Source organism: Lysinibacillus sp. NPDC058147 (genome assembly GCF_042884205.1).
In the GTDB taxonomy this organism is placed as follows: domain Bacteria; phylum Bacillota; class Bacilli; order Bacillales_A; family Planococcaceae; genus Lysinibacillus.
Window position 1 is genome coordinate 553,726 of sequence record NZ_JBHVUJ010000002.1, and the last position, 56,768, is coordinate 610,493.

General features: G+C 34.0%; 68 protein-coding genes and 2 pseudogenes (2 of these 70 only partly in view). 24 read left to right on the forward strand and 46 right to left on the reverse strand.

Annotated elements, in window-relative coordinates:
* Positions 1-252, forward strand: partial view of a hypothetical protein gene (locus ACFVT8_RS08110; RefSeq protein WP_387083106.1) — the 3' portion only. The gene continues 213 nt to the left of window position 1, outside the view; the window shows 252 of its 465 coding nt (coding positions 214-465); the start codon falls outside the window, past its left edge; the stop codon is at positions 250-252.
* 196 nt (positions 253-448) lie between these two features.
* Here ACFVT8_RS08110 and thrS read toward each other — a convergent pair whose 3' ends face one another.
* From thrS to ACFVT8_RS08135, 5 genes are all read right to left on the reverse strand, one after another.
* Positions 449-2,365 (reverse strand): threonine--tRNA ligase, encoded by a 1,917-nt coding sequence (gene thrS, locus ACFVT8_RS08115; protein ID WP_387083107.1) that lies wholly within the window; start codon positions 2,363-2,365, stop codon positions 449-451.
* A 446-nt stretch (positions 2,366-2,811) separates the two neighbouring features.
* A complete protein-coding gene (locus ACFVT8_RS08120; protein WP_387083108.1) occupies positions 2,812-3,171 on the reverse strand; it encodes a hypothetical protein in 360 nt (119 codons plus the stop codon).
* Between the two features lie 102 nt (positions 3,172-3,273).
* On the reverse strand, positions 3,274-4,059 hold the full coding sequence (locus ACFVT8_RS08125; protein ID WP_387083385.1) for a lipid II flippase Amj family protein: 786 nt from the start codon (positions 4,057-4,059) through the stop codon (positions 3,274-3,276).
* 62 nt (positions 4,060-4,121) lie between these two features.
* The gene (locus ACFVT8_RS08130) at positions 4,122-4,682 is read right to left on the reverse strand and encodes a hypothetical protein (protein WP_387083109.1); all 561 of its coding nucleotides are present in this window, start codon (positions 4,680-4,682) and stop codon (positions 4,122-4,124) included.
* Between the two features lie 195 nt (positions 4,683-4,877).
* Positions 4,878-5,387, reverse strand: a complete 510-nt coding sequence (locus ACFVT8_RS08135) for a hypothetical protein (protein ID WP_387083110.1) — start codon at positions 5,385-5,387, stop codon at positions 4,878-4,880.
* A gap of 364 nt (positions 5,388-5,751) precedes the next feature.
* Between ACFVT8_RS08135 and ACFVT8_RS08140 the strand changes: the two genes are divergently transcribed.
* On the forward strand, positions 5,752-6,099 hold the full coding sequence (locus ACFVT8_RS08140; RefSeq protein ID WP_387083111.1) for a hypothetical protein: 348 nt from the start codon (positions 5,752-5,754) through the stop codon (positions 6,097-6,099).
* 83 nt (positions 6,100-6,182) lie between these two features.
* Here ACFVT8_RS08140 and ACFVT8_RS08145 read toward each other — a convergent pair whose 3' ends face one another.
* The 7 genes and pseudogenes from ACFVT8_RS08145 to ACFVT8_RS08175 all read right to left on the reverse strand — a co-directional run bounded on the left by ACFVT8_RS08145 (position 6,183) and on the right by ACFVT8_RS08175 (position 11,840).
* Positions 6,183-6,647, reverse strand: a complete 465-nt coding sequence (locus ACFVT8_RS08145) for a hypothetical protein (RefSeq protein ID WP_387083112.1) — start codon at positions 6,645-6,647, stop codon at positions 6,183-6,185.
* Positions 6,648-6,789: 142 nt separating this feature from the next.
* Positions 6,790-7,272, reverse strand: coding sequence for a GNAT family N-acetyltransferase (locus ACFVT8_RS08150; protein WP_387083113.1), 483 nt, complete (start codon positions 7,270-7,272; stop codon positions 6,790-6,792).
* Between the two features lie 11 nt (positions 7,273-7,283).
* The gene (locus ACFVT8_RS08155; RefSeq protein ID WP_387083114.1) at positions 7,284-7,631 is read right to left on the reverse strand and encodes a DUF3147 family protein; all 348 of its coding nucleotides are present in this window, start codon (positions 7,629-7,631) and stop codon (positions 7,284-7,286) included.
* On the reverse strand, positions 7,631-8,029 hold the full coding sequence (locus ACFVT8_RS08160) for a MarR family winged helix-turn-helix transcriptional regulator (RefSeq protein ID WP_387083115.1): 399 nt from the start codon (positions 8,027-8,029) through the stop codon (positions 7,631-7,633). Before ACFVT8_RS08160 ends, ACFVT8_RS08155 begins: the two co-directional genes overlap by 1 nt.
* Before the next feature lie 335 nt (positions 8,030-8,364).
* A pseudogene (locus ACFVT8_RS08165) lies at positions 8,365-9,332 on the reverse strand (HD domain-containing protein).
* Between the two features lie 12 nt (positions 9,333-9,344).
* A complete protein-coding gene (locus ACFVT8_RS08170) occupies positions 9,345-9,980 on the reverse strand; it encodes a class I SAM-dependent methyltransferase (RefSeq protein ID WP_387083116.1) in 636 nt (211 codons plus the stop codon).
* A 66-nt stretch (positions 9,981-10,046) separates the two neighbouring features.
* Positions 10,047-11,840: a S9 family peptidase gene (locus ACFVT8_RS08175; RefSeq protein WP_387083117.1), complete on the reverse strand. Its 1,794-nt coding sequence runs from the start codon at positions 11,838-11,840 to the stop codon at positions 10,047-10,049.
* 453 nt (positions 11,841-12,293) lie between these two features.
* Between ACFVT8_RS08175 and ACFVT8_RS08180 the strand changes: the two genes are divergently transcribed.
* Positions 12,294-12,944 carry a FusB/FusC family EF-G-binding protein gene (locus ACFVT8_RS08180; protein ID WP_387083118.1) on the forward strand — a complete coding sequence of 217 codons (651 nt, stop codon included), beginning with the start codon at positions 12,294-12,296 and terminating at the stop codon, positions 12,942-12,944.
* A 50-nt stretch (positions 12,945-12,994) separates the two neighbouring features.
* On the opposite strand, the gene ACFVT8_RS08185 is transcribed toward ACFVT8_RS08180, so the two are convergent.
* From ACFVT8_RS08185 to ACFVT8_RS08235, 11 genes are all read right to left on the reverse strand, one after another.
* The gene (locus ACFVT8_RS08185; RefSeq protein ID WP_387083119.1) at positions 12,995-14,266 is read right to left on the reverse strand and encodes an oligosaccharide repeat unit polymerase; all 1,272 of its coding nucleotides are present in this window, start codon (positions 14,264-14,266) and stop codon (positions 12,995-12,997) included.
* Between the two features lie 420 nt (positions 14,267-14,686).
* Positions 14,687-14,974, reverse strand: coding sequence for a GNAT family N-acetyltransferase (locus tag ACFVT8_RS08190; RefSeq protein WP_387083386.1), 288 nt, complete (start codon positions 14,972-14,974; stop codon positions 14,687-14,689).
* Between the two features lie 286 nt (positions 14,975-15,260).
* The gene (locus ACFVT8_RS08195) at positions 15,261-15,761 is read right to left on the reverse strand and encodes a hypothetical protein (protein ID WP_387083120.1); all 501 of its coding nucleotides are present in this window, start codon (positions 15,759-15,761) and stop codon (positions 15,261-15,263) included.
* Positions 15,762-16,171: 410 nt separating this feature from the next.
* On the reverse strand, positions 16,172-16,768 hold the full coding sequence (locus tag ACFVT8_RS08200; protein WP_387083121.1) for a YpjP family protein: 597 nt from the start codon (positions 16,766-16,768) through the stop codon (positions 16,172-16,174).
* 765 nt (positions 16,769-17,533) lie between these two features.
* Positions 17,534-18,028 carry a DUF3267 domain-containing protein gene (locus tag ACFVT8_RS08205; protein ID WP_387083387.1) on the reverse strand — a complete coding sequence of 165 codons (495 nt, stop codon included), beginning with the start codon at positions 18,026-18,028 and terminating at the stop codon, positions 17,534-17,536.
* Between the two features lie 338 nt (positions 18,029-18,366).
* Positions 18,367-19,026, reverse strand: a complete 660-nt coding sequence (locus tag ACFVT8_RS08210; protein ID WP_387083122.1) for an AroM family protein — start codon at positions 19,024-19,026, stop codon at positions 18,367-18,369.
* Complete coding sequence (locus ACFVT8_RS08215) at positions 19,019-19,306, reverse strand: DUF1177 family protein (RefSeq protein WP_387083123.1); 288 nt, start codon at positions 19,304-19,306, stop codon at positions 19,019-19,021. Before ACFVT8_RS08215 ends, ACFVT8_RS08210 begins: the two co-directional genes overlap by 8 nt.
* Positions 19,307-20,186: 880 nt before the next feature.
* The gene (locus ACFVT8_RS08220) at positions 20,187-20,948 is read right to left on the reverse strand and encodes an ANT(4')-I family aminoglycoside nucleotidyltransferase (protein ID WP_387083124.1); all 762 of its coding nucleotides are present in this window, start codon (positions 20,946-20,948) and stop codon (positions 20,187-20,189) included.
* 106 nt (positions 20,949-21,054) lie between these two features.
* Complete coding sequence (locus tag ACFVT8_RS08225; RefSeq protein ID WP_387083125.1) at positions 21,055-21,576, reverse strand: hypothetical protein; 522 nt, start codon at positions 21,574-21,576, stop codon at positions 21,055-21,057.
* Between the two features lie 197 nt (positions 21,577-21,773).
* Positions 21,774-22,565, reverse strand: coding sequence for a class I SAM-dependent methyltransferase (locus ACFVT8_RS08230; protein ID WP_387083126.1), 792 nt, complete (start codon positions 22,563-22,565; stop codon positions 21,774-21,776).
* The gene (locus ACFVT8_RS08235; RefSeq protein ID WP_387083127.1) at positions 22,553-22,984 is read right to left on the reverse strand and encodes a BrxA/BrxB family bacilliredoxin; all 432 of its coding nucleotides are present in this window, start codon (positions 22,982-22,984) and stop codon (positions 22,553-22,555) included. The genes ACFVT8_RS08230 and ACFVT8_RS08235 overlap by 13 nt, the downstream gene beginning before the upstream one ends.
* Before the next feature lie 293 nt (positions 22,985-23,277).
* Here ACFVT8_RS08235 and ACFVT8_RS08240 point away from each other — a divergent pair, with 293 nt between their 5' ends.
* Complete coding sequence (locus ACFVT8_RS08240) at positions 23,278-24,288, forward strand: hypothetical protein (RefSeq protein ID WP_387083128.1); 1,011 nt, start codon at positions 23,278-23,280, stop codon at positions 24,286-24,288.
* A 382-nt stretch (positions 24,289-24,670) separates the two neighbouring features.
* On the opposite strand, the gene ACFVT8_RS08245 is transcribed toward ACFVT8_RS08240, so the two are convergent.
* Positions 24,671-25,084, reverse strand: coding sequence for a YhfM domain-containing protein (locus ACFVT8_RS08245; protein WP_387083129.1), 414 nt, complete (start codon positions 25,082-25,084; stop codon positions 24,671-24,673).
* 441 nt (positions 25,085-25,525) lie between these two features.
* On the opposite strand from ACFVT8_RS08245, the gene ACFVT8_RS08250 reads away from it, so the two are divergent.
* Together ACFVT8_RS08250 and ACFVT8_RS08255 are read left to right on the forward strand one after the other, a co-directional pair.
* Complete coding sequence (locus ACFVT8_RS08250) at positions 25,526-25,825, forward strand: hypothetical protein (protein WP_387083130.1); 300 nt, start codon at positions 25,526-25,528, stop codon at positions 25,823-25,825.
* Between the two features lie 190 nt (positions 25,826-26,015).
* Positions 26,016-26,264: a MarR family transcriptional regulator gene (locus tag ACFVT8_RS08255; protein WP_387083131.1), complete on the forward strand. Its 249-nt coding sequence runs from the start codon at positions 26,016-26,018 to the stop codon at positions 26,262-26,264.
* Positions 26,265-26,418: 154 nt separating this feature from the next.
* Here ACFVT8_RS08255 and ACFVT8_RS08260 read toward each other — a convergent pair whose 3' ends face one another.
* A complete protein-coding gene (locus ACFVT8_RS08260) occupies positions 26,419-26,559 on the reverse strand; it encodes a DUF3953 domain-containing protein (protein WP_387083388.1) in 141 nt (46 codons plus the stop codon).
* 520 nt (positions 26,560-27,079) lie between these two features.
* Here ACFVT8_RS08260 and ACFVT8_RS08265 point away from each other — a divergent pair.
* Together ACFVT8_RS08265 and ACFVT8_RS08270 are read left to right on the forward strand one after the other, a co-directional pair.
* Positions 27,080-27,289: an excalibur calcium-binding domain-containing protein gene (locus tag ACFVT8_RS08265; RefSeq protein ID WP_387083389.1), complete on the forward strand. Its 210-nt coding sequence runs from the start codon at positions 27,080-27,082 to the stop codon at positions 27,287-27,289.
* 485 nt (positions 27,290-27,774) lie between these two features.
* Complete coding sequence (locus ACFVT8_RS08270) at positions 27,775-28,083, forward strand: hypothetical protein (RefSeq protein ID WP_387083132.1); 309 nt, start codon at positions 27,775-27,777, stop codon at positions 28,081-28,083.
* A 28-nt stretch (positions 28,084-28,111) separates the two neighbouring features.
* Here ACFVT8_RS08270 and ACFVT8_RS08275 read toward each other — a convergent pair whose 3' ends face one another.
* A complete protein-coding gene (locus ACFVT8_RS08275) occupies positions 28,112-28,837 on the reverse strand; it encodes a DUF2278 family protein (RefSeq protein WP_387083133.1) in 726 nt (241 codons plus the stop codon).
* A gap of 540 nt (positions 28,838-29,377) precedes the next feature.
* Between ACFVT8_RS08275 and ACFVT8_RS08280 the strand changes: the two genes are divergently transcribed.
* Together ACFVT8_RS08280 and ACFVT8_RS08285 are read left to right on the forward strand one after the other, a co-directional pair.
* The gene (locus ACFVT8_RS08280) at positions 29,378-29,545 is read left to right on the forward strand and encodes a hypothetical protein (protein ID WP_387083134.1); all 168 of its coding nucleotides are present in this window, start codon (positions 29,378-29,380) and stop codon (positions 29,543-29,545) included.
* Between the two features lie 238 nt (positions 29,546-29,783).
* Positions 29,784-30,233 carry a GNAT family N-acetyltransferase gene (locus ACFVT8_RS08285; RefSeq protein WP_387083135.1) on the forward strand — a complete coding sequence of 150 codons (450 nt, stop codon included), beginning with the start codon at positions 29,784-29,786 and terminating at the stop codon, positions 30,231-30,233.
* Positions 30,234-30,310: 77 nt separating this feature from the next.
* Here ACFVT8_RS08285 and ACFVT8_RS08290 read toward each other — a convergent pair whose 3' ends face one another.
* From ACFVT8_RS08290 to ACFVT8_RS08305, 4 genes are all read right to left on the reverse strand, one after another.
* Positions 30,311-30,811: a hypothetical protein gene (locus ACFVT8_RS08290; protein WP_387083136.1), complete on the reverse strand. Its 501-nt coding sequence runs from the start codon at positions 30,809-30,811 to the stop codon at positions 30,311-30,313.
* A 23-nt stretch (positions 30,812-30,834) separates the two neighbouring features.
* Complete coding sequence (locus ACFVT8_RS08295; RefSeq protein WP_387083137.1) at positions 30,835-31,602, reverse strand: alpha/beta fold hydrolase; 768 nt, start codon at positions 31,600-31,602, stop codon at positions 30,835-30,837.
* A 425-nt stretch (positions 31,603-32,027) separates the two neighbouring features.
* Positions 32,028-32,270: a hypothetical protein gene (locus ACFVT8_RS08300; RefSeq protein ID WP_387083138.1), complete on the reverse strand. Its 243-nt coding sequence runs from the start codon at positions 32,268-32,270 to the stop codon at positions 32,028-32,030.
* Between the two features lie 69 nt (positions 32,271-32,339).
* Complete coding sequence (locus ACFVT8_RS08305) at positions 32,340-32,810, reverse strand: LysR substrate-binding domain-containing protein (protein WP_387083390.1); 471 nt, start codon at positions 32,808-32,810, stop codon at positions 32,340-32,342.
* Here ACFVT8_RS08305 and ACFVT8_RS08310 point away from each other — a divergent pair.
* Positions 32,752-32,901 (forward strand): annotated as a pseudogene (locus ACFVT8_RS08310) (SDR family oxidoreductase); the annotation flags it as partial. The gene ACFVT8_RS08305 and the pseudogene ACFVT8_RS08310 sit on opposite strands and share 59 nt — an antisense overlap.
* 461 nt (positions 32,902-33,362) lie before the next feature.
* Here the strand turns inward: ACFVT8_RS08310 and ACFVT8_RS08315 are convergent.
* From ACFVT8_RS08315 to ACFVT8_RS08330, 4 genes are all read right to left on the reverse strand, one after another.
* On the reverse strand, positions 33,363-34,124 hold the full coding sequence (locus ACFVT8_RS08315) for an alpha/beta fold hydrolase (RefSeq protein WP_387083139.1): 762 nt from the start codon (positions 34,122-34,124) through the stop codon (positions 33,363-33,365).
* 565 nt (positions 34,125-34,689) lie between these two features.
* Positions 34,690-35,337, reverse strand: coding sequence for a pentapeptide repeat-containing protein (locus ACFVT8_RS08320; RefSeq protein ID WP_387083140.1), 648 nt, complete (start codon positions 35,335-35,337; stop codon positions 34,690-34,692).
* A gap of 166 nt (positions 35,338-35,503) precedes the next feature.
* Positions 35,504-35,677, reverse strand: a complete 174-nt coding sequence (locus ACFVT8_RS08325; RefSeq protein ID WP_387083141.1) for a hypothetical protein — start codon at positions 35,675-35,677, stop codon at positions 35,504-35,506.
* Between the two features lie 107 nt (positions 35,678-35,784).
* Entirely contained in the window at positions 35,785-36,378 is a 594-nt protein-coding gene (locus tag ACFVT8_RS08330; RefSeq protein WP_387083142.1) for a TetR/AcrR family transcriptional regulator, read from the reverse strand.
* Positions 36,379-36,495: 117 nt separating this feature from the next.
* On the opposite strand from ACFVT8_RS08330, the gene ACFVT8_RS08335 reads away from it, so the two are divergent.
* The 3 genes from ACFVT8_RS08335 to ACFVT8_RS08345 all read left to right on the forward strand — a co-directional run bounded on the left by ACFVT8_RS08335 (position 36,496) and on the right by ACFVT8_RS08345 (position 39,579).
* Entirely contained in the window at positions 36,496-37,701 is a 1,206-nt protein-coding gene (locus ACFVT8_RS08335) for a serine hydrolase domain-containing protein (protein ID WP_387083143.1), read from the forward strand.
* An 80-nt stretch (positions 37,702-37,781) separates the two neighbouring features.
* Positions 37,782-38,186 carry a VOC family protein gene (locus ACFVT8_RS08340; protein ID WP_387083144.1) on the forward strand — a complete coding sequence of 135 codons (405 nt, stop codon included), beginning with the start codon at positions 37,782-37,784 and terminating at the stop codon, positions 38,184-38,186.
* A 235-nt stretch (positions 38,187-38,421) separates the two neighbouring features.
* Complete coding sequence (locus tag ACFVT8_RS08345) at positions 38,422-39,579, forward strand: Ger(x)C family spore germination protein (RefSeq protein WP_387083145.1); 1,158 nt, start codon at positions 38,422-38,424, stop codon at positions 39,577-39,579.
* A 269-nt stretch (positions 39,580-39,848) separates the two neighbouring features.
* Here ACFVT8_RS08345 and ACFVT8_RS08350 read toward each other — a convergent pair whose 3' ends face one another.
* The 7 genes from ACFVT8_RS08350 to ACFVT8_RS08380 form a co-directional block, all read right to left on the reverse strand.
* The gene (locus ACFVT8_RS08350) at positions 39,849-40,133 is read right to left on the reverse strand and encodes a hypothetical protein (RefSeq protein ID WP_387083146.1); all 285 of its coding nucleotides are present in this window, start codon (positions 40,131-40,133) and stop codon (positions 39,849-39,851) included.
* 497 nt (positions 40,134-40,630) lie between these two features.
* Entirely contained in the window at positions 40,631-41,350 is a 720-nt protein-coding gene (locus ACFVT8_RS08355; protein ID WP_387083147.1) for an MBL fold metallo-hydrolase, read from the reverse strand.
* Positions 41,351-41,492: 142 nt separating this feature from the next.
* Complete coding sequence (locus ACFVT8_RS08360) at positions 41,493-42,053, reverse strand: GNAT family N-acetyltransferase (protein ID WP_387083148.1); 561 nt, start codon at positions 42,051-42,053, stop codon at positions 41,493-41,495.
* A gap of 144 nt (positions 42,054-42,197) precedes the next feature.
* Positions 42,198-42,530: a DUF1093 domain-containing protein gene (locus tag ACFVT8_RS08365; RefSeq protein WP_387083149.1), complete on the reverse strand. Its 333-nt coding sequence runs from the start codon at positions 42,528-42,530 to the stop codon at positions 42,198-42,200.
* A 138-nt stretch (positions 42,531-42,668) separates the two neighbouring features.
* Positions 42,669-43,550: a DnaD domain protein gene (locus ACFVT8_RS08370; RefSeq protein ID WP_387083150.1), complete on the reverse strand. Its 882-nt coding sequence runs from the start codon at positions 43,548-43,550 to the stop codon at positions 42,669-42,671.
* Between the two features lie 178 nt (positions 43,551-43,728).
* A complete protein-coding gene (locus ACFVT8_RS08375) occupies positions 43,729-44,148 on the reverse strand; it encodes a hypothetical protein (RefSeq protein WP_387083151.1) in 420 nt (139 codons plus the stop codon).
* 214 nt (positions 44,149-44,362) lie between these two features.
* Positions 44,363-44,671 carry a hypothetical protein gene (locus ACFVT8_RS08380; RefSeq protein ID WP_387083152.1) on the reverse strand — a complete coding sequence of 103 codons (309 nt, stop codon included), beginning with the start codon at positions 44,669-44,671 and terminating at the stop codon, positions 44,363-44,365.
* Between the two features lie 688 nt (positions 44,672-45,359).
* Between ACFVT8_RS08380 and ACFVT8_RS08385 the strand changes: the two genes are divergently transcribed.
* From ACFVT8_RS08385 to ACFVT8_RS08405, 5 genes are all read left to right on the forward strand, one after another.
* Complete coding sequence (locus ACFVT8_RS08385; RefSeq protein WP_387083153.1) at positions 45,360-45,866, forward strand: NUDIX hydrolase; 507 nt, start codon at positions 45,360-45,362, stop codon at positions 45,864-45,866.
* A gap of 161 nt (positions 45,867-46,027) precedes the next feature.
* Positions 46,028-46,453 (forward strand): hypothetical protein, encoded by a 426-nt coding sequence (locus ACFVT8_RS08390; RefSeq protein WP_387083154.1) that lies wholly within the window; start codon positions 46,028-46,030, stop codon positions 46,451-46,453.
* A 487-nt stretch (positions 46,454-46,940) separates the two neighbouring features.
* Positions 46,941-47,252, forward strand: coding sequence for a DUF3784 domain-containing protein (locus ACFVT8_RS08395; protein ID WP_387083155.1), 312 nt, complete (start codon positions 46,941-46,943; stop codon positions 47,250-47,252).
* 152 nt (positions 47,253-47,404) lie between these two features.
* Positions 47,405-47,620 carry a hypothetical protein gene (locus ACFVT8_RS08400; protein WP_387083156.1) on the forward strand — a complete coding sequence of 72 codons (216 nt, stop codon included), beginning with the start codon at positions 47,405-47,407 and terminating at the stop codon, positions 47,618-47,620.
* A 671-nt stretch (positions 47,621-48,291) separates the two neighbouring features.
* Positions 48,292-48,510 (forward strand): YjcZ family sporulation protein, encoded by a 219-nt coding sequence (locus ACFVT8_RS08405; protein ID WP_387083157.1) that lies wholly within the window; start codon positions 48,292-48,294, stop codon positions 48,508-48,510.
* 234 nt (positions 48,511-48,744) lie between these two features.
* Here the strand turns inward: ACFVT8_RS08405 and ACFVT8_RS08410 are convergent, their stop codons facing one another.
* Both ACFVT8_RS08410 and ACFVT8_RS08415 read right to left on the reverse strand, forming a co-directional pair.
* Entirely contained in the window at positions 48,745-49,035 is a 291-nt protein-coding gene (locus ACFVT8_RS08410) for a DUF5316 domain-containing protein (protein ID WP_387083158.1), read from the reverse strand.
* A 587-nt stretch (positions 49,036-49,622) separates the two neighbouring features.
* Positions 49,623-50,603, reverse strand: coding sequence for an ABC transporter substrate-binding protein (locus tag ACFVT8_RS08415; RefSeq protein WP_387083159.1), 981 nt, complete (start codon positions 50,601-50,603; stop codon positions 49,623-49,625).
* A 171-nt stretch (positions 50,604-50,774) separates the two neighbouring features.
* On the opposite strand from ACFVT8_RS08415, the gene ACFVT8_RS08420 reads away from it, so the two are divergent.
* The 3 genes from ACFVT8_RS08420 to ACFVT8_RS08430 are packed head-to-tail and all read left to right on the forward strand — an operon-like array spanning position 50,775 to position 53,643.
* Positions 50,775-51,776 carry a FecCD family ABC transporter permease gene (locus ACFVT8_RS08420; protein ID WP_387083160.1) on the forward strand — a complete coding sequence of 334 codons (1,002 nt, stop codon included), beginning with the start codon at positions 50,775-50,777 and terminating at the stop codon, positions 51,774-51,776.
* Positions 51,776-52,831, forward strand: coding sequence for a FecCD family ABC transporter permease (locus ACFVT8_RS08425; RefSeq protein WP_387083161.1), 1,056 nt, complete (start codon positions 51,776-51,778; stop codon positions 52,829-52,831). The genes ACFVT8_RS08420 and ACFVT8_RS08425 overlap by 1 nt, the downstream gene beginning before the upstream one ends.
* A 14-nt stretch (positions 52,832-52,845) precedes the next feature.
* A complete protein-coding gene (locus ACFVT8_RS08430; RefSeq protein ID WP_387083162.1) occupies positions 52,846-53,643 on the forward strand; it encodes an ABC transporter ATP-binding protein in 798 nt (265 codons plus the stop codon).
* 121 nt (positions 53,644-53,764) lie between these two features.
* Here ACFVT8_RS08430 and ACFVT8_RS08435 read toward each other — a convergent pair whose 3' ends face one another.
* From ACFVT8_RS08435 to ACFVT8_RS08445, 3 genes are all read right to left on the reverse strand, one after another.
* A complete protein-coding gene (locus ACFVT8_RS08435; RefSeq protein WP_387083163.1) occupies positions 53,765-54,463 on the reverse strand; it encodes a Type 1 glutamine amidotransferase-like domain-containing protein in 699 nt (232 codons plus the stop codon).
* An 86-nt stretch (positions 54,464-54,549) separates the two neighbouring features.
* Entirely contained in the window at positions 54,550-55,017 is a 468-nt protein-coding gene (locus ACFVT8_RS08440) for an NUDIX hydrolase (protein ID WP_387083164.1), read from the reverse strand.
* Between the two features lie 177 nt (positions 55,018-55,194).
* A complete protein-coding gene (locus tag ACFVT8_RS08445) occupies positions 55,195-55,932 on the reverse strand; it encodes a polysaccharide deacetylase family protein (RefSeq protein WP_387083165.1) in 738 nt (245 codons plus the stop codon).
* A 174-nt stretch (positions 55,933-56,106) separates the two neighbouring features.
* Between ACFVT8_RS08445 and ACFVT8_RS08450 the strand changes: the two genes are divergently transcribed.
* Entirely contained in the window at positions 56,107-56,670 is a 564-nt protein-coding gene (locus tag ACFVT8_RS08450; RefSeq protein ID WP_387083166.1) for a hypothetical protein, read from the forward strand.
* Positions 56,658-56,768, forward strand: the 5' portion of a protein-coding gene (gene csaA, locus ACFVT8_RS08455) for a chaperone CsaA (RefSeq protein ID WP_387083167.1). 222 nt of this gene lie beyond the right edge of the window; 111 of the gene's 333 nt are visible here — the first part of the coding sequence; the start codon lies at positions 56,658-56,660; its stop codon lies off the right edge, out of view. The genes ACFVT8_RS08450 and csaA overlap by 13 nt, the downstream gene beginning before the upstream one ends.

Sequence of the window (56,768 nt, forward strand, 5' to 3'; positions counted from 1 at the left end):
AACATTCGTCAAAAAATAGCCTTTAAGGACTTACCTAAGGCTGAGGAAACATTTCATCTAAAAACTAATTTTATACGTGAAAAAATAGACCTCTCTCAACATACTTTTATTCATCCCAATCGACAAGTATATTTTTTAGCATCCTTTAAGCAAAATAATCAGGAGACTTATTATAAATACCTGGTCATTGACGCTGAGACCCAAACTATCCTTTTAGGAAATAGTAATTATCAAAGTAATTCCATCAATTAAATCTATTTTGTTTGTTGTTTAGTTTATTGTATGCTTGAAAATTTGATAATAGTAGCAAAAACGATGAAAAAATCAACATTTTTCAGTGAATTTAGAAAAAAATATATTACAACATACATTTCATGGCTGTTAATAGCTCGACTCGAGGGAGTAATGACTTACCTCTGAGTCGAGCTATATTGATATAAAGAATCTTTTAAGATAAGGCTTTTTGCTGTATTTCTCGCTTTATTTCCTCTATAAATTGTTTCAATGGTTTTTCAATTAATGCTTGCTGACCATATTTACGAATAGTGACATGTTGATGATCCATTTCTTTATCACCAAGTACTAAAATATAGGGTATTTTTTTCATTTGAGCTTCACGAATTTTTTTACCGAGCTTTTCTTGTCGATCATCATTACTCACACGGATTTGTTCTTTTTGTAAATCATCAATTACTTGCTGTACATATTCTTGGTGTGTATCTGCAACCCCAATTACTTTTACTTGTTGAGGTGCAAGCCACGTTGGGAACGCCCCTCCAAAATGCTCAATTAAGATGCCTAAGAAGCGATCAATAGAACCGAATACCGCTCGATGTATGACGACAGGTCTTACTTTTTCATTCTGTTCATTGACATACGTTAAATCGAATTTTTCAGGTAGCTGGAAATCAAGTTGCACCGTTGCGCATTGATGACTACGATGTATGGCATCTTTAATATGAATATCAATTTTTGGTCCATAAAACGCTCCGTCGCCTTCATTAATTGTAAATGGAAAGCCTAGATTCGTTAGTACGTTTTCTAACGCAGTTTCCGCTTCATTCCAAAGATCAATTTCGCCCATATAATCAGCTGGACGTGTTGATAATTCAATATCGTATTGGAAGCCAAAAACTTTGTATACCTCATCAATTATTTTCAGGGCAAGCGCAATTTCATCTTCAATTTGCTGTGGTGTAACAAAAATATGTGCATCATCCTGACAAAAAGTACGAACTCTTAAAAGGCCATTTAAAGCGCCACTAAATTCATGTCGATGAACTTGACCAAATTCAGCCATACGAATCGGTAACTCTCTATACGAATGTAAAGCATTTTTAAAAATTAGCATATGTCCAGGGCAATTCATAGGCTTTAATGCGAAGCTTTGGTCGTCTACTTGTGTAAAATACATATTATCTTTATAGTGTTCCCAATGTCCGGACTGCTCCCATAGACGCTGGTTCATCATCAAAGGTGTCCGTACTTCTTGATAATCAAATTTTGCTTGTAAATGACGTAAATAAGACTCCAATTCGTTGCGAATAATTTGACCATTTGCTAAATAAAATGGCATCCCTGGTGCTTCTTCCGAAAACATAAATAACTCTAGTTCTTTTCCTAACTTCCGGTGATTCCGCTTTTCCGCTTCTTCTAAAAAAACAAAGTATTCCTCAAATTCATTTTTTGAGGCAAATGCTACACCGTATATACGCTGAAGCATTTGGTTATTGCTATCTCCACGCCAGTAAGCTCCGGACACATTCATTAATTTAAAATGTTTTAATTTACCTGTAGAAGGTACATGGGGGCCACGACATAGATCATAGAAATCTCCTTGTTCATAAACCGTCACAATACCATGTTCTGGAATGTCTTCTAACAACTCTAGCTTTAGGGCATCATGAGCAAATAACTGTTGTGCCTCTGCTCTTGATACTTCTTTACGCTGTATTTGTATATTTTCTTGCACAATTTGCTTCATCATTTTTTCAATTTGTTGCAAATCACTTGGCGCAAAGGAATGCTCAATGTCGATATCATAATAAAATCCATTCTCTATTACTGGGCCAATCCCAAATCGAGCATCAGGGTATAAACGCTTAATTGCTTGAGCTAGTAAATGGGCTGTTGAATGACGAATTACCTGAATTCCTTCTTTTGAGTTAGCATCATGTAGGGTAATTTGTGTATCTTCCAAAATCGGGCGCGTCAAATCAATGATGGTTCCGTTGACACTCCCTACAATTGCTTTTTTACGTAATGCGGGACTAATCGCTTGTGCAATGTCGGTTAGTGTAACACCTTTTGAAAATGCTTGTTGTTTACCATCTGGAAATTGAATGTTAATAACTTGATTTGACATGTTCTCTACTCCTTTTTTTAAAAATTAAAGATAAAAAAAACACATATTCGCCCCATAAAGGGACGAGTATGTGTTGATTACCCGTGGTTCCACCCAAATTCCCACTAGATGCACTAGTGGCTCTTTGCTATGCAGTAACGTTGCATAAACGGCGCAAGTTTCCAAGCACTGCTCAAAGGTAGTAAGTTTTAATAGCTGCATTAGGAAGCTTTCAGCCAAGGCCGCCCTCTCTGTGAATCGTTTATCAAAACTCATGTCCTTGTCATCGCCAATTTCATTGCTTTGTGAAATTGTTATTTACTATAACGAATACTCCAATACTTGTCAATATCTGAAAATTGTTTTTTGCGGAATAATTACGACTCCTTACCCGATATGTACTGACTCCACATTCTACTTTTAGAAGGAAAATTGCAATATGGAATCGCGTTATCTTTGCTCAGTTTTCATCCACTTCGTACTTCTAAAGTCTCATCATGAGACTGCCATTTAACGTGAATGGTTGGGGCAGCATCCTTTTTAAATATTTTTGCACTTTCTTTTTTCTTTAAGATAAACTGATTATCCATATTCACTCGAACGTCATCGAAAGAATTTGATTCTTTAGACCCTTCTATCGTTATTTGTAAATCACCTAAGTCCTTCTCTTCCCCAAGATAGAAAAGTTGTAAGCCCTCATCGGTATTACTATGATATACAGCCTTCCAGTTCTCACTTTTCGCTATGTAATGGACCTCCTCTTGTTGATTTGTACTACAAGCAACTAACACAAACATCATTAAAATTAGGAAGCATAATTTTTTCATTAGATATCGATTTTCCTTTCTTATCAACTTCGATCTATCCTTCTTAATTCCTTGAGAAAGCTGTTATTCGGCTTGAATAGTTATTATCAATGTATATCCCCCTTACATGAATTGTGTAAACCAAGCAATGTATTTTGCTCCTGGTATAAATAATAACTGTGCCAAAAATGTGCCTAGTAGCCTTGATCCCATCATCATCACAGAAGCTCGTTTAAGATTTAAGTAGCTGCCCCTTTGATTGATAACATCGTCTGCCAGAATGGAAATTTTAGGGTCAATAAATATAATTAGTAACATCGTCGCTATACCATTAATAAGTCCGGATGACATGACAGCAGTATTCGATCTCTCTGGAACTAATAATGCGGCGTATAGAGCAGACAAGACACCAATTGTATAGATGGCTGTTATAACGACATTCACGATAAATAATTTAAGGGGAATATCACGCCAGCTAATCCCTTTTAAGTATGAAAAGCTTGGCAAATGAATATGTTTTATTCCCCGTTTGAAATACTCCAAACTAAACCCTTTTTTGAATAATGCTGGAATGGAACCTCTTTCCTCAGACAAATGAATAATAGCCCTTGAAAATATTGCGACAAATGTCGGCAATAGTAGAATGCCTACCAATGTACCTAGTGAAGCGGCACCAATAAGTATGCGGAATTGTTGTTCCACAAATGCCAATGTGTTTTCCTTCGGTGCTGTGTCAGTCAGACTTCCGGTAAAAGGCTGCTGCATCATGTTTGCTAGCCTTGAAAACATGACCATGACATTAAATAAAGATAGTGCAGAAGCTAATAATTTTACACGTGCACCCGATAATCGAACTGCATACGCAAGTGTTTCAATCGAATGTATGATGAGAATAAATAAAGCAATCATGATCAATTTTTCAGTTAAAATATCCAAAGTCTTTTACCTACTTTTCGGTTGATGATTGGTCATTACTCTTGTATGATTTTTAGTAATCGTTTGATCCAATCTCGTACATATACTTCCCATTCTTCACGAGGAATTGTCACTGAAAGAGTAAGCGATTGCAATTTTTCTGGCATCATATGCATTTTACTTCTTAACAGCTCATTATCTTCTGACTCCTCGTCGATAAAAAGTAAATATCTCCCTTCTACAGGCGCTCTGTAAACCTTTGAGTACTCTCTAGTTCGATATACCTTTGTGGAATATAGTTTATCATCGATTTTAATTTCATAATGTCCTCTACTCCTATGTTGAATTCGGACATGCGTACCATCTAAGCATTGGATAGTCGCTTCAAACTCTAAAAGTCGCTCTTCATCCATCTGAATTCCAAAAATCCAATGATTCCTATGGGAACTTTTCACATCTGCATCGTATGTATCATACCTTATATTAAATTTATTTGAGTCACCGCAGCTTTCCTCTGTTAGATATATTGCAATAAGTTCATCTAAGGCTTGTTCATCTAAGGCTTGTTCATCTAACTGATTGCCATAGGTTAAGATGGCGATGTGCTTTTGAACCACAGCAGCATATTTGTATAGTTCCTCTTCATTGTCTATCTCCCAAGGTTTTCCTTATAGTATAGTAACGAATACAACAAAGACACTCCCTCCTTCTAATATTTACGAAATTCTCTTTAATAAGTTCCGTTATTTTCCTACCAATTAGAAAAGCTATTCATTAGGTTTTTCCTCCTAATAAATAGCTTTTTTTAGTATTTAATGATTAACCGCAAAGTCATTATTCCAGCTTGTTGAGTCAGATAGCTGATAGGTCACCATATTGGCGGTTACCGCAAGGATCACACCTGCTCTAGATTGAACTGTAGAAATAGGATCCTCTAACACTAATACAACATACCCTTCCCCCCGTCCCAGATGATCTATTGCATTTGTAGTGTTTATTTCGAAAGTTGTATACGTTTGCTCATCTGTAGCTGGAAGTAATCGTTCCTCTTGATAAGCTCCATTTTCCTTTAAATTAAAGCAAACAGGCATCCATCCTTTTGACCAATCAATACTACCTATAATGTCTTTTTTACGATGCGCCAGTTTGCCAATTGAAAACGTAAAATATATCTTCATAATAGCTTGATCTAATTCATTTTTCCCTTCACATACAGCTGTTACTTCCAGCATAATATCCCCGCTCGAATGCTTCCTAATAACCACTAAAGTCACAGTGAAAATGCAGATAACAAGTACTATGCCGATGACGACAAACCCCATTTAGTCCCTCCTAACATTACAATGACTGTTACTATTAGATTACCATGTTTTAGGAGAAATAGTATTTTTTCATCAAACAATCTTATGAAATGACACAGGCGGAAATGATAAGACATAAAACGAGTATGTTGCGTTGAACGAGTAGAAATTTATCCGCACCGAATGTGAGACTCAAAATTTAGTTAATACACTGGTGAGAAGTTAACTGCTCGTAAAGGCTTGAGCCTTTTCTGGAATAATTTATACTTTTCCTTATGTACATTCCTTTCCTAAATCACCAACTACTTAACACCAATATTTACTACTTACTTTAAAAGTAATTCTCAACTATACTAAAGTGAATTTATTCTTAAGGAGATTTATAATGAGAACGTTTGTACCTTGCCCAAATTGTGAAGAAGCAATAACGCTTGAAGACTTTGAAGATTTTTCATCACCATTTACTATGAAATGTCCCTACTGCGATGCCAAATTAAAAGAAACAAAAGTAACCCCATTTCTTTTAATTGGTTTGATTGCCATACTTCCTTTATTAATTTTCATAACAAAAACATTAGTACCTATACTAACCGACACATTCCCTGTTATTGAAAAAATAGCTCCCCCTATCGTATATACGGCAGTATTATACCCGTTTTATGCGCTTTATGAGCGATTCAATGGACTTATTATGTTTAATAACGGCAATATACAATTGAAAAAACGACAGTGATCAGCGTGATATTCTCACGCTTTTTTGTTTATAGTCGGTATAAATAGCCAATCAGTGAGGAAAGAACCCCCCACTGATTAACTTTATTTAGTAGTCTGTAACTCAGCTGTTAAAGTAAATGGCATTTTTAAATAATCGTACTTAATCGTAATTGTTTTAATATTAGGTGCTTCAACTTTTACTGCATAATACTGAGGTTGCTTTCCAATGGCCTTGCGATCTATGTATTGACTAGGAAATACGTTTACTTGTCTTAACTTATGATACGTAATATTCGGATTACCAACCAGCTTCGTTTCTGCTTCAAAAGGCTCAGACTTACTCATTACAAGCTCGACATTTTCAGGCACTTTATCGTTAACAAGTATTTGCTGAAGCTTTATATCACGTAGTCCTTTATTCTCTATTTCTACGATTCTTATTGTTGAATCACCTGTAGAATTCGTATAGCTGTTCATAACAAGTGGTGGGTTGCTTTTTAAATAAATGATGAAGGCTCCTCCCACCACTAGAGAACTAAATAATAAAACAAATAGTAATTTTTTCATTTCTTTCCTCACTTTCTTGCACCCTATCAAGTATAGCGAGAAATCAAAGGTGATGAAACCTTGAAAATATACTGTAAGGAATTTTTTTCACCAAGCAGTTAATCATCCATCTTTTAAACCTAATTTAAAAAAATCTGACTCATTATGAGCCAGATTGCTTTGCTAATCGTATTTCATCACGTATTGGAATCCCATCATAACCGATTAATGGAATTTCAGGTTTATACGCTCTTGCTTGTTCGACCGCGTTTTGTATGATTTCGACTAAGTGATAACCCCGTTTTTGATAAAATTTTATCGCGTGTAAATTATCATTTGTCGTAATAAGTGTAATCATAGTACAGCCCTGTTCGAAAACGTTCTGTTCAACAGCTTGTACAAGTAATGAACCAGTCCCTTTTCCCTCCACAATACTATCAAGGGAAATAATTTCACATTCTTTCGCACGAATGATATACGTCACGAGACCTAAAATCGTGTTTTGTTCATCTACATAGACGAAGCCATCTAATTTACTACAGTCATAAATCCCACTGGAAATGACCATTTCTGTACTTCCCCATTGTTCCTGAAAAAATTGCAACACATTATTTTGCGGTAATTGTTGAATAGGAATTATTGTCATCTTTTATTCTCCTAAATTGAGATATTAAAGACACTTGCAATGGCTTTTTGAATACCTAGAAAAACTGCCCACGATGCAATGCCTAGTCCAATTGCAAACACGATATGGATCGATGATTTCATCGCCATATAAATAACAAACAGCATAAACATTGTGGCTGGTAATCCAACGATTACACCAACAGTAAAGCGCTGAATATGCTCACTCGACTCACTTTGCACAGTAAGCCAGATGATGCTTAAAATACTGACAAGTGGTAGTGCTGCGATAATGCCACCATAGGAAGGAAACCTTCTAGCTACCTCTGTAACAATACCAATAACGGCTGCCGAGCAAAGAATTTTTACTAATGTGTACATTATTTAGACACCTCACTTAATAAACGAAATGCCTGTAAAATCGTTTGTTGATCTTCGTCTGATAGCTGATTTAGTGTATGTTGTAATTTCTCATCATCTAATTCTGTGTTCTTCTTTAAGATATGAAGCCCTTCCGCTGTTAAATGCAGATAGACTTTGCGTTGATCATCAATTGCCCGTTCCTTTTTCACCCAGCCATTACGCTCTAGCTTTTTTATATGCTCCGAAGCTGTATTTTGAGAAATATGCAGTAACTCTGCAACATTACGGACTGTTACTTCATCTTCCTTTTGAATCATCTGTAAAATACGCACACTTTGATGCGATATTGACTCTTCATGCGTTGTATGTAGATGGTAATAAATCGATGTAAAATAGTTATTGATATCTTTAATCATTAATTTAACTCCTTTTAATATATCGTATAGAGCGATTATATCGTAATTTCCGATATATCAAAAGATGTTTTTGCATTTCCATTGAAGTTTGAATTTTCGGATTTTCAAATATACGAACAATTGGGTACCCATCCGAAAGTAATCCCACTGTAGGTATGTTACTTTTACTGTTCTCGCATTTTTATTAACAACCTGGTTTAAACCTAGCATTTCCATCATTAGCTCTCTTGCAGTTTATGCAGTTTTTATGCTATCAGGTAAATATATTATGTCGATGTTTACATAAAGCGAAGGGGCTGTCAGAAGACAGCCCCTTACTTGTTGCATCGAGATACTTATAAAATTTTCACAAATACACCCTGCTGAAATTTTTCCTTAGCAGCTGTATTCATGTCTCTAACATCTTCAGATAATTCGCTTGCCCTTATTAATTGATTCTCAAAGTATAGTATAGGATCGATAAGTCGAGCTTTATTCTTTTGATGAATATCAAATTCTGACTGACTTACCCTCACTTTTACGTAAGGATGAAGCTGTTTTAAAAGGCTCTGCACTTGCCTATCATTTGAAGATTCCACCAGTTCAATTAGTTCTTCATCTTCCTTAAGAAAATCAGCGAGCGTTATAATCTTTTTATCTAATGCTAACTTTAACGCTTGTGAAAGTTTATCATAGGCATAAATATTTAACGGATCCATAAAGAAATCAAGCACTTCTTGATAATATGTTTTCACAAACCATTCTGCACTTTCGATACTTTTAAGACACATCTTCCCTTGATGAACAATAATATCGTTTAAAAATTTTTGTATTTCTTCTAGTGAGGCTTGCCCATTTGTGTACATATCCCTTAAAGTATAATCTACCCGATCTGCACATAAATCAGGAGCTGGTTGTTCGAGCAAATTCCATTTATTCAATAGCAGATGTTCATAATCATAGTTATATTTTTTAAGAATAATAGGAATTTCTGATTTATTAATAACATCTATAAATATTTCTTCATGATAATCTTCAGCTTTATTTTCAAGGACGAAATCAATGACATGCGAAAATGCTGTATGTGAAACATCGTGCAATAATCCTGAAATCTGCTCCTCTAAAGAGCCACCAAGCTGTTTAATTAACAGCATAACTCCAACCGAATGCTCATAACGTGTTACATTCCATCGGCTATTTACTAAATAACTTGCCCCACCTTGATGAATCCCCCTTCAATCTTTGCATCGGTCTACTCAAAATGAAGTTCCGCTAACACACCATCTATCTCGAATTCACCATATAAATAATCAGAAATAATCATGTAAGCATCTTTCTAAGCAAAATTCGAAAGTACAAAAACCCCACCACAATGCGAGATTGGATAGAATTCTAATTGGCATACTCCTTTTAACAAGGAGCTAATTTCCTCATGGACAAAGTAAAATTCATCATCATCCCAATAGTCAATGCTTTCTTGACGACATTTTTCAAGCTGCGTTCTTGTTTCAAAAGCGATATCGCCGATATAAATTTTGCCTGCAGGTGTTAGTTGCTGCAATAAAGCTGTAATGTATTGCACTTTCATTTCATCGGTAAAATGATGCAGCGCATATGTGCTAATAATGGCGTCATATTTTTGATGAAGGATCTCAGCTGGCAGCCCTTTTGACATATCCCACTCCATTAAGTTTGCATTAGGCATTTTTCCTTTGGCGATTTCGATCATTTTCGAGGAGAAATCAAGTCCATTGATAGTATGACCATTATCATAAAGCTTTGCCGTCAATACCCCTGTGCCAAAGCCAATGTCTAATACAGTTGATTTTTGAATGGACATGACCTCGTTAAAAATCGTATTTAATACTGCTTTATATCCTGCAAATGGATATTGATTGCTTTCTTCACTTAGCTGAACCGTTTTATCATAACCATCAGCCCATAAGTTAAATCCTTGTTGATTTAGTAGCATTAAAGTCCTCCTATAATTTCCATCGATTACGAGTTTGATAGTTGAATATTTAAAATAAGCCTTCGTTTATACATTGATATGTTTATTAAAGAATTCGAGTATTTTCTCATACACGTAGATTTCATTCGCCTTTTTAGAGAACCCATGTCCCTCATCCTCTAGCACAATATATCCCACTTCTCGTCCCTTATCCTTCAAAGCAGCAACGATTTGGTCAGATTCCTTTTGCACAACACGTGGATCGTTCGCCCCTTGAATGACTAACATAGGTTTCGTCATACCTTCTAAATACGTAATTGGTGAATCGGCTATTAATCTTTCCTTATCCTTCTCTGGATCTCCTATCCATTGCTTCATATATGGCACCCAAAAATCTGGAACAGACTCAATAAATGAAAACAAATTACTTGGACCAAAAATATCGACAACTGCTTTAAAATGATCTGCATGGCGCCCATGTAATAGCAGTGCCATATAGCCTCCATAGCTACCACCTAAAAGCAGCATTTTATCACGATCCGCATAACCCTTCTCAATAAGCCAATCAATCCCAGTAATATTATCAAGACGTGGGCCATAACCCCAATCGCCCTCAACCTTTTTCATAAAGTCTAGACCATAGTTCGATGAGCCTCTAAAGTTAGGTGCAAAAATTGAGTATCCCTGGTTAACAAGGAATTGGAACATCGCTCGAAATGATTTGCGTTCAAGTGCTTGTGGACCACCATGTGGCCATAAAATAACATAGCCATTCGAATTTTCTTCCTTCGCCTTGAACAATAGTGCCTCAATTTCTAAACCATCAAACGATGGATAATGTAGCACTTCGGGTTCCACCAAATCCTCTTCTCGAACACCCGGTACTTTATAGTGAGTTAACTCCGACCAGGAACTTCCCATCTCTTTCGAAACAAAAATATTATTTGGCTTCGTTGCTGTTCTTCCAAGCAAATATAAATGTCCGCTTGGCATAATAACCATTTTCTGAATAATATCAACAGGTTTTTCGATTTTTTCATTTTTCCCATCTGCAACTGTATAACGATAAAGCCGATCCTCTACACCATACGAACCAACAATATATAGTGCATGCTCTTCTTTCGAATAATGAATACTTGTAAAGGTTTCTTTTTCTAATTGGAACAACTTTGTAAATTGTCTCGACCGAATATCAAACTTTGCTAAATAGCTACAATCTTCATCATAGTCAGTTAAAAAATAAATTTCCAATTCAGAAGTATACACAACATCGGACACTGTATGCTGCTTATCCGTTAATGGCGTGAGCAAAACATCCTCACCATCAATTTGTACATATGCTAAAGAATGCGTATTACCAAACTCTTTAATATAAACAAATGATTTTTCCTCTGGGCTAACAGTAGCGATAAAAGTAGGTGCACTACTACCCTCTATTAGTATCTTTTCCTCTCCACTCTCAATGTCATAAACTAAACTATTTAAATATGTCGAATTTCCAGCTGTAGTTGAGTAATAAAGATGTCTACCATCCTCAGTCAAGTGCGCGTAGAAATGACGCTCCCCCTCTATATAGCGAACTGGTACTAGGCTTCCTCCCTCAGGTGGGATTGCATAAATTTGACTATTTTCATCGCCATCTTTATCAAATCCAGCTAATAGGAAATCACCTGTTTTCGAATATTTAATAAAATCCGAAGTTTGATTATTAAAAGTCATTTGATAAGGAAATTTTTTCTCCAAATCCATTCCCCATAGATTAAAATATCCATTAAAATTCGTACTTAATACCATCTGCTTCTCATCTGGACTAATCGCAAAATCACTAACCGTTAAATTTTGTAAGAAATGCTTTGTGTTCATCTTTTCAAACTGAATCATAGACGTTCCTCTTTTCTTAAAAATTTTTCTGTTAAAGGTTTCTATCCCTCTTCCTGCGATAACGACTTCGTGACCGACATGTCCTTGTGACCCAATCGGCTCATCGGTCGCCCCTAGGAAGCTTTGCCTACGCGTCAGCGACAAAGCGCACAGTCGAAACCGAAATCACTTCCACACCATGGAAGTGACCCCAATAAATACTATTATATCATTTATCACAATATAAATATCTGAATATTTTAAACTTTATATATTCCCTAAATAATGTTATAATAAGATTAGTCTTCTTTTAAGGAGGAATCGAAATGGACGCATTCTTTTGTAATGCTTGCTCTAGACCAAACACTTTACAGGTCAAAGAGGTCTAGAAAAGTTAATGTAAATAACATAATTGAATGATCTCTTTAGGCCATAAACCATTATTAAAAGCCTACAATACAGGAGTGAATTCAAATGGATAAACCAACAATTCAACCGTTTTTAACGGTCGCAAACTATCATTTACTTGAGCAGCAAATGAATAAAATCATACTAACACTTGGAACGACGAAAGATAAGGACGTCATTCTTGCCGTACACGGCATCGTTGAAAGCGAGATCACGGCAAAATTAGCGCTATCCCCTGAGGAAACTGAGCTAATTGAAAAGCTTTTTGAAGTGACAAATCGTGCACAGGGTGATGCGTATATAGAGCAATTAAAACCATACGTCATCCCATTCAAAGCAGTCACTGCCAGCACACTGAAGAGCCTTTTTAAGAAGGAAAAAAAGCTAAAACTACCGAAACTTGAAGAAATGGATTTTCAGGAAATTTGTTATTTAGCTTGGGATGATCCTGGAACACATCGTAAGTATGTCTTGCTGGAACAAGGTGAAAAGCTAAAATCGATTAAAGGCACATTCTCCAATGATACTATTCGTGGAATATGTGCAATATGTAACCGCCATTCCGATGTAGGCCTATTTACTACGTCTGTAAAAGGGCAAATCGTTGGAACTTTCACGAATTATAGTAATTATATTTGCGCAGATAGCCAAACATGCAATCGACATGTAACGGATATAGAAAAAACAAAAGCGTTTTTCGAGCGCATCACTCAATAAAAAGAAGCCTTCTCCATTTACGGAGAAGGCTTTTCAGATAGCTTTTTCTATTAATAACGAAGCTGTTTTTGATCCACTTTCATAATCGACGATGCAATAATAACAAAGCCAAGCATTAAAACAAAGATTAAATCGAGTAAACCTGTATGCATAGACACCGTAAATACCGTAATAGTAAATGCATAGGCGACAGAATGGAAACTACGAATGCCCTCCTGCTTCACTTTATTATAAAGTAGCGAAATTAAAGCACCGTATAAAAAGAAGCCAATTGCTACTAATAAATAGCCACCATCTAAAAATAATTGACCGATAAAGGTTGGTGTCGTTGTACGATTTCCACGTGTAATAACCTTACCCTTCTCCACGCTTATGGAATTGACAACTTCCGTTACCTTCATACGAGGTGAAACTTGCTCACCAGGTAATATCGTACTAAAGATCCCTTTATGGACTTCACCGTTTAAATAACCGTTCTCCTGTGTATACTCAATAATTGTACTTAACACAATATGCCCTGTTACACTTTCTTCATTTAATGCACGCACCCATAACGGCGTTTGGTTTACCTTTTGTTCAGCGGTTAACAGCTGATCTCTTGCCTCTTCCGTTAGCTCCACATCAGGCTGGTCTCGGAAATTAAATTCTAATGACCGATCCTCTGTTAACACACGAATAAAACTAAACATCGAGAAAGCTACACCAATAACTAGTAGCGTTGTTAAAAACCACGTTAATTTCACTCGTTTTACTACGTAGTGGACAATGATGATCCCTGTAAATAGGATAATAATTAATGGCGTTCGATAAGCAACTAACACAAATAAAAAAATGATAAATGCATAGATAGAACCGTAGATAAACGCTTTCTTCCATGTCATACGCTTTTCCAAAATCATTTTATAGGATAGCAGCAATAAAACTCCAAACCATAGTAATTGACTAAAGAAGTTCAGCTTTGGATTTAGATTTCGACGATTTGACTCATCCGAAATACCAAGGCCACTTCCAAAAACCATCAATATGTACGAACACAAACCAAGTAACGTAAGAAACACGATAAAATGAATCACATATTTGCCTAAAAACGACAGACCAAATGATGGGATTGTCCATTTCATCTTGTCTATAACGTAAACACCTATGTAATAACAAATAACTGCTAAAATGACTGCCGGCCAAATGGAGGCATGTATATTGAACATTTCAAACCTATGCCAATCAAACATGCTCGTAAAGAAATATAGCAGTAAAATAAATGGTAAAAAGAAATACGGCGAAAACGTATCGATTTTATTTAATTTTCTAAAAAAATGTTTCATATCCTTTCACATCCCAAGATGCTTTCTCCCCCAAACTTTAAATTAATTTCCAATTATGAAAAACAAGAATAGTATATCATATTAAGAAATCATATCATATATATCATTACTATTTTTGTTAAAAATTTGAATCAAAATAAAGATTATGCAATAAATGCATCTTAAGAGAACACTGATAAAACATTCTTTACTCATGTAAAAGTGATAGTATTATTTCAATGTAATTAGCCGCACTTGTCATTATTTAATAAGACCAATTTCTCCATAACAATATAGAAAAATTGGGCTTTTCGTATCTTTATTAAAATCGTCCTTAAACATACTTTATTTTTAATTGAGGACTAGTATAAACTCCTGTACATCTTTGCTACGTGCATTGGAAAAACCGACGTCCTCGCCTGTAATCGTGAATCCCCATCTCTATAACACCTTAAGGGATCCTACATTGTCTTTTGCAGCACAAGCATATAGCGGGCGAATTGTAACCTGTTTTAGAAATTCCCGTAAAGCTTTGGTTGCAATCCCTTTTCCCCAATATTCTTTTCCAATCCAATAGCTAACTTCTGATTCTCCGAACTGCTCGAAGCATAGAACATGTCCAACTATGTTATTTTCGACTATGGTCGTTTGCTTAATAATATCTTTATCAGTAAGAATATTGTTCCAGTGTATAATGAAGCTATCCCAATCGAAGGGATCCTTACTAATAAAGGCAGCTAAATAATTAGCTTCTCGATTTTGTTGATGCTAAAAAAAATAGGAAGATCATCTTCAACTACATTCCGAAGTATAGGATTATATATACTCATATATACGCCCCCTTTGCTCTCTCTTTTCAAAAGGTTTATGAAATATAAAGCCATATTACATTAGTAAGGTATTTACTTTTTATGGTAGTCTAGTTTAATTTGTTTATAACCAAGCTACAATCCAAAAATAAAAACGAGTACAGTTTTTTGCAACTTGTACTCGTTTTAAGGTTTTAATAATTAATCTAACTTCCCATAAGGATAACCTTCATATCACCATAATGGAATACCATGGATGGATCTGCAACAGAAAGGCCAGGATTTGTAGGATGGGAAAGGCCAGCTCCCCCAACCACTTCGATTTCAAGTTTTCCACGTAATGGGCGTTCTCCTACTAAATAATCGCCTGTAGATTTAACATGAAGGATTCCATTTACAAGAGAACTAATATCAAACTCCAATCGAGTACAACTCCTTGGAGGTATAACAGTTGACGGAAGACCTTCTAGAAAAGGTTTTTCATTCTCATTCGTTATAAAAGGAAGTGATATTCCTTCCATTGAAAGTTGTAAAGAAGGGCAATATTCAATCACAACATCAGCCTCTAGTGGTTTGCTTGAAGGGTTTTTAATAAGAATCACAAGTCGATTATTAGGCTGTCCAACTGCAGCTTCCAATGGAACTAAAAATGGTCCTGTGGTAATCGTATACTTTCTATTTTGACTTGTTGATGTTTGATTTGACAAAGTTTCACCTCCTAATAAAAAGAAATTACTTTCTGTATATCTTATTAAAATACAAAAACTATTGTATAGACGGTTGTAAAAAGAATGCCACTTTATTTTTGACAGAGAAATAGATTCTCAAATTTATTTACTACTGAAAACAATACTAATTATAGAAACAAAAACTATTGAAAAGAAGTACACGCATCTAATCTTATTGATGAAATCGTCAACTTAAATTCATTTGAAGAAACTGAGGAATACGAAAAATGATGAATTTGGGGTACATTTTGGGGTACATGCTTTTCCCTGCCATCATCCATTAGAATTGTTTTAAAATATATATACTTAACAACACGCTACAGACGTTGATTTATCAATATTTTCAACAAAAAAACACTCGCATTTTAAACGAGTGTTTCATGATTTTTTTAGGATAACCATTTCGGAGGTGTGTTTTTCTCCCAGTATATATCCCCTAAATTGTTATGTGCCATAAAGTCGTCCTCTGCACTGTGGTAGTGGAAGTTGTAATAATAGCCTTCCTGTGGTCTTTTTTCTGTGCGGACATGGAAGCGAATTAAATCCATGCCTGTTTCATTGCTACTAATATTGAAAATTTTTTCTCCGTAGTTGCCACTTGGCTTTTCGGAAATTGTTAACGATGCTAATGATGAATCATCTAAGCTTGCTACTGTCATCGCAATGGCTTCCTCCATTTTCGGGAAGATAATGGAGTCAAATTCATTGCTAATTTTAGGTCCGATTTTTGTGCCGAATTTTTTATAGGATTGCTCTTTCGCAGCGTCAACGAGCAATTCACTATAATCGACCGGTTCTTCTTGTATTTCTGTCTCTATCGGAAGAGCAGCCGCTTCTGCAGTGCTTGTCCCAGGTGATGGTCCGATAGAAGCACGATTTGATGGATTTTGATCAAATGCTTCCCATATCTCATGTGTTGGCGTAATTAATCCAAAAGTTAAAAACGCAACCATAATGACGATACTTTTTTGAACCCATTTCTTCATTAATTAACACCTTCTCTTTATGTACAAATTGGTAATTCTATTACTTATATATACGTATAAGCCTATAAAAGGTTTCATATTTCTATAATTCATTGTACAATATTTATGTATAAAGTAAAAACTTCACATCTTGTGAAAACGTTTGTATAACCATCATCCTGTTGCCCCAAACTAATATGGGCATTTACTGACGGTATGCTGGTTAATGTGTCGTTTTTTTAAAGGAGGTACAAAACATGGAAATCGCAATGGGTATTGGTCTTTTATTAATGTTAGGTTACTTATCATCTTTATGCTTCACGGACTAATTTAGTCATAACGCAAACAGACAAAATTCATATGTTTAATGCCGTGTTATTAAGATTTAGCTATTATTTCAGTACTTTATTAAATGCAACACGATGTAAAATAATGCTTCAAATTTTGACTTGTGGGGCTCTGTTAGAGGGCCAAATTGGTCTATTTGGGGCTAATAAAATACGGCGAAGCGTGTGTACAAGAATTCGTGGGCAAGAAAGATTGAAGCTAATTCGCTTCAATCTTTTTTGTTTTTCCATTCACAAAAAGGCCTGCTGTAGGAATTGTTTTTTTACTCCGTTACTTTCCTTAATGAAAATAGGTGCAAATTGCCAAGTAAACTAACTACAGAAACTGCTGCTCAACTTTCAGGAATTACATACAAGAGGTTTAATATAAAAGATATCATCCATGTAATATAGGAACTAACGCCTTTAGTTTAAACTTTTTTAAGTAACCCTTTTAATACTATTTCACTTGATAATAACCTCTGCAAAAAATTGAATTCTTCGGTTTAATGGCGATTAAAAATGCATTAATGATATCTGCGGAGGAAATCACTGAGTTTATCCAACATACAAATAATATAATTGATTTAATATTTCCTGATACATAGAACGACATAATGCCAGGAACTACCGATAATACAATAAAAGGTAAGCTCATAAAGACCAAAAATCTCGTTTTGGACAGGATTGCATTGGTATGTAGCCAAAAAAATATTCCGCTAAATGTTAAGCTAATATCACCTTTTTTGTTTATGACAAGAATGTGTAGACATTCGTGAATGATGAAGACAAAGATACCTATTATAACCTGAGGAAATATATTAATATTATTGAACCCTATTCTAAAGAAATTGGGTATCAGAAAAATAGTAATCAAAAGTAGATATACAAATTTCATAAAATGTTTTCGATACCAATTATTCTGTATGAAAGGAATCCACTTTGACAAATCCATACTTTTCGGTGGTAAGTGTTGAAACCAAATTATCATAATTGTTCCCCTCCCTCATTATTTAATCTAAGAACATTGATGTAAAGCTTCACAAATTTACTCTGTTTATTTTAACATAAAATACCATAATAATATTCAAAAGATTCAATTAAATATTGTTTGACTCAAAATTGTACAGACCTGCTATCTAGAACTTTGAAATTCCGACCACTTTTTTACAAAGAAAGTTCGCGAGCTTCTTTGCTTTTCTACTTTGTCATGGCTAAAAAAGCGGATGATTTCCACATACCTAAAAAAGACTGTAGATTAAATTTCTACAGTCTGGAACACTTCTAGCCCAATTATAAATATTCAAGTACCATTCTAGCTACTAAAGTACGTGGCAAGATCGTTAAGATGCCACTCTCTTTTCGAACTAGCTCCCTATGTTCTTCATCGTATCCCATACAATCCAAAATAATTATATCCACTCGGAAATCTTTAAGATAACAAGCTGCTTCTTCAAAGTTGCCATAATCATATGGTGAGGCAACAGTAACTATAATATCCTCCGAAACACTTTTCCACTTTTTTATCATGCTTCTTCTCTGTTCTTCTAGTGGGATAATTAAACCTATCTTCGGTTGATCGGCTATCGCATTAACAGCTTGTGTTACGATTCTATTCGGATAAAAGATGGGCTTTCCACATGTTAAAGTCGGCAAATCATCTGTGCATAATACGACAACCATATCAACCTCTTGTTCTAACTTCGATAATTCATTTTGTAATAATGGTTGTAGTTTTCTTCTGTCCATTATGATCGATCTGCCATCACGTAATCGCGAAATACATGTGTACTTTTCTTTTATAGCTAAAACAGTTAGTAACTGCGCTTCGTTTAAGGAGTCCAATGCTCCTCTTTCCACAATTTCAATATCTTTATTAAATATTTCTTTAAAAGTTGGTGTAATGTCTGAACGTGGCGATTGTCCATTAGTCAAAAAACCGATTTTATTCATTTGTAGTCGTCCCTAAAGTTTGAAGATATGTCATAGAATCGTATAATTTATTCAAACGCATAAATTCATCTTCATCATAAAACTTAGCAGTGCCACTTCCGAATTCCTTCGCCACTTCAACACTAGAACCTGGAATGAAAATTTTCAAAAAATCCGTTACACCCCGCTCACCTCGTACAGTTTGATAAGAGGCTTTTCCTCCTTCATATCCTTCAAATAGTTGTACCACTTTTGGATGATCTAATACATCTAACATCAATAATGTCTGCTTTAACGCCATATCTATTCCTCCACAATTTTATTAATTATAATTTTGGCTCGGCGGCTTTAAAGTTGTGTCCTTCTTTAATAAAAAGATTGAATATTCAGAAATTAAGGAATTCAACAAGGCTACTTTAGTCACTTTGATCAATCGATATATTCCAATTCAGCAGAAAAGACTGATTTGGGATACGACCAATGTAGCGATTTTCTATTATATATTTACAGTATCTAAATATTAGAAATTGTCTGCAAAGTAATTCAAAATATTAATAAACATTGTTGCATAAGTTCAAATATATTGAAACATTTATTTAGAAAAACAGCCAAAAGGAACTATAATAAATGTGGCAACCGGGAATTTATTACATAAAAAAAGAGTAGACAAATCTGTCTATCTCTGATGGCTCTTCTTTATGTACTGAGGGTTCTTTCCGTCGCTTCTACTCTTTTATCCGTCTCTTCTACAATTCTTTCCGTCACTTCGGCTTTATCTATCCGTCGATGGGAGGTTACTGTCCGTCGCTTCTGAAACTTTCCATTTTCTCTTCCCAGTAAATTAGACAAGGGGCAGCCTCGCTTTTGCGAAACCACCCCTTTAGTATTTAATAGGTAACATTTTTCGTAAATTGTAAAGTCTCAACCCAATCATCTGGGGAATATTATCTTGAAACGTAAATGTTTCATCACCGCGGTAAAATTCCACTGTGTGCTTTCTAACTTAAGCAACGCAAACCCAACCTTCTTTTGCGTCCTTGCAGCCCCAAAGCATGCGCCAGTGTGAATAAGTATCTACAAAAACAAAAAGCAGAATTCCAGATTACGTAAATATGCCACCTAAAATAGCACGATTCATATTATAGCATAGAGTTTTTAAAAAGTAAATATTTTATTTTAAGTTACCAAGGTATAACAGTTGAACATTCAATTTGATACCCATGTTGAGAAGACCATTTTAGTAAGGAATCCCAATAATTTTCGCAGATTGCAATGATTTGTTGTGGATCAGAGAGATTCCCAGACATCACCAATTCGCATAGAACGTCAAATCCTTCAGGCTTCTCTGTTAACGACAATGCTTCAGGTAATACTTGTGCAGAAGTTGTGAAAAATTGTTTATTGTGTAGTCCCAAAATCATTGCACCTGCAGTAGCAATTTCCATCGCCAAAATCGGTAAAAATGTATGAGGACCTTGCATTTCAATATTTCTTAATTTACCGATATACTCGTACATTTCTTCTATTAACGTTCGACAGATAGCTTCTTTAAATTTTGAACTATCTACTGAGTTGGCTTTTGTTTTTAGTTCCTGGAAAAAATTATTCGGGTCATATACAGGTAAAATGTTGAAAAATTGCCCATGTGTCAACGGCCAATCTTCATCAACTGTAATTGCCTCTTCAATAATATCTCCTGCACTTTCAAAGTTCACTTCTGCCTTCCAATCACCGGCTGTCCATTCATAGTTAAAGCTTTCATCTAAAGAGTTTAAAATACATTTAATTTCTATATCTGAAAATAGTCCATCACTTTTTCGCGCTAACGAACCGTAAATTCCTATAGCTTGAACCTTTGAACCATATCTTTCTATAACTTGGTTAGCAATTGAATTAGCAATTTCCATTCTTTCTTCTCTCGTTACTTTTTTCGGACCAATCATATTTATCTCTCCTTGTTAATTATTTAAATGAGATTATAATTGGCCGCGGAGGACCACGAGCTTAACGAGGAATTTTGTCTGCCGTCATGTGCAAAATCTCCTTAGCTTAATTAACATTCTGCTTTCTTTTATCCAGCAAATCCCAAATTTCGTCTATATCCATTTCAAACATAATCGAGTCATGTGAAAGAGGTGCAAAATAATAGGTAACCTTCTCTTCGCCATATTCCCCCTCTAATCCCAACCATATTTCAGTTGGTAGCAAACAAAAAGCCAACGTATCTCCGCCAAGTGAATCCATGTACCAACGGATTTGATATTTCGGAGCAATAAAGTCCTGTACAGCTTTTAAAGTTGTGTCCCTATCCGTTCTTTCTTCTTCATACGGGATTGCTTTCCTCACTTCATATTTTATCAAGAAAATATCAACACACCTTGGCTTATCATTTTCAACTAGTTCAACATTTATTTTATCTTCCTCAAGTAAATATTCGTTAAAATATTCCACGATAGATTCATCACAATCTCTCCAATCCACCCAGACCAATGCTTCACTACCCCAAAAGCTTTCTTCTTCCGCTGATGGATTTTTCAAAAACAGCCCAATTTCCCTCTCTATTTGATTCATACACATCCCCCTCTAACTTTTGATTTTTAACGTTGAAAAATTTTCAATTCCCCTACTCCAACTGCGTTTCAGGCAACACTGACACTTCCCCAGCCTCAAAAATCTAACACTGCTTTATATTACCATATTTTGAATTTCAGATAAAAAATAGAGGCCCGTTCACAATGAACAAACCTCTTGAAAATACAATATTTACTTCATTCAACATTCAGAACACCATAATGAAACTTCGCAGTTGTTCTTTGTAATTGTTCAAAATGATAGTTGGCAAACCATTCTGAGCGAAAATGAGATTTTAACACTACCCGCTTTCTCGCCACCCGTTTCGCCTCATTTACCCATTCATCCGTTAATGTCATATGTTCCCCCGCTAAGCGTAATGCTTCAAAATTATTGGCTTCTTCAATAATCTCTTCAAACATTGGATCCATATAGACGACATCAAACGAATTGTCTGGCAAAGTTTTTAAATAACTAATTGCCTCAGCCTGCACGACTTCAATTTGACGCATGCATGCAGTTAACGGTAGCTCTGTCGTATCGTAGGTTTTCACCCCTTGCTCAACAATAAATGCTACATTCGGATTCGCTTCTAGCCCAACGACTCTCCCCGCTTCGCCAACTGTATACGCCGCCAGCATAGCATCCGCAGCAAGTCCTAATGTGCAATCAAGCACCGAAGCTCCTTTTTCAAGCTGTGCCGCTTCTAAAAACGGCTCTGCTTCCCCACGAGCTACTCGCTTTAAGCGAAACGCTGCTGAATTCGGATGGAAGAAAAACGGCTCATTTGTGCCAAAAGCGTAATACTCAAAGCGATTTTTCCCAGCAACGATCACATGCGCATGCAATTCCTGAGAGATTTTCCGAACAGAACGCTTTTTTCTTGGCTCAAACGGAGCACCTAATTGTTCACACGCAAAAGCAGCGAGCGCCAACGATAAATCGTCTGGTCTGCCCGCTGTCGTAACAATGGTTTTTACTTCTCGCATGTTTGCTCTAAAACACCTGTTAAATGTGTAACGATTTGCTCCACTGGGAACCCTTCAATTTGTTCACGTGGAATAAAGTAAGCCAATTGTCCATCCTTTAAAATCGCCATCGATGGTGAGCTTGGTGGTACATCCTCAAAAAAGCCACGCATCGCAGCAGTCGCTTCAGGATCCTGACCCGCAAAAACAGTCACAAGATTATCAGGCTTAACCGCCTCTACTGCCTCACGAGCAGCTGGACGAGCCAATCCAGCTGCACAACCACAAACCGAGTTAATTACTACTAACGAAGTACCCTTCGCCTCCGCCATAAACTCATTCACCGCATCAGCCGTTGTAAGCTCTTTAAATCCAGCCTCCACTAGCTCCTCACGCATCGGTTTCACTACCTGTTTCATATATTCATCGTAAGCATTCATGCTTTTACCCTCTTTCATATGTATTCGCAAAGGTTATTATAGCAAGGTTTTTCACCATTGTATAATGATTCGATTTCACCGTTATTTGCTTGCATTCGGAATTTTGGTTGCTATTATGTCGCTTTGGTTGCTTTTTATTTATAGATAAACTTTCGTATTTTAGCAGAGAATCAATAGGAATAAAACGAGCGGGTCTTATTGGAGAATGAGATAAATGATCACAGCTGTCTTTTTTGTGTGTACTTTTTCCTTTAAATTTCCTAGAATGGAAATACGGAGGGAGGGTTTTATAAATGCAGAAAAAATTAATTTTTAGTGCAGCATTAGTATTAAGTTTAGGATTAGTTGGATGTGGAGCAGATTCATCAAAAGAAGATAAACCAAAAGAGAATGGTGCTAAAACTGAAGAACATCAAAAAGTTCTGGCAAAAACAACAGATGATGTAATTAAACATTTTAAAGATGATGGTCTAGAACTAGGAGAAGCTTCAGACTTACCAAATGATGAATTTGGAAATATCCGAAAAGAAGGTAAAAGAATTTTAATCCCTTCTCTTGGTGAGGATTCAGGTGGTCGAATATTTTTATTCGATAATGAAGAAAATCTAAAAAAAGCAAAGAGTTATTATGATGAGTTAGGAAATTCAAGTCCTATGTTTTATTCTCACACCCATCAAAGTGGAAAGTTTTTATTACAAATGAATGGTGAAATGGAAGATAATGAATTTGCTAAGTATGCGGCTTCACTTGAAATAGCTGTAAAAGGTTCTACTGACATTAAAATAAAAGAAGAAAGTAAAGCCAATAAAGCAGATAATTTAACAGAAGCGAATGTTGGTGATGTAGTGAAAGATGATTTTGCAGGTACATATACAATTACTGATTTATATCAAACACCAACTGAAAAATATAAAAGTGCTGATATCGAATTTTCAATTGATGGAATGAAGACAGCTAAACTGGCTGCGCGTGATCCAAAAATGATTGACACAGATGCCGAAACAAATGTCCTTATTTTGTCCATAACAGGAGAAAATTTATCTGACGATACTTTAAGTTTCCATCCAAATACAACTAAAATGATTACTGATACAAAACGTCAAATCAATTCTATTGTGGAAATTTCTCATTTTGAGTCCGAATTTATTGGCAAAGTAATCCAAAAAGGTGAAGTTATTTTTGATTTAGGAAAAGTAGGTTTAGAAGGTGTTAAAGAATTAAAATTTGTTTTCGATAGTGCTTCAAAAGATAACAGATATATTAGCGAAAAAGTAACAGTAGTTGTACCAATAAATAAAAAATAGTCACTCAGATTAAATGAATGGTTGCTATGAAATAAGAGCATCTTGGAATTAATTCACTAAAATTCACACCTTGAAATTAACATTAAATTTTCAACTCTTTTGATAATAAGACCAAGATAGCAATAAAGCTATCTTGGTCTTTGACAATTTACTTTTGCCAATAGAAAAAAACAGGCTCAAAATCAATTGAGTTCCTGGGATTTAGTTTTGTTGACCTAAAAGTAATACATCTACCTATGTTTTCATTGCTTGATTATTTCTATATTTAGGGAATGGTAAATAATCGATAATTTTTTATTCATATACTTTCACCTTCTAAATTATATAGATATAAAATTCTCCCTTGATATCTCATATTGCTGCTGAAATAGAAAATAGATAATTACTTTATTAATTCTTCTCCTGTTAAAATTTCATATAGAGTTGCTGAATCTTGCTTTGTTAATTTCACATATCTATCACTATCCGTAACAATTTCTAGATTTTCACTATTTGGGCTAACCCAAAGTGAATAAGAGGCTATTTTATTTTCGCTACTGTTCTTAAATAGAAATTGAAATTGGTAATCAGCATAGCGTGCCATTTCTACTTTTTCATTTTTCCAATTAGCATTTTTGACTATACCTATCGCTTTTTCCACCTGTTTTCTTTGATTCACCTCTCTGAATTCTTCAAAAATATTTTCTTCGCCAGTTCGTTTCTGCACAGTTATTTTTTGCCCAATCATCTCATTCAAACAACCCGAGGTAACTAACAAAACAGCTAAGAGAAATAAAAATAGCATTATTTTTTTCAATCTATTTCCCCCTTGTATTTTTACTTTTTTAATTTATCGTTCCGTCAACACAAAACATAAAAATGAAGAAATAATCCATCACTTGAGAAGCCAATCACTGGAGCAATTACCCTTAAAAATGCCTGATACCATAAGATTTAATTTAGCTTTTCTAAACAATGTAAAAAAACGACATTATGTGATATTAAGAATAAAACATATAGTGTCAAAATTAAATTTTCCGTAATATCCATCCCTATTTCATTTTACCATGAACAACCATAATTCCGATTGAATATTCTGACTCATCAGTTGAATAGCAACAATCTTTTAAAAAACACCCATAATGATAGAGGCGCAAAGGTATTATGCTGTAATGTAAAAAAATATGTTTAGTTCTCAAAAAAATAGGGAAAAGAAAAAATATTGAGCCAGATTCTATATTTTTGGGAGGGATTAATAATGTCAAAACGAAGAACATGTGCTGTAATTGCAGGGCTAGTTTTAACAGCCTCATATTTAAGTAAAAAAGAAAATCGTGATAAAGCATTAAGAATGCTCAATAGTGCAAAATCTAAATTAGAATCCTATTTAAATACTGCGGAGATGGACAAAAACATATCAGAGCGGATAACTATTCAAGCAGCTACACGAGCTGGAACATGTCCAACAAAAATAGCTTCAAACGAAATGGTTGCTGAAGGTGGCGGACATACAGGTATCCATTTTTTCAATGAAGAAATTCAGGGGAAAGAACAATAATAACAAAAGCCTTCTCTATTCACCCGAGGAAATTGGATCAGGTGATACTGTAATTTACAGTTACAATGGGACATCTTTAGGTGGAAAAACTCCATTGATGTTCAAAGGAGGGAAATTTATAAATAAAACACAAGTAGGATTAAAATAAAAACTATTTTCTGCCTTACTGTTACAATGGTGGTGAAATTAAATGAAACGAAACTACTCTTTCAATACTAAGGATGAATTTATTAAGTTAGCACAATCTGAAATATTAACTTCTTCTGAGGTATTGGACGAATTACAAATATCTCGCCAGGCTTTAAGTTCACTTGTAAAGCGTGAGAAGTTAGTTCCAATAAAGGAATTAACTCGGGATCGATTATTCTTAAAAGAAGATATTGAAAGTCGAAAAAAAGCAGCAAAAAAAATTCATGCAAAATATCAACCATATGAATAAACACAAAAAGCCCGGGCTCAAAAATAATCGATATGCTCCCTACGAGGGCAGTTCAAAATCGAGTACCTGGGCTTCCGTTTTTTATCGTGATATCGCTTGAGCATTGTTACCATTTGTCGAAGTGTTAGAGCTCCTGAAATGATAACCTCATTTATTAAAGTAATACAAAACCTTGAATTGACACAAATATCGAAAATAAAAATACCCCGATTAGAAACCAACCATAAACTTTTCTCTTTCTCTGAAACTCTTTAATTCCTAAAGTTAACATAAATAGCCCCAAGAAAAATATCATTAAAAAATTCAACTGGTAATCACGTGTGATAAGTCCATAAGATGAGAGAGAGAATGCTATGATTGAAAAAACAATTTGTAGAATTTTCAGCAAAACTTTTCATCCCTCTATTAAAATATTCTTATTTTACCATAAAACAAAAAAGAGGTTATTGATATGTATACTTTTTTACTCTTTCAAGTCTATAGCTGAATATTGGTAGACGGTCTGTCCGCCTGGGATCAAAAACTTACAGAACCACACTATCTCCGTCATTTATTCCCTTAAAAGTTGCTTTAAAAAGAACATTAAGTCCTTTATATCAAACTTCATTGTAAATAAAAAACAATAATGGATATTGTTTTATCATAAACATAATAGCAATATTTACTCAAGGTCGATAAACCTATTGTTTTACATCAATTAACAGAAACTACTTTTGTTTTATGTATTTCAAACAGTAAAAACAATTCTAGGAGGTACATTTATGAAAAAATTAGCTACTTCAATTATCGCAGGTGCATTATTAATCGGTGGAACAATGAGCATCCCGACACCAATAGAGGCAGCAGCAAAAGCATACAAAAATTGCTCAGAGTTAAATAAAGACTATAAAGGTGGCATTGCTAAGGATGCAAATGTGAAAAATAAAGGTGGAAAGACAAAATACAAACCTTTTGTATCCGCTGAACTATATAAAGCAAATGCTTCGAAAGATCGTGACAATGATGGTATTGCTTGCGAGAGATAAACTTTGTAATCCCGTTAAGGTGAATAATATAAGCTGAGGTCGATCTTAATTACATAGATACATGTAAATTCACTGCCCTACTCGATGATTAATCCTCAAAAAAATAGTTTGGGAACAAAATAGGATAAATGTTGCTGTTTGGTTGCTTTTTTGCAAAATTTGCTTCATTTATCCTCTACATATGTCGATATATCAAGGTTTCTTCCAAACCTACCCCCTTATATTCATGGTAAGATTTTACCCTCTAAAAATTTTTGTGTTTTGAGTAAGCACTTTATATTACATCGTTTTGTACATAATTTCGTGCAAACGCTACTGCTTTTTTGTGCTAGAAATATAATTTTGTTATAATAATTTCATAAAAAAAGGAATGATACTATGAATCAATTAATCCAGTATATCAGCCACATACCAAGCTTGTAGGGAGTGCCATATTATCCCTTGACCTCTCTGCAAGCTTGGGTTTCTCAAGGGAGCTGATATTTATGAAAAATCGTTCAAAAGCCTATATTCGCCATCAAAGAGAGCGAATTATTCGAAAGAAATGGACTATTTTAAAAGAGGTTTGGTTAGAAGAAAGTGAATACATGCCTGTACGCGGCAGATTGAGCAAAGGAAAAATTCATTGCTCTTGTAGAATGTGTCGATACGAGCAGTATCACTCGATTCCAAAAGCTAAACATAAAGCAAAATTAAAAGCTATGCAACAGGAAATAGACGATTATGTCTATTTCCCTTTTTCTATGTCGCATATTCTTACAAATTCCAACGAAATGAGAAATATAAGTCATTAAATACATTGAAATTACTCGTATTGATCAATTATAATTGTTGAAACAATCCGCCCGCTGATTTGTTATTTATATGGTTACATACACTAACTGGTTTTGTTGCATGTCCATAGTCATCTGTACACCAAGACTGTGACTGGAATGCAAGGAATATACCAACCCATCTATTTTCTTCTTCAAAATGAATGAGTACACCACCATCTTGCCATATCCCGTCGTCATTTCTAAATTCCCTACTATTTCCTTGATTCATATGGATATCATGAATGCCTCTAGCTGGAGAAAAATCGAAATATTTATCTCTTTCGCCTTCATTTTTAAATTTTTCCCCGTAAGCATACACTGTAGCTTTTTTAGTCATAGCCTCTTGCATATATTTATTTACTTTCTCATTTAAATCATTGTCTGGTCCATTTTTTGTTGCCGGAAGAGGAATCATTTTTTGGGAATCAAATAAGCCACCACGAATATAATCTAATGCAATTTCCCGATTTTCATTAGTAACTTCAGTAAATCCTTCTTCGTACTGTGGAATAATTGTTATTTGATTAGAGTTAAAATCTTCACTAACAAAGTATAGGACTTCTGAAGGTTTTACCTTAGAGGCAACATTAATCGCAATTCTATAATTCTCCTCACTTTTATCCTTCTTTGTTGCTCGAATATGCACTTCGTAATGAGGAGTCTTGTCATATGAATCCACTGGTCTCACGTCAACAACTTTACCTTTTAGCACTCCGTATTTGAATAAAGGCATGTAATTACCTCCCAATAAAGTTAATAATAAAAGTGGTCGAAATTATTGCTTGACTCTTGGATAAACGCACGCTTAAACTTTCTATTCGTATAATCAATCACCAAGTAATTAGCTGTAAAGCAGAAACAATCTCTTTTTCCATTTCTAAGGTCCAGTATCAAACTTCTCAGTTTTCCAATGCTATATATTTTTCACCCCCAACAAATAATGTATTTTTCTTTATTACTTCTTCACACTTCCAACAAATTCCTTCTATTTCAACTTCCTCAATGTGACGACGCTGCGTTTTTTATTTTTAATCTATTTCTCAGGCTAAGAACTATACAGACAAAGCTATTAGAACATATTAATAGTAATGTAAGCTAATTTAGCCTTACACCTCCGAATCTTGTTACTAAGGGTCACTCCTATCCCAGGTGACCCTTTTTATAGTTTCTTTCTTCAAAGTGATCAGTAAATGAATCAATTTAAAGTACTAAAAACTTCCTAACTATGTTATCCTTTTATAACCTACCAATCCATATATCAGGAGGCATCTGAATGACTCTAAAGATTGTTAAAACTCTTTTATCTATCATTCTTGTGTTCATGTACTATTTGGGCTTTTGGACAGCTAACTCTGCTATAAAAATTACGTTGTTCTTTATTATGATCCTCTTTATTTATGAATTAGGTGTTGAGACTGGTAAAAAGCAAAAGAACAGATAGGGCTTTCTGTTATTTTCATTTCATTCTTTGTAAAACCTCTAAAAGATAAATAACTTAATTCCACATTTTCTTTAATCTTCAATTCGTCCACCTACTAAATTGCTCTTTCCCGATTTTCATAGTTTCCTATAAGTCGCTTTACTTTCAATATTTCGCACTTTAATATTATAGGAATAGATGGATGAAAAAGGGTTTAAATTCAATGTTTTCATAAAAATGATTTATCGGAGGAATTATTATGTTGATTAGAAGTGCAAAAGTTCAAGATTGTGATCTATTAAGCAACTTAGCTTATAAGTCAAAAGCCTATTGGGGATATACAGAAGATTTTCTACAACAATGTAAAGGTGATTTAACTGTAACAAAAGAGTACGTAGAAGAAAATCCAGTTTACGTAATGGAGAGTGACAACAAGATAGTAGCATTTTATAGCTTTACTTTAAATGAGCTGAAATTGGATGCATTATTTATAGATCCTGAATATATCGGTAAAGGATTAGGGAAAATACTATGGAAGCATTTATTAAATGAAGCGAAGGAGTTAGGAATAAGCGAGTTTACTCTTGATAGTGAACCTAACGCAGAAGGTTTTTATTTAAAAATGGGAGCGAAAAATATTGGCTTTACTCCATCTACTGTGTTTCCTGACCGTCAACTTCCTCTAATGAAAGTTAATGTTTTAAAATGATTGTATGTGAAGTAAAAACCAAGACAGCAATTAAGCTATCTTGGTTTTAAATTTTATGTAGGTTTTAAAATTTGGCTTCAATTCTTGATTAAGTCCCCTCCCATAGTAAATTGATGTTTAGCATCGACGGTTTCCATATAACCTTTTAATTTAATACTAGGATTATCAATGCCTAACAAAGTTTTATCACCCATACCTTCAAACGGCATGAAAACATTTAATGTAACCTTTTCCCCTGGTTGAATATCTAATTTATTTCCATCCGCTTCAACTTTATATTCATTTTCCTTATAACCACTTTCGCCTCGTTTTATAGGAAAAGAAACTAAAACATTATTTTGTTTTATAACGTAATCACTATCATTTATCAATTTTATGGAATATGATATTCCTTCTTTTAGAGTTTCCTTTTTAATTAACTCTAGTTTAATTTTTTTAACATCATTTAATGTGAACTCTTTATCACTGGCGCACCCTGCTAATAATACTAAAATGAATATAAAAGAAAATAATAATTTAATCTTCAAAGAACTTCCCCAAGTTACTTTTTTGTTGTTTTTTTCATTAAAAGATTCCAAAGAAAAAGATCACTCATCTTTTTTCAATTAAGTGATTTTTCGATCCCCTTTAACATATGTATAATCTCATCTATCACTATCTCTGGCTCATCATGATGTATATAATGTCCACTACGTCTAGCAATTTGAAACTTGCTTGACGTTGACAGCTTTTGGAATTCTGCTTGTAAACTTTGTTCAATTTCCAATATCTTTTGAGATGGCCATCCCTCCTTACCACTATCAGGTAAACCTCTTGCAATAATAGTTAGAGGAAGGTCAGTTTGCCTTGATTGATCAACAATTTGCTTATAGCTCTGCATTTTATCAATGTTTTCACTATTCAACGAAGGATTTTCTAAATATTCTCTATTTGCCGCGACCAGATTTTCCGGTAATACTTTTTCATAAGCAAGTTCTTTATATTCCGGAGCAGCGTCAACCAAAATCAAGCCACAGATATCGAGTGGACAGAGACTAGCATACAATCTTGCAATCAAACCACCAAAAGAATGTCCTACTAATAGATAGGGCTTCTTTACGTCAATTTCTTGCAACAATTCAGAGAGCTCCTCGAACAAATCATGACAAGTATTCGGGACGGCTGCAACTGAACTCCTACCAATACCTGCTCTTGTGTAGGACAAGGTTGACGCTACATCCGATATTCGATCTTGTACCTTTTTCCATGTCTCAAAGTTATCGCCTAATCCTGCTATGAAAATTACGCTTGGTGCACTGCTATATTGATATTCAGTATACAGCCCGCGATTATCACAAATATTGATTATCTTTTTATTTTGTATATTCACTTTTAATCACCCATTCCAATTATAAGCTTTATATTACTTATATTTCCATAATAATTTAAATTACTAAAAGTAACTATATGCCACTATGCATAATTACAGGTAATACTTCAAACCCAAAGTCTTCCATAAAATTAGACTCCTGTTCCTTGTGATTAGGGTTATAACATGAAACGATAATGTTTGTGTTTTGACAAGAAAAAGTAAATGGAAATAAAAATCAGACTTTTAATATTACACCTCGCTAATTTTTTGTAATCAAAATACACCGTATCTAGTACTGTTGACCACCTCAATAACTTGTACAACGTATAAAAAAGCCCTTCACTGAAATGTGAAGGCTCAATTTTTAGGCTTTATAAATATAATCAATTCCGGACTCGCATTATTTCATTTAAAAAAGAAGGGAAAAGACTCCCTCCCTTTTATTAGTGAACAACCTTTTTATTGATTAGCTTGGTACTACCAAAAGCAATTACTAACGCTATAAAAGAAATAATTAGTGGCGGAATAAAGCTTGTATTTCCAAATACCACTTGCGAAGGTAAAGTCGAAGCCTCTTCCCATCGTATGCTAGGCGTAAAAAACATTGTCAATAGCATGCCTGATAGTACTTGCAATACTACAAATGCTAACGTAAAACTCACTGCAAATAATAAGTATTTTTTCAATTTAGTTCCTCCTCTCCTACTAATTACTACGGCTTGTGTATAAATAAGTTTCACAAAATTCTATCTAATTTATATTGTACTATCCTTCAAAAATGAAATAGCAAAATCACGAAAGCTATTTACGACAAATGAACTTTTCCTCTTTTTATTCCAAGCAATCCCTACGGTTTGGAAACAATCAGGATTTAAAATTTTTAATATCTTTACATTGTCTAAATACTGATCTAAAAATGAATATTTGAAAATAAAAGAGATTCCCTTTCCTTCGTTTACCAATTGTAAAATAATCGATAAATCTTCACCTTCAAAGGCAATTTGCGGAGTAAAGCCTGCTTTTTCAAATAATTGATTTTCTGTTGTGCGGAAATTTTGACCGGTTTCTGACAATATAAACAGTTCATCCTTAGCCTCAATCAGTGAAACACTTTCTTTGGCAGCTAGTGGATGATTTTTCGGCACTACTAAAAAGACTTCTTCTAAAGTTTGGAATGAAGTTGTTTCTAACGTTCCAATGGGTCGATCAGCTAAACCAGAAGAAATTGCTGAAGTCGTAGTATTCCTTTCTTCCGATGCAGCAAGCTTCTGTAACGGCTATGTTTACGTAGCTGATGGCGGACAAGTTGCTCACTAAAACGTTTATTTCAAAATAATTGAACGACAAAAATATGACCAAGATGAAAATTCTGGTCATATTTTTATAATTAAGTTCGTATTAAGTTAGAAGGTATGAAAAAACATGAACGTAATACATCCCTCATAAACGTGCATGCATTTCTCCTCTTTCATATGCTTCTTCAGCTACTCCTTAATTATTTTCTTTTCCTTGTAAAATATGGAATCTTTGCAATTATGCTTTTTATTGCATAATAAAAGGCCTCTAACTCGAGGCCGGCCAGATAATTTTTTGCCAGTAAGTATTTCAAACAGTTCTACTGACTACTTTTTGTCTAAATGAATATATTTACTTTCAGCGACTATTAAGAAGTCCACTTTCATACATATTGATTTGGATGATTAAGGTCACAATATAACATCAGGACTTGTTCCACACGGATTTCGTCATTCCAGGGCAGGATAGAACAAAGAAAAGAATTATCTAGTATCATTCTTTACGACAATACTTAAAATATCTCTTATTATTTCAATAACAACTTCTGGCTTATCAAAATGTATTGCATGCCCAGCATCTTCAACGACAATATGTTGCCTATTTGTTGACAAGTTTGCAAGCTCTTCCTGAAGTCTCATCCAAGCAGCCATTGATTCTTTTGTGTGAATAGGCTGCAAACCTCCTGTAACGACAATCAATGGAATATTTCCAAAAGGTTTAGTAGTACGTACTTGTTCAAAACTTTCTTCAATCTCATTAAGAGATCCTTCTATAGTAAATTGATTATAATATGCTTCCTGAACTTCTTTTGTAAATAAGGGAGGCAATATAATATTTTGATCCTCATGAGATGAATCTAAGAGAACTACTCCTGCGACTTCCTCTGGATATTTACTTGCAAATAATCTTACATTTAATCCACCTATTGAGTGACCTACTAATACATACGGAGGCTTAACACCTGCTTTTTTAAGTAATATACGTAAGTTATCGACACTTTGTCTACTATGTCGGGGTCTGTCATCCATTTCACTTTTTCCGATTCCTGCTCTGTCATAAATAAACATTTTTGAGAACTTTGATACTTCATCTTTAATTGAATTCCAGTTATCTAAAGTAACTCCATACCCAGATTCGAAAACTACGGTTGGACCTTCGTGTTGCTCCCCTAACAATTCATAGTATAGTTCAATGCCACCTATATCTAATTTTCCCGCAGTTTTATTTTCTATAAATTCACTCATATTTAATTCCCCTTTTTATTAAAATTTTAATTTAATAACCATAGAGTGTTAATAAAACTTTTTCTAAATAAAGAACGGTAAAATTAAGCGTTTATTTGTTCTTTTCCTAGAAGAAAATATTTATTAAGGATAGATCGTCCAAGTTTCTCTATAAGATAATGTTCTAATGCAGCAATGAAATACCATTGAACTACATCATTGAAGAGATTCATTCAGCAATTTCAATACCTATAAATTATCACATTTATCAATTCATCTAAAATAGTCAAATTTTGTCCCTTAATACTGTCAAAAATATTTCTTCATTTCATCATTAAATATACCATATTTACAAAATGATATAAATATTGTCATTATTCAGACGGACATTCACTTCTTCCCTATCACAAAAAATTCACTCTTAAGATAGATTGAGTAGCAATATACATTTCAAGAGCGATGTTATCATCGCTCTTGAAATCTTCGTTTTTTCGCGCAAAGGTGCTCTGAAATTCACTTGGAATCACGTTGACCATAAAAACTGACAAACTCAGTTTAATATCAAGGAAAAAAGCCAAGCTCAATACTATCGTTTAACCTTTAAACCTAGCAATTCAGCAAAGCCAATTGCTTGTTCAGTGGAAACCACACAGCCACTTAAATTTTTTAAGGTTACATTTAATCGTTCAAATGTGCATGTACTGATATCCACATTATCTAATGGTGTATCGCTAAAATCAACCTCATCAATATTACAGTGTTCAAATTTCACTTTCTTAAATTGGCAGTCGTAATAGCTTGTACCACGTAATGATGATTGCTCAAAACAAATCTGTTTTAATCTTGCTACTCCAAAGTTACATAAATTCATCATACAACCTTCAAAAGAAACGTTCCCTAAATGGGCCTCTGAGAAATCAACACCTAACAGTTTACAGTTTTTAAATGTAACTCGATGTATGATACCTTCGTTAAATTTTGAGTTAGATAAATCGCAGTTTTCAAAGATGACATCAGTCATATCAATTTTGCTGAAATTCGAATTAATCAAAGATACTTTTTGAAACATAACTTTGGATACAATTAAACGTTCAATATTATCATTCTCTCTACTTGTATCCGTAATTAGTTGATTCGATAAATACGGTTCTTCATCATAAAAAATATCTTCAAAAACTCCTTTAGCCAACTCTTTTGGTATAAGTGGGAGTTCAATTTTAAATTTTGTAGTCATTTTATCTATCCTTTCTCACTGTTTTGCTCTACTTATTTCATTATAAATAGTTTACATTACAACCTTATTATAATGGATATTTTAGTTTTTCTTTTATATGTAAATGAATAAATTCAAATAACCACAACCAAAAGATTGTGGTAGGAAATTTTATTTGTCTTCCTTATTATTTATTACGTTTTGAGGAAGTGTTTTCGTTGTGTTGTTTTTCATTATTTGAATTGTTCATTTGTTCTTTTGTTAGATCATTTTCTTCACGCACATCTAAATCGTCAGGGCTTAAATCTGCTCCAAATTCTACTTGGTCTTCTGCACTATTATTGCGCTTTTCTTTTGCCATAATTATCACCTCCGATATATAAATTATCCATTTTGGTGTAAATTATACTTATAAATATTACACTATTTCTTCGGTAATAAAGTTTGCCGATATTACTAACGCATTCCTTATCTCGTTAAATCATTTGATAAACATTCAATCATTTTTTTTACAGTCTTCCCGAATACATGCTCCCCAATTTCTTCTCGATGTAAAGGTAGAAGCATCATTAGTCGAAAAAGGCCGATTAGAACTTCAGGATCTTCTTCAGCAACCCCTTTTCCCTGTAAAAATTTCACAAAACCTAGCGAGCTTTCTAAATCTTCTTTGGCATGGTCATCGATTAGTTCTTTCGGGAGTCTCTTAACTATTTTCTCGTACTCCCCTCTTTGATAAAGATTTTGTAAAAATGCATTTTCCTCTATTGCTTTAAAAGAAATATCAAAAAATCTAATTAAAAGTTCTTTTGGTGGTAAGGATTCACTCATCACCTCAGCAATAATTTTATTTTTAATTTCTTCTTCTCTTCGCAATACAGCATAAAATAATTCTTCTTTTGAAGGATAGTATGAATAAAAAGAACCTTTTGCAATCCCACATGCATTTACTATGTCATCAATACTTGTTTTAGAAAAACCATACTGAATAAATAACTCTTTACTCTGGTTGAGAAGTGTTTCATGTATTTGTTTCCTCTGTTCAGTTGAAATTCTTGCCATCATAATGCCACCTCTTTTATTTGACTATTTGTTGATTTTTAGTCATATATCTGTTAAGTTGATTTTATTAAATTTATTCTTTTTTGTAAAGAGATGGCTTATTCAAAAGGAGAAAAGCATATGAGAATACAAAATAATATTCCTATCCATGGTTTTGTTGTACCCGGTTTTGAATTAGTGAAAGAAGAATTTATTAAAAATTTTACTAACAGAGGAGAAGTCGGAGCTGCATTCTCTGTTTATATTAATGACGAACCCGTTGTAGATTTATGGGGCGGATATCGTGATCGAAAAACTCGTGCTGAATGGGAGAAAGACACCTTAGTACAAGTCTTTTCTGCTACAAAAGGATTTGCTGCATTAGCTTTAAGTCTAGCGCATTCAAGAGGATACATTGATTATGATGAGACAGTTTGTACATATTGGCCAGAATTCGCTCAAAAGGGCAAAGAAAAAATTACAGTTAGACAGCTCCTAGCACATCAAGCTGGTTTGTCTGCTCTCGATAGGCTTAATATTGAAAATTTAGAAGACCTAGATACTTCACGCTTATCACAGTCCATTGCTGCAAGTAAACCCGATTGGGAGGTTGGAAAATTTCATGCGTATCATGCATGGACAATTGGGACATTAATTGCAGAACTCATTAAAAGAACTGATCCAAAACACCGTACCCTAAAAGATTTTTTCAAAGAAGAAATTGCTGAACCGCTAAACGCTGAATTTTATATAGGATTACCCGAAGAAATTTCGAAAGATAGAATTACAACTATTGAAGGCATAAATCACCCTATTCAGTTACTTAAAGGAATGACTAAATTACCCCCCAAAATGTTATTTAATTTTTTAAATGCTAAGTCACTAGTAGCTCGAAGTTTAGTTGATCCTAAAAAATTTGTTGCAAATGATAATTTTAATCATCGTCCTATTCTATCTATTGAATTTCCTTCAGGTAACGGAGTTGGACAAGTAAGAGGGATGGCAAAAATTTATGGTGCATTTGCAAGCCGTTCAAAATTACTCGGATTAAGCTCTTTAACAATGAATGAATTAAGCATGTGCGCCACACCTCCAAAAGAAGGCTACTACGATCATGTGAATTGTATAGATATAGCATATTCTTTAGGTTTTTGGAAACACTTCTCTAATATGCAATTTGGTCGAAGCGAAAGCTCTTTTGGACATCCTGGAGCTGGAGGTTCGTTCTGCTTTGCTGATCCAGACGAGGGATTAGGATATGCCTACGCTATGAATAAACATGGATTTGGCATGGCTAATGAACCAAGAGAACTTAACCTAAGGAATGCGCTGTATAGTTGTCTTTAAAGATAGTTAAATGTTATATCATTTCATTAGTGATGTAATTTATATTAAACTTTGAATATAAAGCAAAAGGAGAATTAATTATGGCTGAAAAATATATGCATCACATTTGCATACAAACGAATACATACGCTGAGTCTTTAAACTTTTACACAGAAGTATTAGGATTTGAACTAGTACAGGAATCACCAAATTTCCACGATAGAAAATTCAATACTTGGTTAAAACTAGGAGCATTTTTTATCGAACTCCAAACCGGGAAATCTCATGAAGATCTGGTTGCATATAATTCAAATGCTCAAGGCATTGTCCACTTCTGTTTATGGGTTGATAATCTTAGTCATGAAGTAGAACGATTGAAGGATATGGATGTTCATTTTATTCGTAAGAATGATGAAATTATTTATAAGGTTGAAAATGGCCAGCTTTGTAAATTAAAAGCACCTGAAGGCACCATTATAGAATTTCGCGATAATAAAGGAATTTAATGTGGTCAAGGGATGGATTTTCTTCATCCCTCTTTTCTTTCTCTAAATATTGAATATCCGTTATTGTGGGATTATATTTATCACTATTTTTCAAAATACTCTATGTATCATTATTTAAATGTGGTTATCCTAAGATTTTCTCTACTTATAATCCGTTCATTTTTTGTCCAAACTATATACAAAACCCCTTTACTCCACAAAATTACACAGAATTTCTAAAAGTAGGGATCAAAAAATGAAGAAAAAAATTATGTTAATAGTAAGTTTAGCAGCTGTACTATTGCTTTCGGGATGTTGGGATGTTACTGAACCACAAAGAATGTACTATATTGACGGAATTGGTATCGATTTTAAAGATGGTCAATATGAAATATATATGCAAATTATCAATTTTTCTACTGTTGCTAAATCTGAAGCGCCTCCTCCACAAGCGCCACCGTCAGAAATTGGATTTGCTAAAGGAAAAACGATGGAAGAAGCCTTTTTTAAATTATATCGCTCCATCGATCAAAAAATATTCTGGGGACATATGACTTTTGTTCTTTTCTCAGAGGATGCCTTGAAAAATGCGCATTCAATACCTGTTATTGATAGTTTTTTACGTCATCGGGAAACAAGATATCAAATATTGACTTATGTTACAAAGGACTCAATTAAAGATGTTCTTTTAGTCACACCGATGTTAAATAAATCATTAACAGCTTCAAAACTAAGCAACCCATTACGTACAGAAGAAATAGAAACATATGTAGAGCCCGTTGATTTACGAAACTTACTTATCTCCTTAGATGAGCCGAGCCATGAAGTGAATATTCCATTTGTTTCAATCAACAGAAATTGGGAGACGACCGAAGAGCCAACTACAGAAACTGCATTAACAGGTTTCGGGGTAGTTTCAAGGAAGGGATTTAAAGGCTATCTAATTGATGGGGATGCAAGAGGTATTCAATGGATGTATAGTAAAAAAACTCGAGGAGACGTAACCTTTAAATTAGACAATAAAGAAAAAGAGTATTTAACAGTCGACTTAGAAAAATTAAGTACGAAGATACAACCAATTGTAAAAAACAACGAAGTAACATTTGAAGTTGATATAAAATTTAATGCAATCATCAATGGTTTTAAAGGAAAAGTAGATACCGATCAAATAAGAAAAGGTATTATTAAGGCAGTTAAAAAAGATATAAAAAAAACATATGACGAGGGCTTAAAAATAGATGTTGATGTTTTCCGCTTATCAGAACAGCTATATCGAAAAAACGTAAAGGTATGGAAAAAGATACAAAAAGATGGTAAGGTGCCATTGACAGAAAATTCACTTAGCAAACTAAATATTACCGTTAATAAAGTTAATCCTGGTCGAAAAACATTTGCTGAAACAATTCAAGAATAGCTATTGAAAACATATTCATGTCAACTATCCAACGATATATTCAATTCATTGAAATAAATTCTCATTAGAACTTTGATTTCTTGTTCGATGTGTTATAATGCTATTATGGCTAAGCCATTATAAGGGCAAGACCAATTCTGTGCTGTAGCGTTGTCATACGCTACAGCTTTTTATGTTGTTACTTTTAGAAAATAAATAATAATTATGTATGAAAATTTTGAAGTTCATTTACTTACATATAAGTTTGAACGTTATAACCTTGACGAATACTAATTCCTTTTTAATTCAAAGTTATATTTTTTATTGATCTTATCTGCAATTGTTTCTAAGAACACTTCGACAGTCATATCTTCGACTTCTCTCGTATACCATGCAAGTTTGGCACCATAATTTTTTTTATTATAATTTACTTGCAATGGCCAAAAATTGTTTGTTGCATAGGTAAAATCAAATTTCACATATAATTCCTTCCCTTCAGGACATTCCAAAATAACATTATACAAAGGGTTTTTTCTTTCTTTTTCAAATTTAACTTTTCTAATTTTCGTTAACATAAATGACCCTCCCTTTATCTAAAGATAGAATTGACTAGGTGTTTTAATTTTGATTGCCTTCCCAACAGCGGAAGGCACTTTAAGCATTGTACGGGACAATATCTAACAGGTTCTTCAGTAGTTTAATCGGACGACGATCCACTATCACTGCAACTAGACGTATCAGTATAACTAGAAACATTGTCTGAACAATTATGTGTATTTGAGTCTTCTACGGATAAAAATGTACCTGTTGAACTATAATCCATATGAGTACTCGAATGATTGGAACGACTTTTTGAAATATCAGTATTTGGTGATTCGTTTTTTAAGATGCTAATCACCGCCACTAAAATGATTAATCCTATCATCACAATAAAGAAACCGATTTTTCTCCCCTTTTTAGATCACAATTTAATTTTATCATCAGATGAGTTGATTAACCATTTTTAACCACTCTCCTATAAATTTAAAAGAAGTTTATTCCCGCAACAATGTTACTTGCTTTCCGAAAGTCCTTAAAATTCATTCTTTACAACATTGAACCCTAACGCTTCAGCCTCTTGACGGTCAAAGCCTTCATCTAAATGCATACACCAAAATTTTGAACGTAAATCTGGACGAACTAATTCACTCAATTTTCGTAATGACAAGTGTACATTACCTTCATAATCAGCTTTACACGTATCAACATAAACATAATCGTAGACTTTATTCGATTTATTTGGATTTCGTATTGAGGATTTTAAGCTATTTGTATCTCCTGTATAATAAATAAGTTTGTCATCTATATATAAATCAATTGAATAAGAAGGTATCTCTTTAACATGACTAGATCTTTCGAATAGTACTTTACAGAAATGAAGTGTGTATTGAATATCTGATTGACATTTTTTTGTTAGGCAATGCACTCCTGGGACAATACCATTAATAGCCAACAATTCTTCAATTTTCACATCATGAATGGAATATATAGAAACATTAGATATACCCATTTCACCATGGCAATAATAGCTATAAAAAATAAAATCTGCAAGGCTTCCCACGTGATCAGCATGCGTATGAGTGATCAGTACATGGATATGTTCAATACCTTCCAGTAAATTATTTTCCTTTATGCGGTGAAAAATATTGCTACCACAATCAATAAGCAACATCTGATTCCCTACTTTATAATACGCTGCATTGTTACCTAATTTCGTATTAAATGCGCTTCCAGAGCCGATAAATTTTAACATAAAAGTGAGCTCTCCATTTCTATTAGCTTGAGTTATTTTATAAACCACCCTATAAAGCTAATTTTAACCTCAAGTTAATAGTACATACATAAGGTTTTCTGCCAAAAAGCAACGTCTTTTTAGATATAACGGAGATCATTGATTACTTATATTCCCTTTTTAAAATAGAAAAAATAACTAGATCGACATACTTTCCTTTTTCATATTCATGCTCTCTTAACAATCCTTCTTGATAAAAATTTAATTTTTTCAATAATCCAATGGATGATTTATTTTCAGGATCGACTTTTGCTTCTATTTTATTTATGTTCATTTTTGTAAAAGCAAAATGGATGATAGTACTTAATGTCTCTTTCATTACGCCCTGCCTCCAATAAGAAGGAATTAAATCATAACCGATTTCTATACGATTATGGGCTTTTTCATAATTTAAAAAACCACATGTTCCAATTACTTTTTTAGTTTTAGGATCTTCTATAACCCATCTTAAGCCACTTTGATCTTCGAAAATTTTTTCATACCAATTCATTTCATTTTCTGTATCTTCCACTGAGTTAAAAGGTTCCAATGGTATATATTTCACAACACTTTCATCTGAATAAAGCTCAAAAAGATCAATACAATCATTTTCCTGTGCTTTTCGTAAGATAAAACGTTCTGTTTCTAATACAGGGAAATCTGTAAAGGTGAAATGTGTGCTCATAAGCATGCCCCTTTGCCTTATAGTTAACATTTATTTCATAGTACCATATTATGCTAAATTAGGTTATACCATTAATATTTCAGAGGGACCTGCTCAAAACGATAGAGACAGGTCCCTCTTTTTAGGATTATTGAAAATTTAGATCTAGCTTTGAGTAAATTTTACTTTTATATCTTTTGGTAAGTCATCTACATTGATTACTTGAGGATCACCAGTATATCCTTCTAAGCTTCTAGGGACACGGATAATTGTTCCTTTTTTAAATGATTTTTCTGCAAAAAAACTTATAACCTTTTCATTTCCATCCTTATCAAACCCCTCTAGCGCGTATACGTAATGACCATTACTATTCGGAGTTTGTAATTCCTCGTTAATTTGAACATAGTAGTCTTTCTCTATCAAGGCACCTTTATCACCACAGCCAACTAAAAAAGTAGAGAATAAAATAGTAATTGCAATGAATTTCATAAACTTCATTTTTCTTGCCTCCTCTTTTATAACGAAATAGTATCGTTACTTAAGAGTATAGATAATCTCTGCACTACATTAAATTTCGGAACATGACAGTTAGCTGACAAAATTGTCATCTTTATAGTAGCTATGGGTTAATATCATTCACCTTGCACTCTCAGTTACAGCCCTAAATGTTTCCAAGATTTTTTGACGCTCAGCTTCAAAATCAATAGCTTGTCCAACTTCTGGATCACTATGTTTTTCATGGCGTTGATGAAACCACTTTGGGACAACCTCCTTTCGACCTTGTAGATTGGATTGATTAGTACGCTGTTGCTTTTGAGCTGCAAATCGAAGTTTGTGCGCTTCTACTTCCTCAATTGATGTAAACTTCTTCTTCGTCCAATCGTCTAGAATCTTTTCAATATAATTCCAACGATGCACGTTGTTTTCAACTGCTTGCTTCATAGCATGGATCACAAGGTCTTCCGATAATTCATTAATCCAATGATCGATTTTGTACGTGACATGAGCGACTAGAGAACCAAAGCCATTTTGCTCGTAGAATTGGAATGCCGTTTGTTGTTTTTGAATGTTCTCTTCTGACGAATGGCCCTTATTATTATTTTTATTTTTATTTAGTAAATTATTATTTAGTGATTTATTATTAATTAGTATTGCCGGGTATTCCGTCAACGGTTTTTCCATCAACGGTTTAACCGTTATCGGATTTTCACTAAACGGTTCAACCTGTGGTGTTTCGAATACTGAAAGTTCAACTTTCCTAAATTTCCCCATATTTGTTCTACCCTGCACTTTGTGAACATAGCCAGCTTGCGATAGCTCCTTAATAATGTTAGCAGTAGATTCACGACTGCATTTGCTATGAGTGGCTAAATTAGAAATACAAAATGACCAATCATCTGGCAAAGACAACATATACGCAAGAAGACCTTTTGCTTTCCAGCTTAAACGAGTGTCATTCAAAAACCCTTTGTCTAGCACAACATAATTCTCCTTTTTACGAACCCTAAATATTGCCATGATGCCCCTCCTTTTGTTTTGTAAGTTCTTTGAATCATTCCTTTCATTAACTTATATACCGATTTGGCACAAAATTAGGGACAAATATTTTGGAATTTCCTCGCTTTAGAAGGCCAAAAAAATAGGACATGCTACAATTGCATGTCCTGCTTTTTCCTTTATATGGTCTGCCAACGTTTTATTTATATAACTCTTTATAAACAATTACTTTTAGTGCCGTCATTTCTTCGTCTGATAATTTACCTTCCATTTCTTGAATGACCTGTTCTTTCGTCATGGAACCATTTTGTACTTTTACTCTTATATTATTAAGCTCCGAGATCCCAACTTTTTGAATTAATACTTTTGTAGCCTCTTCTTTTGTTGTAAACGGTAACTTGCTGCTGTCTGCAGTTTTAGCCTCTTCCATAAATGATTTTAGTTGAGGGTCACTTTCAATCGTACTTTTAATTTCATCCATTTGCCCACTTTGTTCTAATTCGGTTGAAATAGTATCAACAACCTTATCGGATGCATACTTCATACCATAATGATAAACCCCATAACCAATAACACCGAGGAAAATGACAATGATCAGAAGGAATTTAATAAATCTCATACTCTCACACTCCTTAATTCTACACATTATAATACTATATAGTATGGAAAGATGAGAAATGATAACCTTGCGAAAAAGGTCTTTTTCAATATCATTCCTCTTTTAACAAATCCAAGAGCCTGCGCAAAGTGCTTACTGTGCTAACGAAAGATTTGGGAATTTATGTAAAAACAAAAATCTCCCGGTTAAAAAATTTTTACCGGGAGATTTTTGTTTATCTGACATACTTCAAATACTTCTTCACAAAATCTATAATGTAATGCACTTCTTCTTCTGAAATATTGAATAGAGTGCAAACTTTTCGAAGTTTAGCTGGTGATTTTAATTGTTCACGCACTTGATCAATCATCATGTATTTACATTTACGAGGGTTTACACTATCTCGAATTTTCTTGTATTGAAGGTAAGCATAGCGAGCGAAAGCATTTAACATCTCTCGCTCCTGCTCATCTCGTTGTAATTTTTTTGCCGCTTCATCAATCGTTTCCGAATCAAATGTCCTTGTACCATCTGATAATTGCATAGTACCACCTCTTTCGTTGCATAAAATGACAAACATGGCTGCATCTTAATCAACTTGCATTAAGATTCCTCCATCGTACTACCAACTCATAGTTATTAGATGCACAAGAAAAAGTCACATCTAGTTAAATGTGACTCTTTTTGTATTTTTGTTCTGTTGGTACATCCCAATCATCCAATTCAAGCACCAGACGTATACAAGTGGAATAGCAAGAATAGCTTCACGGATAAAGAGCTAATGCTTATGGAAGCTCTGGCTTACGGTATTAAAGAGACAAAAGCAATTAAAGATGAATGAACCTAAACTACGACGATTAGTAGCTGGGATATTACAGTCAATCATAAAATAGCATGGGATACTGCCCAAGTCCGAACAGAGAAAGGGAAAAAATATACGACATATACAATAAACAAAGACATTCAGTTAGATTCTTTCATTCTTTACGGTCAAACGGAAACAAAATTTGTTTATTTTGATGAACCAATTGATATAGACGTTCACTAAAAGTGTATACAAATTACTTTGACTCCCTTAAAAAATTTAACTCGCAATATACTCTATTTATTGACCTTCAGAATTTGACACCAGATCTATTCTGAAGGATTTTTTTATTTATAAATTATATACACTTATCTTTTAATTTACTAAAATGGAAATATAATGATTTCGAAAGAAAGGAAGGATACAGATGAACAACCAAACTTATGTAAACTGGAGTGGACACCACCTTAAACTGACATGGCTACCGAATAAAATAGTTGCAGATTACAGTAAAGTAACAAGTGTACACGGAGTTTGTTTTTATCAAGGAAATGTTTTGTTAGTTCATGTAGAAGGAAGAGGATTTAACTTTCCTGGAGGCCATATAGAAAAAGGAGAAACACCTGAAGAAGCATTGCATAGAGAGGCATTTGAAGAAGGTTATGTAAAAGGCCATATTAATTATATTGGAGCAATCGAAGTCAGTCATGAAGAGAACCCTTTATACAATTCTGAAAGTAAGTATCCTTTAATCGGCTATCAAATGTTTTATAGCATGGAAGTCCAAGAGTGTCTCCCATTTCTTCGAGAGCATGAAACGATTTCGCGCATTTGGGTTGAGCCGGAAGAAGTAACTTATGTAATCAATGACCATGAGTTTGCGCACTTAGTATTACAAGCAGCTTTAAGTAACAAATCTTCTTTTAGGCTATAGTGGCTACTATGTATTGTTATAATTTTATATGGCGGTTTGGTGATGAACATCACTAGTAAAACCTTTTTAGTTTAGACTATTCTTTATATACTTTTTGGAGCAATCATCAAATTCTCTTTTCAGTCTTAAGATATTTTACTTTTTTATAAGGAGAAAAAATAATGAAAAATAAGCTATTATGGTCAGTAATAATTATTGGTGGATTACTCATTATTGCGGGTATCATTTTAGGTGTTGTTGGTGCAGAAATTTTAAATATACCTTTTATTCGAATGGATTTAGTTCCAATAGGAGTTGGATTTTGTGGAGTCATGCTAATAAGTACGGGCTTCACTAAAATGGTAGATGAAAAAAATAAAACTAAGAAACAGCTTATTGATGAAAATGATGAACGAAATATTGTAATAAGTCAAAACGCCAAATCTAAAGCATTTGATTTGATGATCAATGTATTTGGCTTTAGTCTTCTAGCATTAGCGATATTTGGTTATCTGAACAAAGTTTCTTTTTTTACTCTAATAGCACTTTATTATACTTGCTATGCCTATTACTTATATTGCGTTAAAATAAATAAGGCGAACATGTAAAAGATGTGACTTATACATAATTTCAAAAGTTCACCTCTAACTTTTATTTTTCAATCTAATTCACAGGCATTTCACTATACAAACATAACTATCAAAGCATATTAATAGTAGTGTAAAGCTAACCTAGCTTTGCCCTCCTAGTTTGTGGTTTAGGGTCACTTTGGTTCGAGTGACCCTTATTTAATTTTCTTTCATAGTTATCCTAACCCCCCTTATTTTTTATTTCCGTACTAATAAAAATATAAGCATTTTCTCATGAGTCATCTCTGATTATGTATGATGGAAATTTCTTATTTTTAGATAACTCTGTGGCTAATATATCCTTACCTTCCCCCTAAAGTCTTTTTTAGATTAATGTCACTCTTATATTATTTTTATAGTCCCATCATTTTGCTTGACTGTTATATTTAATAAATCACTTTTAGTAATAATTTGGAAAACCTTTTATTGTTATATTCGTATATTTATTATAGTGAGGTGACGAAAAATGATTGGTGGATATATTACTTGTATTATTCTTGCTTTAATTTTTATTTTTATGGGTTATCTTATCCATATCCATGTAAAAAAGAAACTATGGCTCATTGCGGGTTACCAAGAAGGTAGTTTTATTGGCGATAAAGATAAACTAGCTAAGCTATGTGGTGTTTTCTCTTACATAGTAGGAATCGCTACTTTTCTATTACCTTTCGGACTAGAATTTTGGGGTATCATTAGTGGTATTATATATGCTGTTTGTATATGTCTAGGTACAGTAGCCATTTTGGTCTGGAAACAAATAATAAATAAGCCTCTTTAAAAAAAGTCTATTTAATACTGTTTATTTTCATTACATAAAACAATTGCTAAATGAAGTTAAAAGAGTCTTGCTTAGGCTCTTTTTTACTTTTTAATCCATTTTCATGTTAACCTTAGAGTATGGTTTTACTAACATAAAAAGGAGGATATAAAATGTCTCGTAAATTACGCTCTTATTCTAGCATTATTTCAGCTATTTTATTCGTCATCTTTGTATTTAGGAATTATTTGGGATATTGGACTGCAGATAGGTTCATTCAAATTTTATTTTTCTTTATTATGATATTGTCTGTTTTCAATGCAGGTATTGAAACAGATAAAATTTTAAAACAGAGGTTGAATCAAAAAAATCAGCAAAGAACTTTATAGAAATTATAAAATATCCCCTTGAAATTAGACCTGGATTACATCGTCTACTTCAAGGGGATCTTCTTTAAGAACATTGTGTCAATCTCAAATGTATCGTTACTCATTCCATACTTTTAATTTATTTATCTAAACGATACTTTTCTTTTATCTTTCCGAACAACGAAAAACATGTAAAGGCTAAATAATAAAATGATGATAACTGTTATTGCTAAAAAATATGTATCTTGAATCTTAAACAAGAAAGTGTTCAAAGAATTTAATAATCCAACTGACATCAATAATAACCAAAAGTAATTTTTTCTTTTTGATTGATCACCGCTACTTAGATAACTAGCAGAAAGCCAGATAAAGAAAGGTAAGTAACAGACAATTGAAAAAGTTAGAATAGCCCATCCAATAAACGACATAGTACAAACACACCTCCTAGAACCTTCCTTATTTTATACGATTGAAATTAATAATAGTTTCAATTTTATTCTTCTAAAATAATGAAATTTCTTTTATTCATGACATATGTTTAGTAACTGTTCATGTTTTCACCCCTTTTATTGAGTAATTCCTCATAATTTAATTTTTCGAGTTTTTAAACCAAACTGAGTAAAATCTAGATGAATACCTCCCCTCCTTTTTACACCTGAACATATTATAGATTGTAGAAGGGGGGGATATATATGGGATTCTGGCAAGGTGGTTATGGTAGTTACGGAGGCTATGGCGGTGGATACGGCTGTGGCGGTGGCTATGGCGGCGGCTATGGCGGTGGATACGGAGGTGGCTATGGCTGTGGCGGTGGTTACAGCTATGGAGGCGGCCACGGTTCAGCATTCGCCTTAATTGTAGTCCTATTCATTCTTTTAATTATTGTTGGCGCAACATTCATGCATTATTAATTTAATTTTCCAATAAAAAGTTAATGCTATTTATCATTGTCACAATCAATCATTTTTGTACCTATATTACTTATCGTCACATCTTATAGTAATGGATAACCCACCAGCCTAACACACTACAGTTAAAACAAAAAGGTCACTTTTGTCCGAGTGACCTTTTATTGTTGACTTTTTTATTTCATTAATAAACAAAGCATATTATCTCAAAAGTCATGAGCTTAAGTTCTATCAATATCATTTACTTAAATAATAAAATAAAGCCGCAACAATAATATTTGGTAATGCAACGTATAAGGAATTTACAGCTATTTTATTACGTTCGTCCCGATGTTCTGTAGTTTCGGTAGCAATGTTTGCCCTCATCCTATCCCCACTAACCATGGACCCCGAAAAAATCATTGAAATGACAATAAAAATACAGCCAACCGTACCTGAAACTAAATAAATCTTTTCCGTCCCCCATAAAATCATTGATATTAAAACACTGCAAAGTGATAAGAAAACGCCAATTAATAAATACCTCAATTTAAACGCCCCCTTTCTTATTTTACGTTTAATTACATATTTTGTTTCATCTAAAAGGTAAATTTTTCACTTGAGCTTTGAAGTACCTATGTATGATATTAATTTTTATCCGTTTTCTTAAAACCCTGCCATTATTGTAGAAATAATACCGTAAACAACTAAGTTTATATTAGTTGGAATTGTTGTTTAATAACATGACTACCACTGAAAAAGATTTGCGATTTAAAAAGAATGATTATTGTTTCGATAAAAGAAATATGTATTGGTTAAGGTGAGCGGCTAAGAATTTAATATTACAGGTGGTCATATAGAGAGAAACCTTAGACGATTCGATTTTCAGTAAAACGTTTAAGAAAGGTTATATAAAAGGACATATTTATTCTAATGTTACATATCCTTTAACTCGTAAATGTTTTCTGAATAGATATTATAGATTGTCTCTCTTTTTTTGAGAACATAAAATGACTTTGCGAATATGGATAGAGCTTGAGTCTTCAATGTGGTTGCTGTCGAAATTGTGCAAATGAAAAACGCCATACAATCATCATCGATGAAAGTATAGCGTTTATTAATTCAGATTGTAGTTGTTATTTAACAAAGATTTCTTCAATTTGGTCAAGCATAATTTCGGCTGCCAAGATTCCGCCTGCTGTATTCCAAATTACATCGTCAACTTTATGGACATTCCCTTTTTGTACTGCACTTAGGTTTTTCCAAAGTGGATCTTCCGTCCATTCTTTTTCAGTAGCTAATGCTGTATCATCACCTGTTGGCATGTAAGTAAAGTAGAAAAGTACATCTCCGTCCATTTTAGGAATTACTTCTTTTCCTACCTCAACAGCTAATTTTCCTAATTTCGCATTATCTTTAAATAGTTCTGCTTGCTCTGGTACACGTTTAAATCCTAAAGAATCAAAAATAACGCCTGAGAATGAATCTGTATAGTAGATTCGAGATTTATCGGCCATAAAGCGTACGAATGAAACCTCTTGGTTTGTTTTATCGCCAAGTTTTTCTTTAATAGCTTGAACTTTATCTGTGTATGCTTTTAAAACTTCTTTGCCTTTAGCTTCTTGATTTACCGCTTTTGAATAAAGTTTAAAGTTTTCTTGCCAATCTCCGCGTAATGTCTCTGAGAAAACTGTCGGGGCAATTTTGCTTAATTTTTCATAGTCTTTTTCTTGTCTTAATTTATTCCCAATGATTAAATCTGGTTTTAAAGAAGCAATTTTTTCAATGTTAATTTCACTCTCAACCCCAACAACTTCTACGCCTTCCATCTGATCCTTTAAATGATCATACCAAGGATTACCTGAGAATGCTTTTACAGCCCCTACCGGCTTAATACCTAAAGCTAGAAGTGCTTCTGTTCCTTCGTTTGTTAAAACGACAACACGTTTTGGCATGTCTTTAACTTTAGTTGTCCCCATTGCATGTTCAACACTGTATGTATTACTCTCAGTTGAACTTTCTTCTTTCGTGTTTTCCTTGTTATTGCCACATGCAGCTAATACAAATACAGCGACAACAGCAAGCAAAACTAGTAGTTTTTGAAATCCTTTTTGCACCTTTTCTTCCTCCAATGTATATGATAGAATGTTTAAGCAGATTTAATGATAATGAGAATCACTTTCAACTACTTGAGAACGAAATTAATCATATTGTAAGAATCTATCATTGTCAATAATTTTTTAACTCTTATGCAAGCACATTCTATTAAAGGAAGAGTACAACTTTATATGATTTTAAAAAATAATTTTTCAAAAACAATTGCATTAATAGTAGGAACACTCCTCCTACTCCTTTGTATGGGAATAAGTATTGTATACGGTTATGCAAATACGTCCATTCAAATGACTATTGAATCTTTTACACAGTTTAATCATTCTAACGAGCACATTATTATTCAAAATGTTCGTATTCCAAGAGCTCTAATCGCTACATGCGTGGGTGCTTCCTTAGCTATTACAGGCGTGCTCATGCAGACATTAACGAAGAATCCTTTAGCATCGCCAGGAATATTAGGAATTAACGCTGGAGCTGGGTTTGCCGTCGTATTTGCTATGATTTTCTTCCATGTGTCAAGTTTGCAATCTTTTACATGGATTGCATTTTTAGGTGCCACAATTGCTGCTCTAGCTGTTTATGGTATTAGCTCTTCTGGACGAGATGCTGTAACGCCAGTCAAAATAACTTTAGCGGGTGCCGCAATCAGTGCATTATTTGCTTCATTCACTCAAGGATTACTAGCAACAAACGAAGCAGAACTCGAACAAGTATTGTTTTGGTTAGCTGGTTCGGTACAAGGGAGAAAACTTGAAATTCTTTTATCTGTACTTCCGTATCTAATTATTGGATGGATTGCTGCTTTGTTCATTTCTTCCAAAATGAATATTCTTGCTCTTGGAGACGATGTAGCGAGAGGTCTCGGATTACCACTAGGATTCATGAAGTTGATGGTAGGTCTTATTGTTATTTTATTAGCAGGTGGATCGGTTGCAATAGCTGGTCCTATAGGGTTTGTTGGAATTGTGGTACCCCATTTTGCGCGAAAGTTTGTTGGAACAGATCATCGTTGGCTCATTCCAATGGCTGCACTATTAGGCGGTATTCTATTATTGTTAGCCGACGTTGCAGCACGCTATATCATTATGCCTCAAGAAGTACCAGTAGGAGTAATGACAGCCATGATTGGCACACCATTCTTTATTTACCTTGCGCGAAAAGGTGGAAAAAAATAATGAAACATTTAAAAACAATACGTTTACTACAAAATAAAGTATCCTTTTTACTTGATATAAAAGCTTCCAAAAAACTTACCTTGATCAGCATTATTGCATTAGTTGTTTTTTTCTTTAGTGCCTCATTTGGTGATTCATTTATAAATCCAATAAAGGTTTTACAAGTCCTCATCGGCAATGGATCTGAGTTTGATCAATTAATTATTGTTGATTTCCGAATGCCTAGAATTTTTCTTGCTGCTTTTGCTGGAATGGCATTAGCAGTAGCAGGTGCAATATTACAGGGAATTATAAAAAATCCATTAGCCTCCCCCGATATTATCGGTATTTCTGCTGGTGGCGGAGCTGCGGTTGTTGGTTTTTTAGCTATATTTAGTGACTCTAATCATTCCTTAACAGTTAGTATTGATTGGTTACCCCTCGCAGGTTTTATCGGAGCAACTATTGTTGGACTCATTGTTTACGTATTTGCTTGGAAAGATGGTGTGACACCCACCCGTCTTGTATTAATCGGTATCGGAGTCTCTGCATTTATGCAAGCCATTACGACGATGTTGATGATTATCGGCCCCATCTATCAAGCCAGTGAAGCCAATAAGTGGATTACAGGGAGTGTCAAAAGTGCAGACTGGAGTCAAGTTCAAATTGTAGTTCCGTTGATACTAATCCTCCTACTTATCACATTTTTTATTACTCGACAATTAAATGTTCAAGAATTGGGTGATGATACGGCTGCTAGTTTAGGACAATCTGTACAAAAAACTCGATTATTCTTATTACTCTTGAGTTCAAGTCTAGTTGCGAGTGCTATTTCTTTTGCTGGAGCTATCGGTTTTGTCGGCTTAATAGCACCTCATATTGCGAGACGCATTGTAGGGCCGTCATTCGGTGTTCTAATACCGACATCTGCTGCAGTTGGTGCTTTACTAGTAATGGTAGCAGATATTATTGGACGAACTGCATTTAGTCCCTTAGAAGTACCAGCTGGGGTGTTTACAGCTGCCATTGGTGCTCCCTATTTCATTTATTTATTATTTAGAAACCCTAGAAGATAAAGGAGTCAAATTTCATGACTGAAACTTTAGAAACTAAATCACTTACCTTAAACTATGGTGATTCCAATATCATTGAAAATCTAAATTTATCTATTCCGATGAATGAAATCACTGTGCTGATTGGCGCCAATGGTTGTGGAAAATCTACACTTTTACGCTCCATTGCTCGATTATTAAAGCCAAAGCATGGATCTATATTATTGGATGGACAAGATATTTTTAAATTATCTACTAAACAAGTAGCAAAAAAACTTTCTATACTTCCTCAATCACCAGTAGCACCAGAGGGATTAACAGTACTTCAACTTGTTAAACAAGGTCGTTACCCACATCAAAGTTGGCGCAAACAATGGACAGAAAAAGATGAAGAAATAGTATTAAACGCTTTAAAAGCAACAGGTGTTGATCATTTACAGGATAAGCTCGTGGACGAGCTTTCTGGCGGTCAACGTCAACGTGCCTGGATTGCCATGACACTTGCACAGGATACAGATATTATCCTATTAGATGAGCCAACTACCTATTTAGATTTAACACATCAAATAGAAATTTTAGATCTATTATTTGAATTAAATCAACAGGAAAAACGGACAATTATTATGGTTTTACACGATATTAACTTAGCATGTCGATATGCTGACCACATCATAACTGTTCGAGACCGAGGTGTCTTTCAACAAGGAAGACCTGAAGAGATCATGACGACGACGTTAGTAAAGCATGTCTTTGATCTAGATTGTAAAATGACGGATGATCCTATTTTTGGCACACCGTTATGCATTCCTTTTGGTAAAGGGCGTAAAATCTCTTAATCATAAAATGAGATATTCCTATTGCTAAAAAACATTTAAATACACGTACCCCCCTATCTATTTCTTCTAAAAATGAAAATAAGCCTATTCAAGACAAGGAAAGTCATGAGTAGGCTTAGTACTATTTATTTCCTAAATACTCAACTGATAACTCTTGCTCATCAATATCTTTATACAAGGAGACCTTATATGCTTTACCAGTAGGTTTTGAACTAACGATTTTATGGATTTCTTGATCGATAAAATGAACTGCTACTCCATCATCAACAGCAATTCCGGATGAGAGCTTATTAGATTTAACTAAATTGTGGTAAGATGGTCTTCGATCGATTTCTCCATCATAATGAGGACAATTACTTCCTGGAAGAAAACCTAAACATGTTATCGGCTCTAAATCTCCTCCAAATGAATCTGTTATTCCTTCCTCAAACCAACAAATTGAACCAGCACTAATGCCTGTTAAAAGGATTCCCTCATGCCAAGCAGTCTTAAAAATGCTATCTAACGACCATTCTTTCCATAAAGCTAAAAGATTTTTAGTATTTCCTCCGCCAACATAAATAATATCCTTATCCATAATAAAACTTTCTAAATCTCGCGTTGGAGGAGAAAACAGTGATAAGTGGGACGGAGTACATTGTTGAGCATTAAAGAAAGAATAAAAATTTGCAATATAATTTTCTGAGTCTCCGCTTGCAGTAGGAACAAAGCAAATCTTAGGATTGGCCTTTTTAGATTGCTGTAAAATATATGTATCTAATAATGGATTATGGGGCTCCATAGAAAAGCCCCCTCCTCCTAATGTAATAATTTGTTTCATTTTCCTCACCCCTTTTTGAAAATACTGTATTTTCAAATTATATAAAACTTCTAGAGGAAACGCACCCATTAGATTAAGAATTATTTTCATTTTATTACTGGTGTAGGTATACCATTGCACCAATCCTTAATAAATGAGCATTGGTGAGGATTAAGATTAAAAGGTATTTCATTTCTCGATAAAAAGTGCAATTCACTACTTTCATCATTAATTTGTATAGTACCTTTATAATCGCTTGAGTAAAAAATTATCTGCACACTAAATACTTTATCTCCATTTGAGTACTCTGCAAAACCATTTTTACCAGAATACAATCCAAACAAAGTAATATTGTTCAGAATAAGATTAGTCTCTTCAAAGACTTCCCTTTTAACTGTCTCTTCAAAAGTCTCTCCGATTTCCAAGATGCCTCCTGGGACTCCCCAAACATCACCATCAATTCTTTTTTGTAAAAGAATACGTCCCCTATCATCTTCAATTATCGCTCCACAACCAATAGTCAATAGAGTTTCATGCCCAATCAACTGTCTCATCGTTTTAATATAATCATTCATAATTTTCACCCTCATTCCTTGTTGTAGACTTAAAGGTCTAGAAATTAGTTCAGTCTTTTAAAAGTCAAAATTATCATAACCATCCTTATTCTACTTTGTTTTTTCGAAAAAAAATGCACAGGGTTCAATAACAAAAAAGCAAGGCCCAGATTACAAAGAACTGAGCCATGCCTATATTTATTTTCCATCCTTATTACTTAATTTTTGAATCTCCAGTAGCTCCGAAATCGTTACAAATTTATATCCCTGCTCTTCAAGCTCTGGTAAGATTTTTTTCAATGCTTTAACTGTTTGCTCACGATTTCCACCGCCGTCATGAAATAACACGACACTTCCAGGCTTAGCACCTTTTAAAACAGTATTGACGATTTTCTGTTCTCCAGGACTTTTCCAATCAAATGTATCTAAATGCCATGACCACATGACAACTTTATACCCTTCTTTTGCTATTGCATCAATCATAGAATCCGTGTATTGGCCTTCAACTGGTCTAAATAAGACAGGTGCGTACCCAGTAATACCAAAAATTGTTGCATGTGTTTGTTTTATTTCTTTCATCAAATTGGAAACATTAGTTCTAAAAGGGTGCGTATATGTGTGAATGGCTAGTTCATGACCTTCTTCGTGTATACGTAAAGCAAGCTCTGGATTTTTTTCAGCATTTTCACCCACAATAAAGAATGTGGCCTTAGCATTGTACTTGTCTAATATATCTAAAATGTCAGGAGTGTACTTTTTATGAGGACCATCATCAAAGGTTAAGGCGATCACTTTTTCATCAGTATTAATATCCCACAAAATTTGTCCTGCTTCTTCGTAATACTTCCTTCCTTTATCTGCAAAGGATTTTTCATTAATAAAAAGTAAAAATATCCCGAAAAAGCATACAGCGATTAGCAGATAGTATTTCCTCAAGTTTTCACCTCCTGCAAATAATAATTATTTCTAATCATTATTATTTGAGGTTTAAACTAAAAAATGCTTAAATTTTTCTACTTTTAACTGTATATATAACCAATATCAATCCAAAAATGAATGTAAATAACTCTGCACATTCAATTCCAAAATGTTATATTAATGGGAGGGAGTGTGATTGTTCTGATAATAAAGGTAAGAGAAGAAGATTTTGATATTAATTGCCCCAGTTTAAGTCAAAAGTGTTTCGAACCACTCATTAAAATTTATAAGGTAAGAATGTCCGAAGATACTAATATCGGTGTGAAAGAACGTTTTTATGAGGAACTTTCGGAAGGCCAAAGAGCATTATTTATGTTTCATGTTTATTATAACCATATTAGTAAATCTCTTATCGAATTTTATTGGTGGAATGCTTATTTTATGGCTCAACCTAAAAGTTGGGCAGCTCTCAAAGCATGTTTTAAGTATCTTAATGATGAATCTTTTCTTTCGCTCCTTGAGAAAATTGAACAGCAACTAAAACGACATAATCACCCCACTACATTAGAGAATTTTTCAATCACTCGAGATGAATTAAATCAAAACAAAGAGCTCCAAGCATCATTTGAATCGCTATATGACATATTCGAAAATATTAATCCAGTTACTATCGCAAAAATAAATACTACGATCAAAAAAATTTACAAGAATTTATACAAATTGAAAATTAAGGAGTATTTTTTATGGCAACTATAGAAGACTTTATAAACCTTGATATTAGAATTGGCACTGTTATCCAAGCTGAGGAACTTCCGAAAGCACGGGTTCCTGCCATTAAAATGAAAATTGATTTT

Coding starts and splice junctions, on each gene's coding strand:
- thrS (WP_387083107.1), bottom strand. CDS start 2,365: ATGTCAAATCAAGTTATTAACATTCAATTTCCAGATGGTAAACAACAA.
- ACFVT8_RS08120 (WP_387083108.1), bottom strand. CDS start 3,171: ATGAAAAAATTATGCTTCCTAATTTTAATGATGTTTGTGTTAGTTGCT.
- ACFVT8_RS08125 (WP_387083385.1), bottom strand. CDS start 4,059: ATGATTGCTTTATTTATTCTCATCATACATTCGATTGAAACACTTGCG.
- ACFVT8_RS08135 (WP_387083110.1), bottom strand. CDS start 5,387: ATGGGGTTTGTCGTCATCGGCATAGTACTTGTTATCTGCATTTTCACT.
- ACFVT8_RS08140 (WP_387083111.1), top strand. CDS start 5,752: ATGAGAACGTTTGTACCTTGCCCAAATTGTGAAGAAGCAATAACGCTT.
- ACFVT8_RS08145 (WP_387083112.1), bottom strand. CDS start 6,647: ATGAAAAAATTACTATTTGTTTTATTATTTAGTTCTCTAGTGGTGGGA.
- ACFVT8_RS08150 (WP_387083113.1), bottom strand. CDS start 7,272: ATGACAATAATTCCTATTCAACAATTACCGCAAAATAATGTGTTGCAA.
- ACFVT8_RS08155 (WP_387083114.1), bottom strand. CDS start 7,631: ATGTACACATTAGTAAAAATTCTTTGCTCGGCAGCCGTTATTGGTATT.
- ACFVT8_RS08160 (WP_387083115.1), bottom strand. CDS start 8,029: ATGATTAAAGATATCAATAACTATTTTACATCGATTTATTACCATCTA.
- ACFVT8_RS08170 (WP_387083116.1), bottom strand. CDS start 9,980: ATGCTACTAAATCAACAAGGATTTAACTTATGGGCTGATGGTTATGAT.
- ACFVT8_RS08175 (WP_387083117.1), bottom strand. CDS start 11,840: ATGATTCAGTTTGAAAAGATGAACACAAAGCATTTCTTACAAAATTTA.
- ACFVT8_RS08180 (WP_387083118.1), top strand. CDS start 12,294: ATGGATAAACCAACAATTCAACCGTTTTTAACGGTCGCAAACTATCAT.
- ACFVT8_RS08185 (WP_387083119.1), bottom strand. CDS start 14,266: ATGAAACATTTTTTTAGAAAATTAAATAAAATCGATACGTTTTCGCCG.
- ACFVT8_RS08200 (WP_387083121.1), bottom strand. CDS start 16,768: ATGAAGAAATGGGTTCAAAAAAGTATCGTCATTATGGTTGCGTTTTTA.
- ACFVT8_RS08205 (WP_387083387.1), bottom strand. CDS start 18,028: ATGGATTTGTCAAAGTGGATTCCTTTCATACAGAATAATTGGTATCGA.
- ACFVT8_RS08210 (WP_387083122.1), bottom strand. CDS start 19,026: ATGAATAAAATCGGTTTTTTGACTAATGGACAATCGCCACGTTCAGAC.
- ACFVT8_RS08215 (WP_387083123.1), bottom strand. CDS start 19,306: ATGGCGTTAAAGCAGACATTATTGATGTTAGATGTATTAGATCATCCA.
- ACFVT8_RS08220 (WP_387083124.1), bottom strand. CDS start 20,948: ATGATTGGTCCGAAAAAAGTAACGAGAGAAGAAAGAATGGAAATTGCT.
- ACFVT8_RS08225 (WP_387083125.1), bottom strand. CDS start 21,576: ATGAATCAAATAGAGAGGGAAATTGGGCTGTTTTTGAAAAATCCATCA.
- ACFVT8_RS08230 (WP_387083126.1), bottom strand. CDS start 22,565: ATGCGAGAAGTAAAAACCATTGTTACGACAGCGGGCAGACCAGACGAT.
- ACFVT8_RS08235 (WP_387083127.1), bottom strand. CDS start 22,984: ATGAATGCTTACGATGAATATATGAAACAGGTAGTGAAACCGATGCGT.
- ACFVT8_RS08240 (WP_387083128.1), top strand. CDS start 23,278: ATGCAGAAAAAATTAATTTTTAGTGCAGCATTAGTATTAAGTTTAGGA.
- ACFVT8_RS08250 (WP_387083130.1), top strand. CDS start 25,526: ATGTCAAAACGAAGAACATGTGCTGTAATTGCAGGGCTAGTTTTAACA.
- ACFVT8_RS08255 (WP_387083131.1), top strand. CDS start 26,016: ATGAAACGAAACTACTCTTTCAATACTAAGGATGAATTTATTAAGTTA.
- ACFVT8_RS08260 (WP_387083388.1), bottom strand. CDS start 26,559: ATGATATTTTTCTTGGGGCTATTTATGTTAACTTTAGGAATTAAAGAG.
- ACFVT8_RS08265 (WP_387083389.1), top strand. CDS start 27,080: ATGAGCATCCCGACACCAATAGAGGCAGCAGCAAAAGCATACAAAAAT.
- ACFVT8_RS08270 (WP_387083132.1), top strand. CDS start 27,775: ATGAAAAATCGTTCAAAAGCCTATATTCGCCATCAAAGAGAGCGAATT.
- ACFVT8_RS08275 (WP_387083133.1), bottom strand. CDS start 28,837: ATGCCTTTATTCAAATACGGAGTGCTAAAAGGTAAAGTTGTTGACGTG.
- ACFVT8_RS08280 (WP_387083134.1), top strand. CDS start 29,378: ATGACTCTAAAGATTGTTAAAACTCTTTTATCTATCATTCTTGTGTTC.
- ACFVT8_RS08285 (WP_387083135.1), top strand. CDS start 29,784: ATGTTGATTAGAAGTGCAAAAGTTCAAGATTGTGATCTATTAAGCAAC.
- ACFVT8_RS08315 (WP_387083139.1), bottom strand. CDS start 34,124: ATGAGTGAATTTATAGAAAATAAAACTGCGGGAAAATTAGATATAGGT.
- ACFVT8_RS08320 (WP_387083140.1), bottom strand. CDS start 35,337: ATGACTACAAAATTTAAAATTGAACTCCCACTTATACCAAAAGAGTTG.
- ACFVT8_RS08325 (WP_387083141.1), bottom strand. CDS start 35,677: ATGGCAAAAGAAAAGCGCAATAATAGTGCAGAAGACCAAGTAGAATTT.
- ACFVT8_RS08330 (WP_387083142.1), bottom strand. CDS start 36,378: ATGATGGCAAGAATTTCAACTGAACAGAGGAAACAAATACATGAAACA.
- ACFVT8_RS08335 (WP_387083143.1), top strand. CDS start 36,496: ATGAGAATACAAAATAATATTCCTATCCATGGTTTTGTTGTACCCGGT.
- ACFVT8_RS08340 (WP_387083144.1), top strand. CDS start 37,782: ATGGCTGAAAAATATATGCATCACATTTGCATACAAACGAATACATAC.
- ACFVT8_RS08345 (WP_387083145.1), top strand. CDS start 38,422: ATGAAGAAAAAAATTATGTTAATAGTAAGTTTAGCAGCTGTACTATTG.
- ACFVT8_RS08350 (WP_387083146.1), bottom strand. CDS start 40,133: ATGTTAACGAAAATTAGAAAAGTTAAATTTGAAAAAGAAAGAAAAAAC.
- ACFVT8_RS08355 (WP_387083147.1), bottom strand. CDS start 41,350: ATGTTAAAATTTATCGGCTCTGGAAGCGCATTTAATACGAAATTAGGT.
- ACFVT8_RS08360 (WP_387083148.1), bottom strand. CDS start 42,053: ATGAGCACACATTTCACCTTTACAGATTTCCCTGTATTAGAAACAGAA.
- ACFVT8_RS08365 (WP_387083149.1), bottom strand. CDS start 42,530: ATGAAGTTTATGAAATTCATTGCAATTACTATTTTATTCTCTACTTTT.
- ACFVT8_RS08370 (WP_387083150.1), bottom strand. CDS start 43,550: ATGGCAATATTTAGGGTTCGTAAAAAGGAGAATTATGTTGTGCTAGAC.
- ACFVT8_RS08375 (WP_387083151.1), bottom strand. CDS start 44,148: ATGAGATTTATTAAATTCCTTCTGATCATTGTCATTTTCCTCGGTGTT.
- ACFVT8_RS08380 (WP_387083152.1), bottom strand. CDS start 44,671: ATGCAATTATCAGATGGTACAAGGACATTTGATTCGGAAACGATTGAT.
- ACFVT8_RS08385 (WP_387083153.1), top strand. CDS start 45,360: ATGAACAACCAAACTTATGTAAACTGGAGTGGACACCACCTTAAACTG.
- ACFVT8_RS08390 (WP_387083154.1), top strand. CDS start 46,028: ATGAAAAATAAGCTATTATGGTCAGTAATAATTATTGGTGGATTACTC.
- ACFVT8_RS08395 (WP_387083155.1), top strand. CDS start 46,941: ATGATTGGTGGATATATTACTTGTATTATTCTTGCTTTAATTTTTATT.
- ACFVT8_RS08400 (WP_387083156.1), top strand. CDS start 47,405: ATGTCTCGTAAATTACGCTCTTATTCTAGCATTATTTCAGCTATTTTA.
- ACFVT8_RS08405 (WP_387083157.1), top strand. CDS start 48,292: ATGGGATTCTGGCAAGGTGGTTATGGTAGTTACGGAGGCTATGGCGGT.
- ACFVT8_RS08420 (WP_387083160.1), top strand. CDS start 50,775: ATGATTTTAAAAAATAATTTTTCAAAAACAATTGCATTAATAGTAGGA.
- ACFVT8_RS08425 (WP_387083161.1), top strand. CDS start 51,776: ATGAAACATTTAAAAACAATACGTTTACTACAAAATAAAGTATCCTTT.
- ACFVT8_RS08430 (WP_387083162.1), top strand. CDS start 52,846: ATGACTGAAACTTTAGAAACTAAATCACTTACCTTAAACTATGGTGAT.
- ACFVT8_RS08435 (WP_387083163.1), bottom strand. CDS start 54,463: ATGAAACAAATTATTACATTAGGAGGAGGGGGCTTTTCTATGGAGCCC.
- ACFVT8_RS08440 (WP_387083164.1), bottom strand. CDS start 55,017: ATGAATGATTATATTAAAACGATGAGACAGTTGATTGGGCATGAAACT.